Here is a 55,961-nt window from a genome sequence, read left to right as displayed (position 1 = left end):
CTTCCTTGAAGTTGGAGATGATCGGCGTCTCGATGATTTCGCCGGACGGCTTGGCCATCAGGCCGCGCATGCCGGCAAGCTGCCGGATCTGCGCGGCGGAACCGCGAGCGCCGGAGTGGGCCATCATATAGACGCTGTTCACGTCCTTGCCCTTCTTCTCCGACATCGCCTTCATCATCTCGTCGGCGACCTGGTCGGTGCAGCGCGACCAGACGTCCACGACCTTGTTGTACTTCTCGCCGCGGGTGATCAGGCCGTCCTGATACTGCTGCTCGAACTCCTTAACCTGCTCCTCTGCCTCGCCGACCAGGTCTTGCTTGGCAGCCGGGATCAGCAGGTCGTCCTTGCCGAAGGAGATGCCCGCCTTGCAGGACCAGCCGAATCCAAGGGCCATCACCTTATCGGCGAAGATCACCGTCTCCTTCTGGCCGCAGTGGCGGTAGACGATGTCGATGACCTCGGTGATCTCCTTCTTCGTCAGCAGGCGGTTGATCAGGCTGAACGGCACGTTCTTGTGACGCGGCAGCACCGCGGACAGCATCATCCGGCCCGGCGTGGTATCGACCACCTTCGTGACTGGCGTGCCTTCCTCGTCCACCGTGTCGAAGCGCGCCTTGACCTTGGTCTGCAGCGTAACCGCGCCGCTATGCAGGGCATGCTCGATCTCGCCCATGTCGCGGAAGGCCATACCCTCGCCCGGCGCACCCTCGTGCTCCTGGGTCAGGTAGTAGAGGCCGAGCACGATGTCCTGGCTGGGCTGGATGATCGGCTTGCCGTTGGCGGGCGAGAGAATGTTGTTCGTCGACATCATCAGCACGCGCGCCTCGAGCTGCGCCTCCAGCGACAGCGGCACGTGGACGGCCATCTGGTCGCCGTCGAAGTCGGCGTTGAAGGCGGTGCAGACCAGCGGATGAAGCTGGATCGCCTTACCCTCGATCAGCACCGGCTCGAAGGCCTGGATGCCGAGCCGGTGCAGCGTCGGCGCGCGGTTCAGCAGCACCGGATGTTCGCGGATCACCTCTTCCAGGATGTCCCAGACCTCGGGCCGCTCCTTTTCCACCATCCGCTTGCCGGCCTTGATGGTGGTGGCATAACCGTAAAGCTCGAGCTTGTGATAGATGAACGGCTTGAACAGCTCGAGCGCCATCTTCTTCGGTATGCCGCATTGGTGCAGCTTGAGTTCCGGGCCAACCACGATCACCGAACGGCCCGAATAGTCGACACGCTTACCCAGCAGGTTCTGACGGAAACGGCCCTGCTTGCCCTTCAGCATGTCGGACAGCGACTTCAACGGACGCTTGTTGGCGCCGGTGATGACGCGCCCGCGCCGGCCGTTGTCGAACAGGGCGTCCACCGCCTCCTGCAGCATGCGCTTTTCGTTGCGCACGATGATGTCGGGCGCGCGCAGCTCGATCAGCCGCTTCAGACGGTTGTTACGGTTGATGACGCGGCGATAGAGATCGTTCAGGTCACTAGTCGCGAAACGGCCGCCGTCGAGCGGGACCAGCGGACGAAGCTCCGGGGGGATCACCGGAATGACGTCCAGAACCATCCACTCCGGCTTGGCGCCCGATTCCGAGAAGGCCTCGACCAGCTTCAGCCGCTTCACCAGCTTCTTGCGCTTGGCTTCCGAGTTGGTTTCCTTCAGCTCCAGGCGCAGATGCGCCTTCTCCTCCTCCAGGTCGATCGCCGCGAGCATGGCCTTGATCGCCTCCGCGCCGATCGTCGCGGTGAAGGCATCTTCGCCGTACTCGTCCTGCGCGTTGAAGTATTCCTCCTCGGAGAGGAGCTGGCGCAGCTTGAGCGGCGTCAGGCCCGGCTCCACAACGACGTAATTCTCGAAGTAGAGAACCCGCTCCAGATCCTTCAGCGTCATGTCGAGCAACAGCCCGACGCGGCTGGGCAGCGACTTGAGGAACCAGATGTGGGCGACCGGGCTGGCCAGTTCGATATGGCCCATGCGCTCGCGCCGGACCTTGGCCAGCGTGACCTCGGTGCCGCACTTCTCGCAGATGATGCCACGGTATTTCATGCGCTTGTACTTGCCGCACAAGCACTCATAGTCCTTCACGGGCCCGAAGATCCGGGCGCAGAACAGACCGTCCCGCTCCGGCTTGAAGGTCCGGTAGTTGATGGTTTCCGGCTTCTTGATCTCGCCGTACGACCAGGACCGGATCCGCTCCGGACTGGCGATCGAGATCTTGAGCTCGTCAAAGCTCTGCGGACCGCTCGTCTGGCCGAAGATGTTCATCAACTCGTTCATCGAGTAACTCCCGCTTCCGCGCTGCTCGCGCTCACCCCTGCGCCGGGGTGAAAGGGCGGGTCCGGGGCCGCGCGTTCCGGCCCGCCCGATTGATCGACTGTCTTCTTAGATGTCGCCCTGTCGCATCTCGACGTTGAGACCCAGCGACTTCAGCTCCTTGACGAGGACGTTGAACGACTCGGGGATGCCGGCCTCGAAGTTGTCGTCGCCCTTGACGATGGCTTCGTAGACTTTGGTGCGGCCCGAGACGTCGTCGGACTTCACCGTCAGCATCTCTTGAAGGGTGTAGGCGGCGCCGTACGCCTCCAGCGCCCAGACCTCCATCTCGCCGAAACGCTGCCCGCCGAACTGCGCCTTGCCGCCCAGCGGCTGCTGCGTGACCAGGCTGTAGGGGCCGATAGACCGGGCATGGATCTTGTCGTCCACCAGGTGGTGCAGCTTCAGCATGTAGATGTAGCCCACCGTCACCGGCCGCGCGAAGGCCTCGCCGCTGCGCCCGTCGACCAGGGTCACCTGGCCCGAGCGGTCCAGCCCCGCCTTCTCCAGCAGTTCGACGATCTCGTCCTCGCGGGCACCGTCGAAGACCGGCGTGGCAATCGGAACGCCGCCGCGGAGGTTGCCGGCCAGTTCAAGCACCTGCTCGTCGTCCAGCGCCTCGACCTCGGCCTTGTAGACCTCGTCGCCGTAAATCTCCCGCAGCTTGCCCCGCAGCTCCGTCGCATCCGATCCGCCGTAGACGATCGAGTTGTACATCTCCCCGATCTGGTTACCCAGGCCGGCACACGCCCAGCCCAGATGCGTCTCAAGGATCTGGCCGACGTTCATGCGGCTGGGCACGCCCAGCGGGTTCAGGACGATATCGACCGGCGTACCGTCCTGCGTGTGGGGCATGTCCTCGATCGGCACGATCTTGGAAATGACGCCCTTGTTGCCGTGCCGGCCGGCCATCTTGTCGCCCGGCTGCAGCTTGCGCTTCACCGCGATGAAAACCTTGACCATCTTCATCACGCCCGGCGGCAGCTCGTCGCCGCGCTGCAGCTTGTCGACCTTGTTCTCGAAGCGCTTCTGCAAGGCGTCGATGGCATCGTCGAACTGCTTGTTCAGTTCCTCGATATGACCCTGGACGGCGTCGTCCTTGACCGCGATGTGCCGCCACTGCCCCGGCGTGAAGTCGGACAGCAGCGTCTCGGTGATCTCGCCGCCGATCTGCATGCCCTTGGGCCCGCTGGTGGCCGTCTGGCCAATCAGCAGGTCCTTCAGCCGGCCATAGAAGCTGCGCTCCAGGATGGCTTTCTCGTCGTCGCGGTCCTTGGCCAGGCGCTCGATCTCCTGGCGCTCGATGGCCAGCGCGCGCTCGTCCTTCTCCACGCCGCGGCGGGAGAACACGCGCACCTCGACCACCGTGCCGGTCACGCCCGGCGGCACGCGCAGGGAGGTGTCCCGCACGTCAGACGCCTTCTCGCCGAAGATCGCGCGGAGCAGCTTTTCCTCCGGCGTCATCGGGCTCTCGCCCTTCGGCGTCACCTTGCCGATCAGGATGTCGCCCGCGTTCACCTCGGCGCCGATGTAGACGATGCCCGCCTCGTCCAGGTTGCGCAGAGCATCCTCGCCGACGTTCGGGATGTCGCGGGTGATCTCCTCCTGACCCAGTTTGGTGTCGCGCGCCATGACCTCGAACTCCTCGATGTGGATCGAGGTGAAGACGTCGTCGCGCACGATACGCTCGGAGATCAGGATGGAGTCCTCGAAGTTGTAGCCCATCCACGGCATGAAGGCGCAAAGTACGTTCCGGCCCAGCGCCAGCTCGCCCATGTTGGTCGACGGACCGTCGGCGATGATGTCGCCGCGCTTCACCTCGTCGCCAACGCGCACCAGCGGCCGTTGGGTGATCGAGGTGTTCTGGTTCGAGCGCTGGAACTTGCGCAGGTTGTAGATGTCGACCGCCTGCTCGCCGCTCGACGTCTGCTCGGTGACGCGGATGACGACGCGGGTGGCGTCGACCTGATCGACCACGCCCGCGCGCTTCGCCCCGATCGCCACGCCGCTGTCGCGGGCAACGATGTCCTCGATGCCGGTTCCGACCAGCGGCGCCTCGGACTGGATCAGCGGGACCGCCTGACGCTGCATGTTCGAGCCCATCAGGGCACGGTTGGCGTCGTCGTTCTCAAGGAACGGGATCAGCGCGGCGGCCACCGAGACGATCTGCTTCGGCGAGACGTCGATGTATTCGATCTCCTCCGGACGAGCCAGCATGTACTCGCCGCCACGCCGCACCGAGATCAGATCCGAGGTCAGCCGGTTGTCGGCATCCACCTCGGCGTTGGCCTGCGCGATGGTGTAGCGGCCCTCGTCCATCGCCGAGAGGTAGACGACTTCGTCCGTGACCTGGCTATCCTTGACCACGCGGTACGGGCTTTCGATGAAGCCGTACTTGTTCACCCGCGCATAGGTCGCCAGCGAGTTGATCAGGCCGATGTTCGGGCCTTCCGGGGTCTCGATCGGGCAGATCCGGCCATAGTGCGTCGGATGCACGTCGCGGACCTCGAAGCCCGCGCGCTCGCGCGTCAGACCGCCCGGACCCAGCGCCGAGAGACGGCGCTTGTGGGTGATCTCCGATAGCGGGTTCGTCTGATCCATGAACTGCGAGAGCTGCGAGGAGCCGAAGAACTCCCGCACCGCCGCGGCCGCCGGCTTGGCGTTGATCAGATCGTGAGGCATCACCGAGTCGATCTCGACCGAACTCATGCGCTCGCGGATCGCGCGCTCCATGCGCAGCAGGCCGACACGGTACTGGTTCTCCATCAGTTCGCCGACGGAACGCACGCGCCGATTGCCCAGATGGTCGATGTCGTCGATCTCGCCGCGCCCGTCCTTCAGCTCGATAAGAACGCGCACGATCTCCAGGATGTCCTCCTTGCGCAGCGTGCGGATCGAGTCGTCCTGCTCGAAACCGAGGCGAGCGTTCATCTTCACGCGCCCGACGGCCGACAGGTCATAGCGCTCCGGCTCGAAGAACAGGTTCTTGAACATATCCTCCGCCGTCTCCAGGGTCGGCGGCTCGCCCGGGCGCATCACGCGATAGATGTCGATCAGCGCGTCCTCGCGCGAGGTGTTCTTGTCGGTCATCATGGTGTTGCGCAGGTACGGGCCGACACTGACGTGGTCGATCGCCAGGGTCGGGATATGCTTCACGCCCGCCTGCTCGATGCGGTCCAGACCGCCCTCGGACAGCTCGTCGCCGGCCTCGGCCAGAACCTCGCCCGTGTTCTCGTCGATCAGGTCGGCCGCGACGTAGCGACCAACGAGCGTCTCGCGCGGGACGATGTGCTCTTCCAGCCCCTCATCCTCGACCAGCTTGCGCGCCGTGCGCGGCGTGACCTTCGTGCCGGCCTCCAGCAGCACCTTGCCGGTCTTCGCATCGACGAGATCGTGCTCAAGCTTCACGCCGCGCATCGCCTTCGGATCGAAAGCGGTGCGCCAGCCCTTCTTGTCAAGCTTGAAGTCGATACGGTTATAGAAGTAGTTGAATATCTCCTCGGGGCTCATCCCCTCGGCCTCGTGCGGCTCCAACTCCTTGCCCTGCGCACGGCGCTCTGCGCGCAGCTTCTGCGTCTCGCCGCTATCCAGCGCCATCAGCAGCGTCGTCGCCGGCAGCTTGCGGCGCCGGTCCACGCGGACGTGCACGATGTCCTTGGCGTCGAACTCGAAGTCCAGCCACGAGCCGCGATAGGGGATCACGCGCGCGGCGAAGAGATACTTGCCGGAGGAGTGCGTCTTGCCGCGGTCATGATCGAAGAACACGCCCGGCGAGCGGTGCATCTGCGAAACGATCACGCGCTCGGTGCCATTGATGATGAAGGTGCCGTGCTCCGTCATCAGCGGCATGTCGCCCATGTAGACGTCCTGCTCCTTGATGTCGCGGATCGATTTGGAGCCGGTGTCCTCGTCGACGTCCCAGACGACGAGGCGCAGGGTCACCTTCAGCGGCGCGGCGTAGGTCATCCCGCGCTGCTCGCACTCCTCGACGTCGTACTTCGGCTCCTCGAGCTCGTAGCGGATGAACTGCAGTTCCGCCCGGTCGGAGAAGTCGCGGATCGGGAAGACCGACGTGAAAACCTCCTGCAGACCGGCGACGCGGCGGTCGCCCACCTCGACATCCCTCTGCAGAAACAGGTCGTACGACTGCTTCTGAACCTCGATGAGGTTCGGCATCGTCGCAATCTCGGGAATACGCCCGAATGTCTTGCGGATCCGCTTGCGACCGGTAAACGACTGCGCCTGCGCCATATCTCGTCCTCAGTTGTTCCGTCCTGCCGCCCGGGGCCGGCAAATGCCCGCCCGGCAAAACCCTGTTTCGCGCCGTCCCGCCACCGCGCCCCTGCCGCGCGCGTCGGGCCGCCGCCTCCGCCGGCGTCGGCTACCCACGCCAGAGTCGTCTTGCCCGCCGGCGCGTCTCGGCGGGCTCCCCTGGCGAAGCGGCCGGGCTACCGCCGTTGCCCGGCCAATCAACGCGCAAAACGCCGGTTCGGCGCGCAGCCCCCTTGCCACGCGCCGACCGGACATACTTCATGTCGAGGCTTTCGCCGCTACTTGAGCTCGACCGTAGCACCGGCCTCCTCGAGCTTCTTCTTGATCTCTTCCGCCTCTTCCTTGCTGGCGCCTTCCTTGATCGCCTTCGGGGCACCCTCGACCAGCTCCTTGGCCTCCTTGAGGCCCAGGCCCGTGATACCGCGGACTTCCTTGATCACGTTGATCTTCTTGTCGCCGGCGCTGTTGAGGACGACATCGAACTCCGTCTTCTCCTCCTCGGCCGGCGCCTCGGCACCACCCGCGGCGCCACCCGCGACCGCGACCGGCGCGGCGGCGGAAACGCCCCAGTGCTCCTCGAGCTTCTTCGACAGCTCGGCGGCCTCGACCACCGTGAGCTGCGACAGCTCTTCAACCAATTTGTCCAGATCGGCCATTTTTCAACTCCATCAGGCTTGAACTGTTTGTCCTCGGTCCGCCTCAGGCGGCATTGCCCTTCTCGGCATAAGCATTGAACACGCGGGCAAGCTGACCCGCCGGCGCCTGCAGCGTCATCGCCACACGCTGCGCCGGGGTCTGCATGAGACCCGCGAGTTTGGCTCGGGACTCGTCGAGCGACGGCGTCTTGGCAAGCGCCTCGACGCCCGTGGCGTCGAAGGTCTTCTCACCCAGGGCGCCACCGACGATGGTGAGCTTCTTGTTCTTATCGGCGAACTCGACAGCCACCTTCGCCGCCGCCACGGGATCGTCCGACCACGCCAGCGCAGTCGGCCCCTCCAGCAACGGCTTCAGTCCCTCGAACTTCGTGCCGTCAAGGGCAAGGCGTGCCAGGCGGTTTTTCGCCACCTTGTAGCGGGCCCCCTGCTCCCGCATCTTGCCGCGCAGGTCACTGACCTCGGCCACGGTCAACCCGGTCTGATGGGTCACCACGACACAGGTCGCGTCCTGAAACGTCTGATGCAGGAAGGAGACCAGCTCTTTCTTTTCTGCACGGTCCACGGATCAGTCTCCGTTCCCTTGCCATCGGGGATCGCCGGAGAACCGGCAATCCCGGTTTGCACGAGGACACCGGGACACGACCGGCCCCGAATGCCCGGTTCGCCTGTCCCGGAAGCTCAAGCCTGACGACGCGGCTTGCGGATCCTGTCGGATTCGCGCGCCGACGCCGATGAGCGACTTCGCTTCCTGTCTATGCAGGCCCGTTCCGGCTTAAGCACGGCCCCGACGGGGACATGCACCTGCAGTCTCGGACAGGTCGTCGGGTCGGAGAGCCGAAACCCTCCGCCCCATTTCCGTCGCAACCGTCCTGATTAACGCCGCAACGGAAATTCTGCAAGGGCGGATATCATCCGCCCGCATGACAACGTGTTCTCCGCGCCCCTCGCGGCAGCCTTACTGCTGCGCCTGGCTGAGGCTCGACACGTCGATTTTCAGGCCCGGCCCCATCGTCGAGCTGAGCGACACACGCTTGATGTATGTGCCTTTCGCCCCGCTGGGCTTGTTCCGGCTGATCGCGTCGAAGAACGCCCGCACGTTGGCGGCAAGCTTATCGTCCTCGAAGCTCTTCTTGCCCACGCCGGCATGCACGAGGCCGTTACGCTCGGCCCGGAACTGCACCTGACCGCCCTTGGCCGCGGTAATGGCCTCGGCGACGTCGTTGGTGACCGTGCCCAGCTTCGGGTTCGGCATCATGCCGCGCGGGCCCAGGATCTTACCCAAGCGGCCGACGACCGGCATCATGTCGGGCGTGGCGATGCAGCGTTCGAATTCGATCTCGCCCTTCTGCACCTTCTCGGCCAGATCCTCCGCACCGACGACGTCCGCGCCGGCCTCCTTGGCGGCCTCCGCCTTCTCGCCGCGCGCGAACACGGCCACGCGAACCGTCTTGCCGGTGCCGTGCGGCAGCGTGACGGCGCCGCGCAGCGTCTGGTCGGCATGGCGCGGATCGATGCCGAGGTTCATCGCCACCTCGAAGGTCTCGTCGAAATTGGCGAAGGAACGCGCCTTGATCTCCTTGATCGCCTCTTCCACGGAGTACGCCCGCGAGGGATCGAGATCCTTGTAGGCGTCCTTGATCTTCTTGCCCTGTCGCGCCATCGGATCAGTCCTCCACCACTTCGATGCCCATGGAGCGAGCCGAGCCCTTGATGCTCTCCATGGCGGTCTCGATGTCGTACGAGTTCAGGTCCTCCATCTTCGCCTCGGCGATCTCGCGGACCTGGGACATCGTCACCTTGCCGACCTTGTTGCGGCCCGGCGTCGAGGTGCCCTTCTGCACCTTCGCGGCGCGCTTCAGGTAATACGCCGCCGGCGCCGTCTTGGTGACGAAGCGGAACGACCGGTCCGAATACGCGGTGATGATGACCGGCGTCGGGGTTCCCGGCTCGATTTCCTGCGTGGCGGCGTTGAAGGCCTTGCAGAACTCCATGATGTTGAGCCCGCGCTGACCCAGCGCCGGCCCCACCGGCGGCGAGGGATTCGCCTTCCCCGCCGGAATTTCCAGCTTGATCTGTCCGATGACTTTCTTCGCCATGGATCAACCCTTTCCCAGAGATTTTCGAGGGTTGCGCGGTTCGGCTATGGCGGCGCCTCCCGCGCTCTCATGCACCGGCACAACGGCCGGTGCGCAAGCTTCACATCCTGACTGCTACTGCTGCTTCTCGACCTGCGAAAATTCAAGCTCGACCGGAGTCGAGCGGCCGAAGATGGAGACGGCGACCTTCAGGCGCGCGCGTTCCAGATCGACTTCCTCCACAGTGCCAGAGAAGGAGGTGAACGGCCCGTCGACGACGCGCACCACCTCGCCGACCTCGAAGGAGACCGACGGCTTCGGCCGCTCCACGCCTTCCTGCACCTGGTGCAGGATGCGTTCGGCCTCGCGCGCGCTGATCGGCGAGGGCTTGCCGCGCCCACCAAGGAAGCCGGTCACCTTCGGCGTGTTCTTCACCAGATGCCAGCTTTCGTCAGTCATCTGCATCTTCACCAGGACATAGCCCGGGAAGAATTTCCGCTCGGAGCTGACCCGTTGCCCGCGGCGCATCTCGACCACTTCCTCGGTCGGCACCAGGATCTCCTCGAACAGATCCTCCATGCCCTTCTGCCGCGCCTGCTCGCGGATCGATTCCGCGACCTTCTTCTCGAACCCGGAATATGCGTGGACCACGTACCACTTGCCCGCGTCCGCCTGCTGCGCCTGTTCCGCCATCGGCCCTAGCCTCCAATGCCAAGGATCGCGCGCACGCCGATCGAGAGCACCTGGTCAACGACGAAGAAAAACAGCGCGGCCATGAAGACAAACAGGAACACCATGCCCGTCGTGATCATGGTTTCCCGCCGCGTGGGCCACGTAACCTTGCTTGTCTCCTGGCGCACCTCGCGCACGAACTGACCAGGGTTAAACTTCTGGGCCATTGTGTCCAGTCTTTCGCTCCCGCATCAGGGCCGCATCCGCGGCCTCGCGGTGTTCGCGCCACATTCCTACGAACGGCGGCGGCGCGCCGCCCTTATCGCGACGCGCCCCAGCTCCAGCTCCATTCTGTCCGGCTGCCCTAGCAACCGCCGGCGGCGCTGGCAGGAGTGGAGGGACTCGAACCCCCAACCCCCGGTTTTGGAGACCGGTGCTCTGCCAATTGAGCTACACTCCTACACGCCGTTGCAAGCCTCGTGCCTGCCGACCTACTCGATGATCTTGGAGACGACGCCGGCGCCGACGGTGCGGCCGCCCTCGCGGATGGCGAAGCGCAGGCCCTCGTCCATGGCGATCGGCGCGATCAGCTCCACGTCCATCGTCACGTTGTCCCCCGGCATCACCATCTCCGTGCCTTCCGGCAGATGCACAACACCGGTCACGTCCGTCGTCCGGAAGTAAAACTGCGGACGGTAGTTCGTGAAGAACGGCGTGTGACGGCCGCCCTCCTCCTTGTTCAGAATGTACGCCTCGCAGCTGAACTTCGTGTGCGGCGTGATCGTCCCCGGCTTCGCCAGAACCTGACCGCGCTCAACATCGTCGCGCGCCACACCGCGCAGCAGCGCACCGATGTTGTCGCCCGCCTCGCCCTGGTCCAGCAGCTTGCGGAACATCTCAACGCCCGTCACAACCGTCTTCCGCGTCTTCTTCAGACCGACGATCTCAACTTCCTCGCCCGTCTTCACGATACCCTGCTCGACGCGGCCCGTCACAACCGTCCCGCGACCCGAAATCGAGAACACGTCCTCGATCGGCATCAGGAACGGACGGTCCTTCGGACGCTCCGGCTGCGGAATGTAGTCGTCCACCGCCTGCATCAGCTCCATGATGCTGTCGCGCCCCAGCTTCGGGTCGCCGTCCTCCGTCGCAACAAGCGCCGAGCCCTTGATGATCGGAATGTCGTCGCCCGGGAAGTCGTAGCTGCTCAGCAGTTCCCGAACCTCCAGCTCGACCAGCTCCAAAAGCTCCTCGTCATCAACCTGGTCGCACTTGTTCAGGTAAACAACGATCGCCGGAACACCCACCTGACGCGCCAGCAGAATGTGCTCCCGCGTCTGCGGCATCGGACCGTCCGCCGCTGAGACAACCAGGATCGCACCGTCCATCTGCGCCGCGCCCGTGATCATGTTCTTCACGTAGTCCGCGTGACCCGGGCAATCCACGTGCGCATAGTGCCGCGTCGGCGTCGTGTACTCCACGTGCGCCGTCGAAATCGTGATCCCGCGGGCCTTCTCCTCCGGCGCCTTGTCAATCGTGTCGTACGCCATGTACGTACCGCCGCCGGACTCCGCCAATACCTTCGTGATCGCCGCCGTCAACGTCGTCTTGCCGTGGTCAACGTGACCAATCGTCCCGATGTTACAGTGCGGCTTCTCGCGCTGGAACTTCTCCTTGCTCATCCTCGTCTTCCCGTGTTCGGCCCACGTTGAGGCCAGTGCCTTGAAGTCCGCGTGGCGCCGACGGCGCGCGGCGCATTCATACGACCATGCTTCCCGGCGCCGGGCCCTTGGATTGCCCGGCGGCCAGGGCGAAAACCTGGAGCGGGTGATGGGAATCGAACCCACGTACCCAGCTTGGAAGGCTGGTGCTCTACCATTGAGCTACACCCGCCCGTGACGTCGTCCGAAATCCAAGGCATCGGAGGGTTGGTGGAGGGGGTTGGATTCGAACCAACGTAGGCTAAGCCAACGGATTTACAGTCCGCCCCCTTTAACCACTCGGGCACCCCTCCACGTTCGCTCCGGCGCCCGGATCGCGGCGGCACGCACTATGGCGATTCAGCCGCTCGTGTCAACGCCGAACATAGGCCAGAATTGGAAACGAAGGCAGCCGCCCCGCCCAGACATTTTTCTGTCCGGCCGGCCGCGGTGCATGCTTACACTCAAGCCTTGCCACTAGTAATAGGGATCGACATGGCCCGACGCAACACCGTCACACGCGGAAAATCCGGCAAATCGCCGACGCGCACACCCGCAGCGCACCGCGGGCGCGGCCCGAAGGCGTCGGGGGCGGATTCGGCGTGGCTGTGGGGCGGTCATGCGGTCCTGGCGGCGCTGGCCAACCGGGCGCGGCGCTGCCGACGGCTTCTCCTTGCGGCCGAATCGGCTGAGACGTGGCAGTCCCGAGCCGCGCCTCTCCTCAACGCGCGCCAGGACTTGCCGCAGGGCGCGGAGATCGTGTCCCGGCAGGAGCTTGCGGGCGTTCTGCCCCCGCATGCGGTGCATCAGGGCATTGCCCTTCTCGCCGAGCCGCTGCGCCAACCAACTCTGGGCGACGTCATCGATGCGCTGCCGACGGGACAGCCGGCGGCCATGGTGATTCTGGACCAGGTGAGCGATCCGCAGAACGTCGGCGCCGTCCTGCGCTCGGCGGCGGCCTTCGGCGCGGCGGCGGTGATCGCCACCAAGCACAACGCCCCGACGGAAACGGGCGCGCTTGCCAAGGCGGCCTCGGGCGCGCTGGAGCATGTGCCGTTTCCGCATGTCCCCAATCTCGCGCGTGCCATCGAGGAATTGCAGGCCGCCGGGTTCCGCGTCCTCGGCCTCGCCGGAGAGGCGACCGCACTGCTGGCGGACGAGTCCGGCGAGACACGGACCGCCATCGTCCTCGGGGCCGAGGGGCGCGGCCTGCGCAGGCTTACCCGCGAGCGCTGCGACGCACTGGTCCGCCTGCCGACCGACGGGGCCATCGCCGACCTCAATGTGTCCAACGCGGCGGCGGTGGCGCTGTACGAGTTGCTGGGACGCGGCCGATTCGCCTGATTCCCCCGCCACCCAACCCCTCCGCGCGGCATTGTAAGGGCTGCGCGACATGCTATCGTGTCTGAAGATGCCAGTCTTCGACAGTGATTGACAGCGGATGGGGGAAAGACCGATGGAGGGCGGTGGCCTGCCGCAGGGATTCGAGGCGACGCCGAACAATCTCGAGCCGTTCTGGATGCCGTTCACCTGGAACCGGCGCTTCAAGGAGCAGCCGAAGCTCATCACCGGTGCCGACGGCATGCACTACACCACCCACGACGGCCGTGAGGTGCTGGATGGCACCGCCGGCTTGTGGTGCGTCAACGCCGGCCACAATCGGCGGCGCATTGTGGAGGCTGTGCAGCAGCAGGTTGCGCAGCTCGACTACGCGCCGACCTTCCAGCTCGGCCATCCGCTGACCTTCCAGCTTGCCAACCAGCTTGTGCAGATGGCGCCGCAAGGCGCCTTCGATCACGTGTTCTTCGCCAACTCCGGCTCGGAGGCGGTGGACAGCGCGCTGAAGATCGCGATGGCCTATCACCGGGCGCGCGGCCAGGGCGAGCGCCGCCGCTTCATCGGGCGCGAGCGCGGCTATCACGGCGTCGGATTCGGCGGGATCTCGGTCGGCGGCATCACCAACAACCGCCGGATGTTCGCCGAACTGCCGGGCACCGACCACATGCGCCATACCTTCGACCTGAAGGAGCAGGCCTATTCGCGCGGCCAGCCGGACTGGGGCGCGCATCTGGCCGACGACCTGGAGCGCATGTGCGCGCTGCACGGCGCGGAGACAATCGCCGGCGTCATCGTGGAGCCGGTCGCCGGCTCGACCGGCGTGCTGCTGCCGCCCAAGGGCTATCTACAGCGCCTGCGCGAGATTTGCGACAAGCACGGGATCCTGCTGATCTTCGACGAGGTGATCACCGGCTTCGGCCGCCTGGGCAGCGGCTTCGCGGCGGAGTATTTCGGCGTGACGCCGGATATCATCACCCTGGCCAAGGGCATCACCAACGGCGTCGTCCCCATGGGCGCGGTGATGGTGCGCGAAGGGATCTACGACAGCGTCATGGCGGGCGCCGAGCGCGGCGGCGGCACCATCGAGTTCTTCCATGGCTACACCTACACCGGCCACCCCCTGGCCTGCGCCGCCGGGCTTGCCACGCTGGAGATCTACAAGGAGGAAGAGCTGTTCCAGCGCGCCGCCAGGCTGGCGCCGGTGTGGGAAGACGCGCTACACAACCTCAAGGGCACGCGCCATATCAAGGACCTGCGCAATCTGGGCCTGATCGCCGGCATCGAGCTGGAATCGCGGCCGGACGCGCCCGGCCAGCGCGGCTACGACGCATTCACCCGGGCCTGGGAGAAAGGCCTGCTGATCCGCGTGACCGGGGACATCATCGCGCTCTCGCCGCCGCTGATCCTGGATGAAGGTCACATCGACCGGATCTTCCAGACATTGAAGGAGACGCTGGAAGAGACGGACTGATCCGACCGGGGCCGGCCCCGCCTTTGTCAACCTGGCTGTTGAGGGGAAGAAAATGCTTATCGGCGTGCCCAAGGAGATCAAGGTCCACGAGTACCGTGTCGGGCTGGTGCCTGCCGGTGTCCGCGAACTCGTGCACCATGGCCATCAGGTCGTCGTCGAGACGAACGCCGGTGCGGGCATCGGCATGTTCGACGAGGACTATCGCACCGCCGGGGCGGAGATCGTCTCCACGGCCGCCGAGGTGTTCGAGCGCGCCGAGATGGTGGTGAAGGTGAAGGAGCCGCTGGAGAGCGAATACAAGCAGCTCCAGGAGGGGCAGGTCCTCTTCACCTATCTGCACCTCGCGCCGGACCCGAAGCAGACGAAGGGTCTGGTCGAAAGCGGTTGCGTCGCCATCGCCTACGAGACGGTGACCGACCGCTTCGGCCGGCTCCCCCTGCTGGCGCCGATGAGCGAGGTCGCCGGCCGCATGGCGGCGCAGGTGGGCGCCCACTGCCTGGAGAAGGAGCAGGGCGGCAGCGGCATCCTGATGGGCGGGGTGCCGGGTGTCCTGCCCGCCAACGTGGTCGTCATCGGCGGCGGCGTCTCGGGCCTCAACGCGGCGCGCATGGCGATGGGCATGCAGGCCAAGGTCTTCGTCGTCGACAAGTCCATCGAGAAGCTGAACGAGCTGGACCTCTACTTCGGCCGCGAGCTGGATACGCTCTATTCCACGGTGGACCACATCGAGAAGGCCGTGGCCAACGCCGACCTCGTTATCGGCTGCGTGCTGGTGCCCGGCGCGGCGGCGCCGAAGCTGGTGACCCGCGACATGATCAAGCAGATGCGGCCGGGCTCGGTCATGGTGGACGTGGCCATCGACCAGGGCGGCTGCTTCGAGACCTCGCGGCCAACAACGCACTCCGAGCCGACCTACGTCGAGGAGGGGATCGTCCACTACTGCGTCACCAACATGCCGGGCGCGGTGGCGCGCACCTCGACCTTTGCGCTGACCAACGCGACGATGCGCTTCGTCCTGGCGCTGGCGAACAAGGGTCACCGCAAGGCACTGGCCGACGATCCCCACCTGATGCAAGGCCTGAACGTCGCCAACCGGCAGGTCACCTACAAGGCCGTCGCGGACAACCTGGGCTACGCCTACGTCCCGCCGCAGGAGGCGCTCGGCCTCTAAGGCGGCCTCTCCGGCGATCACAACCAACTGGCGCGCGGCGCGGCCATATGTCGCCGTGGCGTGAATTTCGCGAGGAACCGGGCAGCCTGTATATTCGTATTTGCGAATAGATGCGCCCCGCAACCGCGATTCGGAGACCACACGATGAAGCGCCCCGTTGCCGCCGCCCTCACCGCTTTTGGCCTTGCCCTGTCCCTGCCGGCCACCGGCCACGCCGCCCAGCCTTCCGAGAACGACGTCGAGGAAGCCCGCGCGCTGGCCAAGGAATTCATGATGTCGCTGAAGGGCGAGTTGCAGGCGGCCATCAAGGAAGGCGGACCGATCAACGCCATCGACGTCTGCCGCACCGCGGCACCCGGCATCGCGGGCGAGATCTCCTCGAAAAGCGGCTGGGCGGTGGGACGCACGGCCTTGAAAGTGCGCAACCCACGCAACGCTCCGGACGTGCGCGAGCGCGCGGTGCTGATGGACTTCCTGGCCCGCGCCGAGGCCGGCGAAGACCTGATGAAGATGGAAAGCGCCACGGTCATCGCGGAGAACGGCCGCCGCTACCTGCACTACATGAAGGCGATCCCGACGGGTGGCGTCTGCCTGACCTGCCACGGCGGCGAGTTGGAGCCGAAGCTCCAGCAGGCCATCCTACAGACCTATCCGGCCGATGCCGCGACCGGCTTCGAGGCCGGCGAACTACGCGGCGCCTTCACCTTCGTGAAGCCGCTGGAGTAAACGAATGCCCGGCGGACGCCACGTTCACCCGTAAAGCCAGCTCACCACCGCGACGGCGCCGATGACGCCGGCGATGTCGGCGCATAGGCCGGCGGCCAGCGCGTGGCGGATGCGGCGGATCTGGACGGCGCCGAAATAGACCGCCAGCACATAGAACGTCGTCTCGGTGGAGCCCTGGAAGGTGGACACCAGATAGCCGGTATAGCTGTCCGGGCCGATGGCCGGATCCTGGATGATCGAGGCCAGCACCCCGTAAGCGCCGGAGCCCGACAGCGGCCGCAGCAGCGCCATCGGCAGCGCCTCGCCCGGCAGGCCGATCAGACCGGTGACGCGGCTGAGCGGCTCGATCAGCAGTTCCAGCGCGCCGCTTTCGCGCAGCATGCCGACGGCGACCAGGATCGCGACCAGATAGGGAATGATCCGGAGCGCCACCTGGAACCCGTCCCGCGCCCCTTCCACGAACTCCTCATAGACGCGCACGCGCTTCGCCGCGCCGAAGCCCAGCAGCAGCACGATCAGCCCCGGAATGATCCAGGGAGCGATGGCCCGCCCGTAAAGCACGGTCAGCGGAATCAACGCCGCCACACTCGCCAGCACCAGGGCCGAGACCCACACCGGATAGGCCTCGCCCGCTTCCGGGGGCAGTGCATCCTCCTCCGCCTTGTCCGTCGTTTCGGGCAATTGCGTCGGGTCGCCGTCGGGGCGGTCGGCTACTTCCGGCCCAGCCTCGCCGGCAGGCTCGTCGCTGCCGGGCGCGGGCGTCACAAAATAGCGCTGCAGCAGCTTGGCGGAGAGGATTGCAACGGCGGTGGAGCAGATCGTGGCGAACAGCGTCGTCGGCACGATGCCGGCGGGATCGGCCGAGCCGGCGGAGGCGCGCAACGCGATCACCCCCGTGGGCAGCAGCGTGACGCTGGAGGTATTGAGCGCCAGGAACAGCACCATCGCATTACTTGCCGTCCCCTTTTGCGGGTTCAGGCGGTCGAGCTGCTGCATCGCGCGGATGCCGAACGGCGTTGCCGCGTTCCCCAGACCCAGCACGTTCGCGGAGAGGTTCAGGATCATCGCGCCCATGGCCGGGTGCGTTGCCGGCACCTCCGGGAACAGACGCACCATCAGCGGCCGCAGGGCCTTGGCCACGATGCGCAGCAGGCCGCCCTGCTCCGCCACCTTCATCAGACCGAGAAACAGCGCCATCACGCCGACGAGCCCGATGGCGAGCGTCACGGCCGACTCCGCCGAATCGACGACACCCAGGCCCAGCGCCTCCATCGGCGGCACCGGGTCCTCGGCACCGGACGGCGGTGTCCAGGTTACCTGCCGCACGGCCGCGACGACAAAGGCAACGGCGACAAGGGCAAAGAAAACGACGTTCACGCGGTTTCCGCCTCCCCCGAATCGGCGGCGCACATCCCCGCACTTGTCGGCAATGCCGAGCGGCTTGTAAAGCGGCGCCGTGGGGGCTAGTCTCCGCGCCGCAAATCCCGGCCGTCCGATCCAGCGGATCCCGTATGAAAGCCCGAATACACGTTACCTTGAAATCCGGCGTCCTGGACCCGCAGGGCAAGGCGATCGAGCACGCCTTGTCGCAGCTTGGCTTCCAGGGCGTCGACGAGGCCCGCACCGGCAAGGTTATCGAACTGAACCTCGCCGAGAGCGACCCCGAGCGCGCGCGAGAGCAGGTCGACCTGATGTGCCGGCAACTGCTCGCGAACCCCGTCATCGAGAACTACGATATCGAGCTTACGACCTGATGAAGGCCGCCGTCGTCGTCTTTCCCGGCTCGAACTGCGATCGCGACGTGGCCGTCGCGCTGGAGCGGGCGATGGGCCGTCCCCCCGTCATGGTCTGGCACAAGGACAGCGACTTCGAGGACGTCGATCTCGTGGTCCTGCCCGGCGGCTTCAGCTATGGCGACTACCTGCGCGTCGGGGCCATCTCGGCGCACGCGAACGTCATGCGCGAGGTCAAGCGCCGCGCCGGCAAGGGCGTGCCGGTGCTGGGCATCTGCAACGGCTTCCAGGTCCTGACGGAGTCCGGGCTGCTGCCGGGCGCGCTGATGCGCAACAAGTCGCTGCGCTTCGTGTGCAAGGACGTCGGGCTGAAGGTGGAAACCGGGCAGAGCCTGTTCACCAGCCGCTACGAAACCGGCCAGCGCGTGACCTTCATGGCCGCGCACCACGACGGCAGCTACTTCATCGACGATGCCGGCCGCCGCCAACTTGAGGATCGCGAGCAGATTGCCTTCCGCTACTGCGACGAACGCGGCCAGGTCACGCCCGAGGCGAACCCGAACGGCTCGGTTGCGAACATCGCCGGCATATTCAACTCCGAGAAGACGGTGCTTGGCATGATGCCGCACCCCGAGCGCATGGCCGACCCGGTGCTGGGCGGCGAGGACGGCAGGGCGATGTTCGAAGGCCTGGTGGAGGCGCTGTCGTGACGGCCGAACCCAATCCCGAGATCACGCCCGAGCTGGTTGCCGAGCACGGCCTGAAGCCGGACGAGTACGCGCGGGTGCGGGAAATCCTGGGCCGCACCCCCAATCTGGTCGAGCTTGGCATCTTCTCGGTCATGTGGTCGGAGCACTGCTCCTACAAGTCGTCGAAGAAGTGGTTGAAGACGCTGCCGACAGAGGGCCCGCAGGTGATCCAGGGGCCGGGCGAGAACGCCGGCGTGGTCGACATCGGCGACGGACAGGCCGCCATCTTCAAGATGGAAAGCCATAACCACCCAAGCTTCATCGAGCCCTATCAGGGCGCGGCGACAGGTGTCGGCGGCATCCTGCGCGACGTCTTCACGATGGGCGCGCGGCCGGTGTGCAACCTGAACGCCCTTCGTTTCGGCGACCCGGAGCATCCGAAGACGCGACACCTTCTCTCCGGCGTGGTCGCCGGCATCGGCGGCTATGGCAACTGCGTGGGCGTGCCGACGATTGCCGGCGAGGTGAACTTCCATCCCGCCTACAACGGCAACATCCTGGTCAACGCCATGACCGTGGGCCTGGCGCAGGCGGACAGGATTTTCTACGCCAAAGCGACCGGGGCCGGGAATCCGGTGATCTACGTCGGCTCCAAGACCGGGCGCGATGGCATCCACGGTGCCACGATGGCCTCCGCCTCGTTCGAGGAGGACAGCGAGGAGAAGCGCCCGACAGTGCAGGTCGGCGACCCCTTCACCGAGAAGCTGCTGATCGAGGCGTGCCTGGAGCTGATGGAGACCGACGCCATCGTCGGCATCCAGGACATGGGCGCGGCGGGCCTGACCTCCTCGTCTTTCGAGATGGCCTCCAAGGGCGGCGCCGGCGTCGAACTGGACCTGGACCGCGTGCCGGTGCGCGAAGACGGCATGACGGCCTACGAGATCATGCTCTCCGAAAGCCAGGAGCGCATGCTGATGGTGCTCAAGCCCGGCCGCGAGGACGAGGCCCGGCGCATCTTCGAAAAATGGGACCTGGACTTCGCCGTGGTCGGCCAGTTGACCGATACGGGCCGCATGGTGATCCGCAAGAACGGCCAGCAGGTGGCGGACCTGCCCATCGATCCGTTGGCCGAGGCCGCGCCGGAGTACGACCGGCCGTGGGAACCGACGCCGGCGCAGCCCGAAATCGCCCCCGCCGACGTCCCGGCAAGCGAGGATCCCGGCGCGGCGCTGGAGCGGCTGCTGGGCTCGGCGGACCTGTGCTCCCGCCGCTGGGTGTGGGAGCAGTACGACTACACCGTCATGGCCGATACCGCGCAGCGCCCCGGCGGCGATGCCGGTGTCGTGCGCGTGCGTGGCACGAACAAGGCGCTGGCGGTCACGGTCGACTGCACGCCGCGCTATTGCCTGAACGACCCGGTTCGCGGCGGCATGCAGGCGGTCGCCGAAACCTGGCGCAACATCACCGCCGTCGGCGGGCGCCCCTTGGCGATCACCGACAACATGAACTTCGGCAACCCGGAAAAGCCGCTGGTCATGGGGCAGTTCGTCGGCGCGGTCAAGGGCATGCGCGAGGCCTGCGCGGCGCTGAATTATCCCGTCGTCTCGGGCAACGTGTCGCTCTACAACGAAACGGCGGACACCGCGATCCTGCCCACACCTGCCATCGGCGGCGTCGGGCTGCTGCCCGACCTGTCGAAGATGGCGACCATCGCCTTCACGGCCGAGGGCGAGGCCATCGTTTTGATCGGCGAGACGCGCGGCCATCTGGGCTGCTCGCTCTATCTGCGCCACCTCGCCGGCCGCGAGGACGGGGCGCCGCCGCCGGTCGACCTTGCGGCGGAGAAGCGTAACGGCGACTTCGTGCGCGGTGAGATCGAAGCGGGACGCGTCACCGCCTGCCACGACCTCTCGGACGGTGGCCTGCTGGTCGCGCTGGCAGAGATGGCGCTTGCGGCCCCGGACGAGATCGGTGCTGAGATCTCGGTGCCGGAGGGCACGGACGTTCCGCCGCTCCACGCCTGGCTGTTTGGCGAGGATCAGGGACGCTACCTGTTGACGGTGGCGGAGGCCGGGCCCGTGCTGGAGGCGGCACGGGAAGCCGGCGTGCCGGCGGCGGCTATCGGCCGCACAGGCGGCGCTTCGTTGAATCTGTCCAGCGGTCACACCATATGGCTGCAACAACTGCGCGACGCCCATTCGGGCTGGCTTCCGCGGTATATGCAATCTGACGACTGATCGACACGACGCCGCTGGCGCGGGCGGCTGGCCGCCACGCACCGGCAGGGCGAACAATAAGACGCAGCTGAGGGGCACGGCCATGGCAATGCACGCGCACGACATCGAGAAGCTCATCAAGGAGGGCATTCCCGACGCCCGGGTGACGATCGAGGACCTGCGCGGCGACGGCGACCACTACGCCGTCTACGTCGTGTCTCCCACGTTCAAGGGAAAGTCGCGCGTGCAGCAGCACCAGATGGTCTACGATGCCCTCCAGGGACGCATGGGCAACGAATTGCACGCCCTTGCGGTGCAGACTTCAGCGCCGCAGGATTGACGGTCGATCGGACACGACAACGAGACGCCAGTGAGGAAAGCGACATGGTCGATCAGGCGGTAAACGATCGCATTCAGGAAGACATCAAGAGCCACGACGTGGTTGTGTTCATGAAGGGGACGCCGGTGTTCCCGCAGTGCGGCTTCTCGGCCGCCGTGGTTCAGGTGCTCAACCACCTCGGCGTGAAGTTCCACGGCATCAACGTGCTGGAGGATCCGGGATTGCGCCAGGGCATCAAGGATTTCTCCAACTGGCCGACGATCCCGCAACTCTACGTCAAGGGCGAGTTCCTTGGCGGTTGCGACATCGTGCGGGAGATGTTCCAGACCGGCGAGTTGCAGGATGCGCTCCGCGACAAGGGCGTCGATATGGAAAACGCGGCCTGACGGGCTGCGCCCGTCCCACCAAAGCATTAGGGGCCGGCTGAACGGCCGGCCCTTTCTCCCCTGCAGCTCGATCCCCAATGACGATCCGCATCGAACACCCCTCGCTGAACGAGCTGTACGCCTACTGGGATCGCAAGCGGGGCGAGCGTGCGGCACCCGCGCGCGCGGATATCGATCCGGTGGATATTCCGCATTTGCTCAGCAACATCTTCATTTGCCAGGTTGCGCACGAGCCGCGGGACTACATCGTACGCCTGTTCGGCACCGCCTTGGTCGAAGGGCTGGGCCGCGACCTGACCGGCAAGAGCTATAGCGAAATATTCCCCGCCGATGTCGTGGCGCGCATCCACCGCGACTACGATGAGGTGGTCGAGAAGTGCGCGCCCGTGACAGCGCGGAAGGATGCGAGTTGGAGCGACAAATCGCACCTCCACTACGAGCTTCTGCTGCTGCCCCTCTCAGACGACGGCAAAACGGTCAATCGCATCGTCGGCGCGGCCTATCGGCTGGAGCCTGCTTAGAGCGTTTTACGCGTTTTCGGACGACGAACCGGCTTCCACTTCGCCTGAAAATGCATTAGCCGCCGCTACTGAATCCCTTGCAAGTTTACCAGGCACTCGTCCCGCAACGTCGTCAGTTCCTCCACCCGTTGCCGGGCGGCGGCGATGGAGCCGTCAATCTCGTCGATATAGTGCTCCCATAATTCCGACGGCCCGTCGATCTCCGCGATACCATCGGTGATTATCCGACGCTTCTCTTCCAGTTCCTGCAGTTGAGCCAACTCGGTACGAAGCAGGGCCTCAGCAAGGTCGATCTCGGCCTGTAGCCGTTCGGCTTCCGTCATGACACGCCTCCCCTCGCCATGCGGCAATCCCTCGTTATCTGTGTTGCCATCGGCCGGGACGAAACCGCTTTGTACCCCATCCTGCGCGATTCCGCCGCTGCGTCAGCGGATTGATGCAGTTCAATGCACGGCACCATCTTTCAATTTAGAAATATCTGATATTCACGACGAGGAGAGCGGCATGATCAAACATCTTGCAGCTGTGGCCTTGGCCGCGCTGATGCTGTCGGCCGGCGTCGCCGGCGCAGCACCGTCGCAAGCGCCCTTCGGCGACGAGGTCGGACCCGCCTTCACGAACTATAACCGCGCATGGCCTACGATCGGTTCGGCCGGCACGCTTGGCGAGGGTGCCGCTGAGAAAGCAAAAGCACTCGGCTTCCGCACGGTCGTGGACCTGCGCACCCCGCAGGAAGGCGTGGCCGAGGAGAAGACCAGGATCGAAGGCGCCGGCCTCACCTACATCAACATCCCCGTCGCCACGCGCGCCCCGACGCCGGCGCAAGTGGAGGAATTCGCCAAGCTGGTGGCGGACGAATCCCTCATGCCGATGCTGGTGCACTGCGCATCGGCGAATCGCGTCGGCGCGATGTGGGCGCTCTACCGTGCGGGCCAGGGCGTCGACCCCATGGTGGCCGTCGAGGAAGGTCGCGTCCTCGGCCTGAAACCCAGCCGCGAGGGCAACGTCCGCGAGCAGCTCGGCCTGCCGCCTATGGAGGAGTAGCCGGAATATGCACAGCGAACCACGGCCCTACTGGCACCCCATTTTCGCCGGCGTCCTGCTGGGCCTGGCCCTGCTGCTGACCATCCTGGTCACGGGCCACGGTCTTGGCGCCAGCGGCGCGGTCACCCGACTCGCCGCGGCCATCGGTGCCTGGCTGGCGCCGGCGGCGACGGCGGCGAACGCTTACCTCGGCGGCTACGTCAAGGCCGGCGACCCTCTTGTTGGCTGGATCACCTGGGAGGTGCTCGGAATGCTCGTCGGCGGACTGCTGGGCGCCCTTTGGAGCGGCCGCTTCCGCGCGGGCACGGTCGAACGCGGGCCTCGCATTGGCCGGGGACGACGCCTCGCGCTGGCCTTTGGCGGCGGCATCCTGGTCGGCTTCGGCGCGCGCCTGGCGCGTGGCTGCACCAGCGGACTGGGGCTGTCCGGCGGCGCGGCATTGGGCGTCGGGGGCTTCGTGTTCCTGATCGGCTTCCTTGTCGCCGGCTTCATCGCCATGCAATTCGTCAGGAAGGAGTGGACATGAGCCTTCCTGCTTACGAGAGCGGCGCCTGGGCCGCGCTGTTCCTGGGCCTGCTGTTCGGCATCGCCCTGGAAGGCGCGGGCTTTGCCAGTCCGCGCAAGCTGACGGCGCAGTTCCTGTTGCGCGACTTCGCCGTCCTGAAGGTGATGTTCACCGCCGTCGTCACGGCGGCCGTGGGCCTCTGGCTGTGCGAAAGCCTCGGCGTCATTGCCGCGAAAAGCTACTTCATTCACACGCCCTACTATTGGGCGATGCTGATCGGCGGTCTGCTGATCGGTGCCGGCTTCGCCATCGGCGGCTACTGTCCCGGTACCTCGGCGGTGGGCCTGTCGGCGGGCCGCCTGGATGCCGCAGCCTTCATCGCCGGGATGGTCGTCGGCGTCTGGGTCTTCGCCGGCGGATACAGCTGGATCGCACCGCTCTACACGGCGGCGCAAGGGCCCAGCGCGCAGACGGTCTATGAACTGCTGGGCGTTCCGGCGTGGCTGATCGTGCTCGTCATGGTGGTAGTGGTCGCGATCGTCTACCGCGTCGCCGCGACGGTGGAGCCGCGCTTCGGCGGCCAGTTGACCGCGAAGGACATCGCCGAGGGGACGGCCGAGGCCTCGGGGCATGAGCCGGGTGGCGCCGCCCGCGCACACCACGTTTAGGTCGCGCGCAAAAGTTCGGGTCGAACCATCCAGGCGACGCGCCACCTGCCTTCGTCGCCGCGCTCCAGACAGACGGCGGAGGCCGGCTCGATCGCCAGGGCAACGGCCGTTTCGTCGCCGGTCAGAAGCCGGCTTGCCAGCTTGCCCAGGAAGGGCTGATGGCCGACGAGCATCGCGTCCTCCCGCCAGGCTGCAAGCTCGCCCGCGAACGCCGCCGTATCGTCGTTCGGAGCGATCCCGTCACGCACCTGCGGCGCGCTGCCCACCGACAGCACCTCCGCGCTCTGCCGCGCTCGTGCCTTCCCGCTGTGCAATACCAGGGCGGGAAGTTCCTCGGCCTGGGAGAGAAAGGTGGACAGGGTGCTCACATCCTGCCGGCCCCGGTCCGTCAGTGGGCGGTCCGGATCCTCGTCCTTCGGCAGGGCCTCGCCATGCTGGACCAGCACAAGCTTCATGGCGTCCTCCCCGGCATCGGCAAATGCATCCGGCGCAAGCGTCACACGCCTGCAAATAGGTAACGCGGAAGTCGCTGTCGACGGTTCACGGCGCAAAACGGCGCGCGGAAACGAAAACGGCCCCCGCGCAAGGCGCCGGGGCCGCTTCGAAATCGGATATTACCGAACGGTCAGCGCGAGTAGTACTCGATGACGAGGTTCGGCTCCATCTGCACGGGGAACGGCACATCAGCCAGCTTCGGCCCGCGCAGGAAGGTCGCCTTCAGCGCGTTGTGGTCCACTTCGAGGTAGTCGGGGACGTCGCGCTCGGCCGACTCTATGGCCTCCAGAACCAGCGGCATGTCCTTCTTGCGTGGGTCGATCTGCACGACATCACCGTCCTTGACGTTGTAGGACGCGACGTTCACGCGCTTGCCGTTCACCAGGATATGGCCGTGGTTGACGATCTGCCGGGCGGCGAACACCGTCGGCACCAGCTTGGCGCGGTAGACGACGGTCGCCAGACGGCGCTCCAGCAGTTCGATCAGGTTCTCGCCAGTGTCGCCCTTGCGGCGGTCGGCCTCGTCGTAATAGTGCCGGAACTGCTTCTCGCCGATCGAGCCGTAATAACCCTTCAGCTTCTGCTTCGCCGAAAGCTGAATGCCGAAGTCGGACGGCTTGCGGCGGCGCTGGCCGTGCTGGCCCGGGCCATAGCTGCGCTTGTTGACGGGGCTCTTGGGCCGGCCCCAGAGATTGACGCCAAGGCGCCGGTCGATCTTGTACTTCGAGGTCTTGCGCTTACTCATTGCGCTTGCGCTCTCCTTGGTTCAGAGCAGGATGTCTCGCTGCGTATTGTCCCGGTAGTCCCTGCCCCGCCGCTCTCTTTAGAGAGCCGTTTCGCGGCGGGCGGGCGGGGAACGGCCCCGAAGGCCGGCCCACTTTCCCAGGAATGGGCGCGGACTATAAGGCCTGCGTCGGCAATGTCAAACGGGACTCACGATTTCGGCCCGCGCGGGCGTTTCGGCATCTTGATCAGCGCCGAAAGGATGCCGTGCAGCGTGTCCACCTCACCCTTCGTCAGCCCGGCGCGCGAGAAGATGTTGCGGATATTGCGCACCACCGTGGGCCGCTTTTCCGGCACCGAGAAGAAACCGGCCTCGTCCAGCGCACCCTCCAGGCGGGTGTAGAAGTTCAGCAGCTCCTCCTTGCCGGCCGTCTGCCCGGAGGTCGCGGTCTGCACGAGCTGGCGGGCCGGCGTATCGTCGCCCGCCTGCCACCACTCGTAGCCGACCAGCAGCACCGCCTGCGCCAGGTTCAGCGAGGTGAAGCCGGGATTGAGCGGCACCGCGACGACCGCGTCGGCCAGCGTCACCGCATCGTTGTCCAGCCCGCTGCGCTCCGGCCCGAAAAGCACGGCCACGCGCTCGCCGTTGCCGGCGGCTTCTCGCATCTCGCGGGCGGCCTGTCGCGGGGTGACGACCGGCTTCACCATGTCGCGCGGCCGCGCCGTCGTCGCATAGACCCTGCCCACCCCCGAGACGGCCGCTTCCACGCTGTCAAAGACCTGCGCGTCTTGAAGGATCTGGTCCGCGCCGGACGCCGAGGCCGTGGCGTCCGGGTTCGGCCAGCCGTCGCGCGGGGCGACGAGGCGCATGTCCTCCAGCCCGCAATTCAACATGGCCCGCGCGCACATGCCGATGTTCTGCCCCAGTTGCGGGTTCACCAGCACGATCACGGGGCGTGAAACTTCTTCGTTCGGTGGTGTCGGCATCCTGGGCGGGTCCGGCCTAGCCGTCCTTTGCCGCCTGCGCGCCTTCGCGGTACAGCTTCCAGGTGATGCCGTCGTGAAGCGCGTTGAACGAGGCGTCGATGATGTTGGTGGAGACGCCGACCGTGGTCCAGTGCCGGCCCTGGCTGTCGGCGCTTTCGATCATGACGCGGGTAACGGCGCCGGTGCCGGCCTGCGGCGTGAGGATCCGCACCTTGTAGTCGACGAGATCCATGTCCTCAAGCTGCGGGTAGACCTCGATCAGGGCCTTGCGCAGCGCCAGGTCCAGGGCGTTCACCGGCCCGTTGCCGTTGGCGACCGTCATGACGTCGCGCCCCGCGACCTCGCAGGTCACCGTGGCCTCGGATTCCGTCACAAGCTCGCCGCGCGCGTTCCAGCGCCGGTCGTCCATCACCCGGAAGCGACTGAGCCCGAAGTACTCGGGCACCTGCCCCAGCGCACGGCGCGCCATCAGTTCGAAGCTGGCCTCGGCGCCGTCGTAGGCGTAGCCCTCGAACTCGCGCGCCTTCACGCGTTCGACCAGCGTCGCCAGCTGCGGGTCGTCGCCATCCAGGTCGATGCCGATTTCGCGGAAACGCGCCAGGATGTTGGAGCGCCCGGACTGGTCCGAGACGACGATGTGCCGCCGGTTGCCGACAAGCTCTGGCTCGATGTGCTCGTAGGTGCGCGGGTCCTTTTCCACCGCCGAGACGTGCAGGCCGCCTTTGTGGGCAAAAGCGCTCTCGCCGACGTAGGGCGTGTTGCGCGCGGGCTGCCGGTTCAACCGCTCGTCCAGGAGGCGCGAGACGTGCGTCAGTTGCTTGAGCTGGTCACGCGAAATGCCGACCGGATAGTCCGTCTTCAAGGCCAGCGTGGCGATGACGGAAATCAGGTTGGCGTTACCGCAGCGCTCGCCCAGACCGTTCAGCGTGCCCTGCACCTGCCGCGCCCCGGCCCGCACCGCCGCAAGGGAGTTCGCGACCGCGTTGCCGGTGTCGTCGTGGCAGTGGATGCCGAGCCGCGTGCCGGGAATGCGCGCGCTCACCTCGCCCACGATACGCTCGATCTCGTCCGGCAGGGTCCCGCCGTTGGTGTCGCACAAGACGACCCAGCGGGCGCCGGCGTTGTACGCCGCTTCCACGCACTGGAGGGCGTAATCCGGGTTCGCCTTGTAGCCGTCGAAGAAGTGCTCGGCGTCGAACATCGCCTCGCCGGCCCGGCCCGCTGCGTGAGCGACGCTGTCGGCGATGATGTCGACGTACTCCTGCCGGTCGATGCCCAGCGCGAGGTCGACGTGGAAATCCCAGGTCTTGCCCACGATGCACACGCCATCGGCCCTGCTGTTGAGAAGCGCGGCCATGCCCGGATCGTTCTCCGGCGAGCGGCCGGCCCGCCGCGTCATGCCGAAGGCAATCATGCGCGCGTTTTCAAGCCGTGGCGGCGCCTGGAAGAAAGCGTCGTCGGTCGGATTGGCGCCGGGCCAGCCGCCCTCGATGTAATCGACGCCAAGCTTGTCCAACGCCTCGGCAAGGGTGCGCTTGTCGGCGACGGTGAAGTCCACGCCCTGGCTCTGCGCACCGTCGCGCAGGGTGGAATCGAAGAAATAGACGCGGTCGTCGCTCGACATCCGGGCGGTTGCCATTCAGTTGCGAAAAGGGTCGTCCGGTCTTTAAGCCCTGGCTGGCCGGGCCGTCAATGGCGGACGCAAGAATCGGAGTGCCCGCCGCGCAGCCACGCGTTAGTGTCGCGGCACCATGATGGAGATGCTGACCGACTGGTCCACGCTGGGGCCGTTCCTGGTTGCCGCGCTCGCGCTGAATCTGACGCCCGGCGCCGATATGACCTATACGATTGCCCGTACGGCCGCGCAGGGGCGTGCCGCCGGCTATGCCTCGGCGCTGGGAATCGCCGCCGGCTCGCTGATCCACACCGTTGCGGCCGCCGCCGGGCTGGCGGCGATCCTGCTGGCGTCCCAGACGGCATTCATGGCCGTGAAGTACATCGGCGCCGCCTATCTGATCTATCTGGCGATCAAGTTGCTGGTGCAACGGCCGGACACGGAATCGCTGCGCATGCCGCGCGCGGCACTGCGCCGCGTGTTCGGGCAGGCGGTGCTGGTGAACGTGCTGAACCCGAAGGTGGCGCTGTTCATCCTGGCGCTGCTACCGCAGTTCGTCGATCCCACACGCGGTGACGCGGCCATGCAGATCCTGATCCTGGGCACGCTGTTCAACCTTGGCGGCACCGCCGTCAACTGCACGGTCGCCACCCTGGTGGACGCCGGCGCCACGCGGGCGCGGAACAGCCAGGGTTTCGCGCGGATCATGAGCACGGTATCGGGCCTCGTCCTCGCCGGACTCGCGGTCCGTCTGGCGCTGACGGAGCGTTAGGGGCAACCGGGCGCTTCAGCCCGCCCGTTTCCAGGTCGTGCCCTGCGGCGAATCCTCAAGCACGATGCCGCGCGCCTTCAAGTCGTCGCGGATACGGTCGGCGGCGGCGAAGTCCTTGCGCTTGCGCGCGGCCGTGCGTTCGTCGATCAGCCGCTCGATCTCCTCGGCCTCGCCGTCGCCCTCGGCACCCTTGAACCAGGCTTCCGGATCCTGCTGCAACAGGCCCAGCAACCAGCCGCCCGCCAGCAGCGCGCCCTTCAGCCGCCCCGCCCGTTCCCGGTCCCCGCCGGCCTTGTTCAGCGCATGGGCGGTCTCGTGCAACTCCGCCAGCGCCACGGGCGTATTCAGATCGTCCTCCAGCGCCGCCATGAGTTCGGCGGAGGCCTCGGCGTCGTCCGCCGGGGCGATGTCCGCCACGCCACGCAGCGATTGATACAGCCGGTCGAGCTGTGTCTTCGCGTCGGCCAGCTTGTCGCGGTTGAAGTCGAGGGGGTGGCGGTACTGCGCCGACAGCAGCACAAGCCGTATCGCCTCCCCCGGCCAGCCCTCGTCCAGCAACTCGCGCACGGTGAAGAAGTTGCCAAGCGACTTCGACATCTTCTCGCCATGCACGACAAGGTAGCCGTTGTGCAGCCAATAGCGCGCGAACTCCGCGTCGTAGCCGCAGGTGGACTGCGCGATCTCGTTCTCGTGATGCGGGAAGATCAGGTCCTGCCCGCCGCCGTGGATATCGAAGGTGCCGCCCAGGTGCGCCTCGCTCATCGCCGAGCATTCCAGGTGCCAGCCGGGCCGTCCCCGGCCCAACGGGCTGTCCCAGCCGGGCTCGTCCGCCGCCGCCGGCTTCCACAGCACGAAGTCGGCCGGATCGCGCTTGTAGGGCGCCACCTCGACGCGCGCGCCGGCAACCAACTCATCGCGGTCGCGGCGCGACAGGCGGCCGTAGTCCGGCATCGACGGGACGGAGAACAGCACGTGCCCCTCCGCCGCGTAGGCGTGGCCCTTGTCGATCAGCCGCTGGATCAGCGCGATCATCCGGTCGATGTGCTGCGTCGCGCGCGGCTCCACCGTCGGCGGCAGGGCGCCCAGCGCCGCCATGTCGGCATGGAACGCCTCGGTCGTGCGGCGGGTCAGCTCGGCGATAGGCTCGCCGTTCTCGCGGGCGGCGGTGATGATCTTGTCGTCGACGTCGGTGATATTGCGGGCATAGGTGACGTGCGCGTCGCCGTACGCCTTGCGCAGCAGGCGGAACAGCACGTCGAACACCACGACGGGGCGGGCGTTGCCGATGTGCGCGCGGTCGTACACCGTGGGGCCGCAGACGTACATACGTACGCTTGCGGGGTCGATTGGCTCGAAGACCTCTTTCCGCCGGGTCATCGTGTTGGTGAGTAGGATCGTCACGGCTTTCCGCCCGTCGTTGACCTGAAAAACTGCCCGGATTTAGCAGAGCCGGCCTTCCCGGTCCATGCGTCGGCTCAGGCCCGCCGGCCGTGCAGCCGCGCCACCGCCCGCGCGCGGCCGATCACCGGCAGCAGTTCGCGCAGCTCCGGCCCGTGCTCGCGCCCGGTCAGCGCCTTGCGCAGCGGCTTGAACAGCTTCGCGCCCTTACGCCCGGTTTCCTGTTTCAGCGCCCCCGTCCAGCGGCCCCAGGTTTCCTCGTCCCACGGCTCCGCCGGCAGCAGGCCGGCGGCAGTGACCAGGAACTCCGCATCGTCGTCGCCAATCATCGGCTCGACCTCGCCGCGACAGATGGCGTGCCAGTCGCGCACGTCCGCCAGCCGCTCCACGTTGCCGCGCACGGCGGCCCAGAAGGCCGCGTCCACATCGTCGAGGCCCATTTCGCTCAGGCGTTGCGACACCGCCTCGAACGGCGTCTCGTGCAGTAGCCGGGCGTTCAGGCGCAGCAACTCGTCCGTGTCGAATTTCGGCGCCGCGCGGCCAAAGCGGCCGATGTCGAAATCCGCCAGAAGCGCTTGCAGGTCATGGCGCACCTCGATGGGATCGGAGGTGCCGAGCTTCGCCAGATAGGCGTTCAGTGCCATCGCCTCGACACCGACATCGGCGCGCAGAGCTTGCAGCGACAGGTCCTCCTCCCGCTTGGAAAGCTTGCGCCCCTGCGGGTCGGTCAAAAGCGGCAGGTGTGCGAATGCCGGCAAATCGCCGTCCAGCGCCTGGAAAAGCTGCACCTGCGCCGCCGTGTTGGCCACGTGGTCCTCGCCGCGCATGACGTGGGTGACGCCAAGCTCGATGTCGTCGACCACCGAAGTGAGGGTGTAAAGCGGCCGGCCGTCCTCGCGGATCAGCACGGGATCGGAAACGCTGCCCGCCTGAAAGGTCTGCCGGCCGCGCACCAGATCGTTCCAGGCGACCTCGCCCCCCTCCAGCTTGAACCGCCAGTGCGGCCGCCGGCCCTCGGCCTCCAGCCGTTCGCGGTCGGCCTCCTCCAGCCGCAAGGCGGCGCGGTCGTAAACCGGCGGGCGGCCGCGCGCCGCCTGCAGCTTGCGCTTCTGCTCAAGCTCCTCGGCCGTCTCGTAACAGGGATAGAGCCGCCCGCTCTCCCGCAGGCGCGCGGCGGCGAGATCGTAGCGATCCATCCGGTCGCTCTGCCGCGCGAACTCGTCCCATGTCAGGCCGAGCCACGTCAGGTCCGCCTCGATGGCCGCCGCGTACTCGGCGCGGGAGCGCGCGCGGTCGGTATCGTCCAGGCGCAGCAGCACGGCACCGCCGCGCTTGCGGGCAAACAGCCAGTTGACCAGCGCGATGCGCGCGTTGCCGACCTGCAGCAGCCCGGTCGGGCTGGGCGCGAAGCGGACTTTCACACTCACGGAAGCTCTATCCCGTCCGGATTTGGGGGCGTCTGAATAGCACGCCTTGCCCTAGCCCTTGAAGGCATTGGTGATGGGATAGCGCCGGTCGCGGCCGAAGGAACGGCTGGTGATCTTCACCCCCGGCGCGGCCTGCCGGCGCTTGTACTCCGCGCCCTCCAGCATGCGCCAGACCTTGCCGACGATCTCGGCATCATGCCCCCGCGCGATGATCTGGCGGGAGCCCATGTCGCTCTCGATCAGGCACGACAGGATGTCGTCCAGCTCGTCATAGGCCGGCAGGCTGTCCTGGTCGGTCTGGTCGGGCTTCAGTTCGGCCGAGGGCGCCTTGGTCAGGATGCGCTCGGGGATGACGCGCCCCCCCGGGCCTTTCGCATCCGCCGGCCGCTGTTGATTGCGCCAGTGCGCGAGGCGATAGACCTGCGTCTTGTAGACGTCCTTCAGCACGTTGAAGCCGCCGGCCATGTCGCCGTATAGCGTGGCATAGCCCACCGACATCTCCGATTTGTTGCCGGTGGAGAGCACCATCGGCCCGAACTTGTTGGAGATCGCCATCAGCGCGATGCCGCGGATGCGGGCCTGCACGTTCTCTTCCGTCGTGTCCGGCGGCAGGTCGTCGAACAGCGGCTTCAGCATGCCGTCGAAGGCTTGCATGGCCTGGTCGATGGCGACCGTATCCAGGCGCGCGCCTGCCAGTTCGGCCATCTCCGCCGCGTCGTCCAGCGACGCCTGGCTGGTGTAGGGCGAGGGCATCAGGACGCAGCGCACCCGCTCCGCCCCCAGGGCATCCACCGCGATCGCCGCCGAGAGAGCCGAGTCGATCCCGCCCGACAGCCCGATGACCACGCCGGGGAAGCCGTTCTTGCGCACATAGTCGCCCAGGCCCAGCATCAACGCGCGGTACACCGCCTCCAGCCCCTCCGCCGGGTTGACGCGCGGCGCCTCGGCAATGGTCCAGTCGCCCAGCGCGTCCCGCTCCCACGTCATGACGGCGACGGTTTCCTCGAAGCTGGCAAGCTGCATGCCCAGGTTCTTGTGACCGTCCAGCGCGAAGGAGGCGCCGTCGAACACAAGCTCGTCCTGCCCGCCAACCTGGTTCAGGTAGACGAGCGGCAGGCCACTTTCCTCGATCCGGCTGAGGGCGAGTTGCAGGCGCTGGTCCAGCTTGCCCTCCTCGAAGGGAGAGCCGTTGATGACGACGAGGAGTTCCGCCCCGTTCTCCTCCAGACATTCGGTGACGTCCGCCGACCAGACGTCCTCGCAGACCATGACACCCAGGCGGACGCCGCGCACGTTCATCGGGCCGGGCAGCGGGCCGGGTGTGAACAGCCGCTTCTCGTCGAACACGCCGTAGTTCGGCAGGTCCCACTTGGCGCGCACCGCCTTGACCTCGCCTTCGTCCAACAGCAGCGCGGCGTTGTAGACCGTGCGGCCGTCCTCGTGTGCTTGCCGGGTTTCCGGGTCCTCCCGCCAGGCCGCGCCCAGGATGACCGCCGGTCCGCCGTCCGCCGTATCGGCCGCCAGCGCGTGGACCGCCGTCTCCACCGCCTCCAGGAAGGCGCGCTTGAGGACCAGGTCCTCCGGCGGGTAGCCGCTGATCGCCAGCTCGGTACAGACCAGCACGTCGGCGCCCTCGGCCGCCGCGCGCCGCCGGGCATCGCGCAGCTTTTCCAGGTTGCCGTCGATATCGCCCACGCGCGGGTTGAGCTGGGCAAGGGCTATGCGAAGGCGGTCGTCGCTCATGAAGGCTCCGTCGGGCCGGGCGTGAATCACGCCTCCTACTTATGCCCCGCACGGGCGCGGGGCAAGCAGCGTGCGCAGGGCGTCCATCCCCGACGGTGGCCTTGCGGCGGGGGTGCGGGCGGACTAGGTTTCGCTCTTCACGGAAACATTCCATCCGATACTCCGGCGAAAGGTGCCGCATGGACGCGTCGCTGCTGGGCCCCGCCCTGCAAGGCTTCGGATTCGGTCTTGGTCTCATTCTCGCCATCGGCGCACAGAACGTTTTCGTGCTGCGCCAGGGGCTGAAGCGCGAGTATGTCTTCACGGTGGTCGCCATTTCCGCCGTGCTCGACGCGTTCTTCATCACGCTGGGCGCGGCGGGGGTGGGCACACTGGTGGCGAACACGCCCTGGCTGCAGTCCGGCGCGGTGTGGTTCGGCAGCGCCTTCCTGATCGTCTATGGCGCGCTGGCCTTCCGCAACGCCATCCGCACCGCCCAGCACGACGTGGAGCAGGGCGAGCGGCCGATGGCCAGCTATAAAGCCGTGGTGGCGACGACCGTGGCGCTCAGCGTCCTCAACCCGCACGTCTATCTCGACACCATTATCGTTTTGGGCAGCATCGCCGGCCAGTTCCCCGGAACGGCGCGCACGGCCTTCGGTACCGGCGCGGTCCTGTCCTCGCTGGTGTTCTTTACCGTCCTCGGCTATGGCGCCACCTGGATGGCACCGCTTTTCGAGCGCCCCATCGCCTGGCGCCTGCTGGACGCCAGCGTCGGCGTGGTGATGTGGGCCGTGGCGGCCTCGCTCTTGGGGCCGCAGGTGTTGGGGGTGTAGTGATAAGTGCGGCTGCGGCTTAGCCGTGGCTGACGTGACGGTCCGCCTCGGTGATGAGGCCGTATATGAAGCCCTCGGCCTCACGGAGTTTCAAGGCGCAAGTGGACCGGGGTTAACCTAAGAAGGAGTTAGTCGCGGTCGATTGGGCGCCGGCCCTGCCGGCTACGTTGCCGCTGGATGACCCGAGTCCGCAGTTCCTCGAATAAACCTTGCGGCAGAAGGCCGTATTCGATGGTTCCACGACCTGGAATTGGTTTCAGGTCGTAGCCGGGCCAAGAAAATCGGTTCAGTTCATCGACCCGAAGCCAATGCTCCTGACCATCAAGCCCAAGCTGGCGGCAAACGCCAGCGGATATCTCGATCGAAGCGGTAGTATCCGCTGGAGGTCGGTGCGTAATCGGGGCGACGATCACACGTAAGTCGTCGTCGTTCCCCCGTTGAGTAGCAACAATAATCGCGCAGGGTCGATCTTTTGCCGCCTCGTCCGCCCCGTTGTCAGCCTCGTGGCTCCAAAGAAAACCATATCTTATCACGAGGCCCGGGCGCGGCGTTGGAAGCCTCACGGGGCCTTATTGAATTCGGCAGCTTCGATATCCGAGACCACGTCGTCGGGAAGTTCTCCAACAACAAGATTCTCACGCTCACGACGCTTCAGCCGCCGATATTCCTCAAGTTGCCGTGCGGAAAGAAAGCCCCCGATGATGCGGCCGCGATTCGTCACGTTGACGACATCACCAGCCGCCGCTTCATCGCGATAGCGTCCGAAGTTCCGGGCAAACTCGCTAGCTGTCACGGTCTTTTCAGCCACGTTTCGGCGCTCCTCTTACCTCATACGCAAAATACGCATTTTGCGAAAATCATTCAAGGATGCCGACTCGCTGAAGAAGTCCCCTACTTCCGCAGCAGGAACTCCCGTCCCAGCTTCACGCTGGGCTTGCCGTCGTATTCCACGACGTCGGCGGTGGCGTAGGTCTCGGTCCATTTTTCGGGGAGGTAGCTGCCGGTGCCGATGGTATTCACCGGCGCGCGGGCGTCGGCCATGACCTTGCACTTCGCGGGGCCGAAGCCGGAGGAGGCGACGATCTTCACCCGGTCGAAGCCGGCCTCGTCCAGCGCCTCGCGCATCGCCCAGACCGCCGCGGCGGAGGTGCCGGCGCCCACCAGATAGCGCAGCTCGTCCTCGGTCCGATAGCCGCGAATCGCCGCCGGGCAGTTGCGCTCCAGCACGGCGTAGGACTTCGCCGGGTCCAGCCCCTCCATGAAGCGGCTGCCGGCGATGTCCAGGCGGACGGCCAGCTTCCCCGCCGCCGCCTTTTCGGGAAAGGCGCGGCAGACCGCAAGGCTGTCGGTAACTTCCTTGCCGAAGTAGTCCACGAGGACGGTCATCGGCTCGTCCGGGAAGACCTCGTGGAACATCTCCGCCGCGCGCAGGGTGGAGCCGGCATAGCCGATGAAGGCGTGCGGCATCGTGCCCTTGCCGCCGGACTGCCCGAAATAGTGCGCGGTCGCGTCCGTCGCGTTGCCGACGAAGCCGACGGCCCCGACCTCCCGTTTCGCGCGTTCCGAGCCGACATAGGCGCCATAGGCCATCATGTCGGCCATCTCGGTGCCGGCGCAGTGGCGCGCGTCCATCGCCAGGAAGGCCACGCGCGGCAGGTCCGCGCACATCGTATAGGCGTTATAGGCCGCGACGCACGGCGGGCCCAGCTTGCCCAGCAGGATCGTCTCCAGGTCGACAAGCTGATAGAGCGAGCCGGTGACGTACATGATCGCCTCGCCGGCACCGACCCACTTGCCTTCGGGATAGCGGCAGTCGATCTCCACCTCGAACCCGCGTTGCCGGGCGACCGACCGCAGCCAATCCACCGCCAGGCGCGGGGCGGACACCACCGGCCGGCGCATGAACAGCGCATAGGTGACGCGGCAGTCCCCGAAATGCCCGACGGCATCCTTCGTCCGCCGGAAATACACGTCGGTCCAGGCGGCGATGTCCGCCTCGTCGCTGGGCCAATCGCCGCCCCGGCGTCCGCCGCTGTCGCCGCCATCCTTGCGGTATCTCGTGCCGTCAGCCACGCCGCCCTGCCGCGCTATTTACCCCAGGCTCAGGATGCCGCCGCCAAGCCGCCGCCCTGCTTGCTCTCGCGCTCGGCCTTCAGCTCCTGCGCGGTCAGGAACGCCAGCTCCAGCGCCTGGTTCGCGTTCAGGCGCGGATCGCAGAAGGTGTGGTAGCGGTCGCCCAGCCGCTCCTCGCTGATCGCCTGCGCGCCGCCGATGCACTCGGTCACGTCCTGGCCGGTCATCTCGAAGTGAACGCCGCCGGCATAGCTGCCCTCGGCCCGGTGAACGGCGAAAAAGCCGCGCACCTCCTGCAGGATGCGGTCGAACGAGCGGGTCTTGAAGCCGGTGCCGGCCTTCACCGTGTTGCCGTGCATCGGATCGCAGGACCAGACCACCTTGTGCCCGGCCCGCTCCACCGCGCGGATCAGCGGCGGCAGCTTCTCCGCCACCTTGTCCGCGCCCATGCGGCTGATCAGCGTGATCCGCCCCGCCTCGTTCTGCGGGTTCAGCGTGTCCAGCAGCTTCAGCAGGTCGTCCGGGTCCAGCTTCGGCCCGCACTTGATGCCGATCGGGTTGCGCACGCCGCGCAGGAACTCGACATGCGCCTCGTCCGGGTTGCGGGTGCGGTCGCCGATCCAGATGAAGTGGGCGGAGCAGTCGTACCACTCGTTCGTCAGGCTATCCACGCGGGTCAGCGCCTGCTCGTAGTTCAGCAGCAGCGCCTCGTGGCTGGTGTAGAAGTCCGTCTCGTGCATCTGCGGCACCCGGCCGCTGTTGATGCCGCAGGCGCCCATGAAGGCCAGCGCCTCGTCGATGCGCGCGGCCAACTCTTCGTAACGCTCGCTCTGCGGGCTGCCGGCGACGAACTGAAGGTTCCAGCGGTGCACCTGATGCAGGTCCGCCAGGCCGCCCTGGGCGAAGGCGCGCAGCAGGTTCAGCGTGGCCGCCGACTGGTTGTAGGCGCGCATCAGCCGCTGCGGGTCCGGGTTGCGGGCCTCGGCATTGAACTCGATGGCGTTGATGATGTCGCCGCGATAGCTCGGCAGTTCCACGTCGCCCTGCGTCTCGGTCCCGCTTGAGCGGGGCTTCGCGAACTGGCCGGCCATTCGGCCCACCTTAACCACCGGACAGGCGGCGCCGAAGGTCAGCACCACCGCCATCTGCAACAGCACCTTGAAGGTGTCGCGGATGGTGTTGGCGTTGAAATCGGCGAAGCTTTCGGCGCAGTCGCCGCCCTGCAGCAGGAACGCCCGCCCCTCGGCCACATCGCCGAGCTGCTTCTTGAGCTGCCGCGCCTCGCCGGCGAAGACCAGCGGCGGATAGCCCGTAAGCTCCCGCTCCACCTCCGTAAGGGCCGCGGCGTCCGGGTATTCCGGCACCTGCTGGATCGGGCGGTCGCGCCAGCTATCGGGTGTCCACTTCGCAGTCATTGCCTTGCGCCTCTTCAGTCCGGTGTTGGCCCGCGCCGGCGAAAGAGAGGCCGGTGCGGGCGGCGTGTCTCAGTCCTAACTCAAAGCAGTTGTAACGGCCGCGGGCGCGCGAATCCAGGGCCGCAATGCCGCAAGGGCCGTCAAGCCCGCGCCGCACCCCCTGAAATGGCGGAATTACTCCGCCGCCTGCTTCTCCACGGTGCGCGTCGGGGCGCGCATGGTGACGAACTCCTCCGCCGCCGTGGGGTGGATGCCGACGGTGGCGTCGAAGATCTCCTTCGTCGCCCCCGCCTTTACGGCAACGGCCATGCCCTGCACAATCTCCGGCGCGTCCATGCCGACCATGTGAACGCCCAGAACGAGCCGTGTCTCGGCATCGACGACCAGCTTCATCATCGTCTTCTCGTCGCGCCCGGACAGCGTGTGCTTCATCGGGCGGAAGGCAGCGCGGAAGATCTCCAGCCGGTGGCCACGCCGCGCGGCCTCGGCCTCGCTCAAGCCGACCGAGCCGATGGGCGGCTGGCTGAACACGGCGGAGGGCACGTTCGCGTGGTCCATCGCGCGCGGCCGGCCGTGATAGACGGTGTCCACGAAGGCCATCGCCTCCGCGATGGCGACGGGCGTGAGCTGGATGCGGTTGGTGACGTCGCCCACGGCATAGATGTTGTCCGCCGTGGTCTTGCTGTAATCGTCCACCTTTATCGCGCCGTCGTGCGTCATCTCCACGCCCGCTCGGTCCAGGCCAAGTCCGGTGGTGTTCGGCCGACGGCCGGTGGCGAACATCACCGCGTCGGTCTCGATGGTGCTGCCGTCCTTCAGCACGACCACGAGGGTGCCGTCGTCCCTGCGCTCGATCCCCGCCGGGTCGGCGTTGACGCGCAGGGCGACGCCCTTCTTGCGGATTTCCTCGGTCAGCGTGTCCCGCACGTCCTCGTCGAAGCCGCGCAGGATCTTGTCGCGGCGGTAAAGCTGCGTCACCTCGGCGCCCAGGCCGTTGAAGATGCCGGCGAACTCCACCGCGATATAGCCGCCGCCGACCACCACGACCCGCCGGGGCAGGCTTTTCAGGTGGAAGGCCTCGCGCGAGGTGATGCCGTGCTCGTGACCGGGAATGTCGGGCACCACGGCGTGGCCGCCGACGGCAATCAGCACCGTCTCCGCCGTCACCGAGACCTGGTTGCCCTGCTCGTCGTCGATGGCGACGGTGTGCGCGTCGATCATCCGCGCGCGGCCGAGATAGACCGAGACCCCGGCATCGGCCAGCAGCTTCTGGTAGATGCCCTCCAGCCGGTCGATCTCGCGGTCCTTGTTGGCGATCAGCGTCGGCCAGTCGAACACCGGCTCGGCAATGGACCAGCCATAGCCGGCGGCGTCCTCGACCTCCTCATGAACGTGAGCGGCATAGCTGAGCAACTTCTTCGGCACGCAGCCGCGAATGACGCAGGTGCCGCCGAAGCGGTCGCTCTCCGCCAGCGCGACCCGCGCCCCGGCCGCCGATGCCATCCGCGCCCCCCGAACCCCGCCGGAGCCCGCGCCGATCACGAAAAGGTCGTAGTCGTAGGCCATCGTGTGTCCCTTCCATCGTGCCGCGCTTAACTTAGTGGCCGATGGGGTGAAACGAAAGCCGGTGGGGTGGTGAATTTGGTGTGAGGAGGGCTTGGCGCTCATGTGTCGATGCGACGCTTAGCCCCAATAACGCATCAAAGTGACAAACATCCTCTCATGCCCCGAGGCGGCCGCAGCACGTTGACTGATATCGGACCGATCGCAATCCCGGCTGACCATCGGCAACTTTAAGAGGCCGACCTGCGTTGCGGGGGACGGGCGGCTTCCGTCCGAAAAACATACCGCTTCTTCAAAGTTATTGAAGCAACTATATACCCACGATGATTTACAAAATTGCACCTATCTATTAGGGAAATACATCTAATTTGGTTTATTTCTTTTGTACATTACGTTCTGAACGCAAATAATGAGATAATATCGAGTTCCCCAAAATAATGTGCCTCCGTAGAGCGCGGTGCACAGTCATTCGATTGGGAGATGGCAATGAAACAGCACCTAATCCCGGCGACATTTGCCACTATCGGAATCCTGTTCGGCGCAGGAACTGCCTGGGCTGACGGCACGGAAACGCTAGGGCCGCCATCTATTCCTATCGCATCCGGAACCGGAGTGACCGGCGCGGGAGTCGGTCTGAGAGATGGGCCGGGAACGATCAACATCGACGTGCCGGTGGGCGCCTCGGTCGAACAGGCCATACTTTACTGGAGTTGCATGTCGAGCGAGGGGTCCGCCCCTGACGACATGCTTTCGGTGAATGGCACCGCCGTGACGGGAACGCTGATCGGCGGGCCAACGACGTTTTTCAGTAATATCCAGGGTTCCGCGTACCGAGCGGACATCACAGGCCTGAACGCCGTCATCGACGGCATGAACAGTCTCAGCATCAGCGACCTCGCGGCCTGCGATTCCATCAATAACGGGGCCGGCGTGCTGGTGATATTCGACGACGGCTCGTCACCGGAAGCGGGAATCGAAGTTCGGGATGGCGCTGATCTCGCCTTCGTCAACTTCTCGCCGCCGCTTGATACCACGGTTCCCCAAACATTCACCTTCGATGCGAGCGCCTTCGACCGTGTAGCGGACCTCGTCATGTTCTTCGGCAGTGTGGCAGACGACCGTTTCCGGCCAAGCGCCGTCGACATCACGGTATCGCCGGGTGGCGTCACGACGGAGTTGGTGAATCTGTTGGGCAGCAATGACGGTAGCGAGCACGATACCGTGGTGATCTCGGTTGCGGTGCCCGCGGGCGCGACCATGATAACCGTGCAGGCCTTCTCGGAAGACCGGGAATCGACTGGGGCCTTGCCCGCGTCATTTATCTGGAATACCGCCGGCGTTGCCGTTCGCGGCGAAGAGCCTCCGGGCCTCGACGGCCGCATCACCGGCGGCGGCAGCAACATCACGGTTGACGGCCTTCGGATAACCAAGGGGCTGCAATTGCACTGCGATCTGCGCAACCCGAACAACTTCCAGATCAACTGGCCCGGCGCCGCGTTCCATTTGGAGGCGTTGACGGTCGCGAACTGTACGGAGGACCCGGATATCATCCAGCAGCCGCCGATGTCGTCGCCGTTTGACACCTTCCAGGCCGAGGGCACCGGCAGGCTTCGGATCAATGGGGAAAGGGACGAGAATGCCACCGTCCGCTTCATCCTCGTCGATGCGGGGGAACCGGGCACCGCCGACACGGCGCGTATCGTGATCAGGGATGGCGACGGCAACATCGTGCTCGATCTGCCGGAAACCGTACTTACGCACGGAAACTTCCAGACGCACAAGGACTGACAAAGCGATACCGGCAACAGTCTTGGCGTGTTGGGAGCCTAAAACTCGAATCGGGAGCCGCGCACCGCGGCTCCCGGCGGATTCCCGCCCGACAGACATCGGACGTTCGCCCCGAACGCCGCACGCGACGCCCCCGCAAGTCTACGATCGGTGAGCCAGCGCCCAGAGGTCGCGCGTGATGGAGTGCAGCAACGCGCCTTCAAGCACCACGCGCTCGCCGTGGCGCAGCGTGTCGTCGCTGTAGCGGCTGCGCAGCTTGCTCAGCACCCCGGCGACGCTGTCGGCCGAGGTCGCCGCAATCTCTGCATTGCGCCACATGAGCAGGCGGATCAGCGCATACCGCCTCTCGATGATGCGCTCGCCGCCCTTCATGCCGGTGGCGCGGACGGTCTCCGGCGTCGGAATGTCGAGTAGTTGCAGCCGGATCGCGCGCGCGTCCTTCATCAACTCGTACAGCCGGACATCGTTCCACGCCTCGGCCCCCGGCCCGGCCGCGGACGCGGTTTTCGAGAAAACCCCACCGGCCACCGCGCCGCCAATGCCAGCCAGCAGGGAACGGCGCGCGCAACCCGCCGACCCGCCACCGTTCGCTTCGCCCATACCCTGTTCCCGCTGCGCTGGACAGAAGACACGCCTCCCCCGTTGGCGCACACTTGTCCCGCGCCCCGGTGAGTGGCTAAATGCACACGCTTCGTACCCTTTGGAACACTGCGAGTCAATACATACAATGACACTAACGGGTCGTTTCGTGCCTATTTCGCCCGCACAGTGCCGTGCCGCCCGAGGCATGCTCGACTGGTCCAGGGACGAACTGGCCAACCGCGCCCACGTCGGCCGCCGCACCGTCGTCGATTTCGAACGCGAGGCACGGCAGTGCCAGTACAGCACGCTGCTGGCGATACGGACGGCGTTCGAGGCGGCGGGACTGGCGTTTACAGATGATGGTGGGGTGAAGCCGAGGGGTATGATGTGATGGTTTTCACTTGGCAAGAAGCACCGCACACACAACAAGGCGTTTTTCGAAGGTAATCCAAAACAAGACGCAAGGAGTCGCCTAGACCAGACCCCACCCGCCTCCACTCACGAGGCGGACTTGTTACGCGATAACTATCACTGTACAAACAGCCCGCTACGGCAGCACTGTCCATCTAAAACAGAAAATATTAATATATATTGCAAATATATATTGTTATACTTGTTACGTTTCAAATGCTTATATAATGTTACATAAAAAATATAGACAATATCAAATTAAACCACGTTTTATTAATTCCACATCACCAATTATTTTTTTTATTATATTACATTGATTTTCGTTTATTATGAACTTTTCATTTTTAGGTTCAGTCGCTTCCATCAATTCGGCCATTCCTGCTTTGATGATATCCCGTGCTACTCCATTCTCGATTACACCCTCTACATTTTCATAGGAAAATGATCGCGGAATCTCGACCATCGGTTCGATCCGCAGACCATGGGCGCAAGCACTCGCCAGCAAGGCAAACGCGCACCGCTTTGTTGGCCGCCTTGGTTGCGTGTGTGGTCTAGTCGGACGAATCCAAGAGATTTGAGACGCAGGCTTTACTGGTACGCTTTTTACTGGCCCGATACCTTGTAAATATCGGTTCAACGTAGCGCGCTCTGGGTTATTGTCTGGCTCTCCCGATAATGTGGCAGCGTGTGCCTTAATGGAATGTGGAGCGAGCCCAGAGGAATTTCCACCGCCAGGCGCCAAATTGCTGAGCGTCCCTCCCTCGTGAAGCCGCTTTAATTTTCGAATCAGTTGCGCTTCACGATCCAAGCACGCCTTCTCATTTTCACGACTATAAACACTATCTACACGATACAGTATGTGCTGCCCTATATTATCCATTTTCCTAATAATATTGTTTTTAATTGGGTTTGTTTCGCCAACTGAATGATGTTGACGAGCCTCCATTTCATGATCAAAAATTCGCCGATGAATTCCCTTTCCAACATAAAAGCACGTACCATTCGGCTTACAAAGCAAATATACATAAAATTTCCCAGATATATCTGCTATTTTTTGTTCTATTTCTTTCTTATACCCTTCGAATATCGCCATATCATGCCCCCATTTGCTCTATTTTCAAGATAAATTTTTTAATTATTATGAATTGAAGTTTCATTTGGCAAGGCTATATTTTCATTCTGGCAACCAGTAATCCAAAAAATCTAGATTCCCCCACCGACTGGCATCCCCCTCACGCCAGCCGGTGGGAAACGATCCGAGGGTTCCTACAACCCACCCATGCACATGTACTTGATTTCCAGGAACTCCTCGATGCCGTACTTGGAGCCCTCGCGGCCGATGCCGCTTTCCTTGATGCCGCCGAAGGGGGCGACCTCGTTGGAGATGATGCCGGTGTTGATGCCGACGATGCCATATTCCAGCGCCTCGCCGACGCGCCAGACGCGGCCCAGGTCGCGGGCGTAGAAGTAGGCGGCCAGGCCGTATTGCGTGGCGTTGGCGAGTTCGATCGCCTCTTCTTCGCTCTTGAAGCGGAACAGCGGGGCGACCGGGCCGAAGGTCTCCTCGTCGGTCACCTTCATCTGCGGCGTCACGCCGGTCAGCACGGTGGGCTCGTAGAAGGTGCCGCCCAGTTCGTGGCGCTTGCCGCCGACGGCGACCTTCGCGCCCTTGGCGGTGGCGTCGGCGACGTGCTCCTCCACCTTGGCCAGCGCCTCGGGCCCGATCAGCGGCCCCTGGCCCACGCCCTCCTCGAAGCCGGAGCCGACCTTGAGTTCCTTCACCTTCGCCGTCAGCTTCTCGGCGAAGGCGTCATAGACCGCGTCGTGCACGAAGATGCGGTTGGCGCAGACGCAGGTCTGGCCGGTGTTGCGGAACTTGCACATCATCGCGCCCTCGACCGCCGCGTCGAGGTCGGCATCGTCGAACACGATGAAGGGCGCGTTACCGCCCAGCTCCAGGCTCAGCTTCTTCACCGTGCCCGCGCACTGCTCCATCAGCAGCTTGCCGACCTCGGTAGAGCCGGTGAACGACAGCTTGCGCACCGTCGGGTTACTGGTCAGCTCGCCGCCGATCTCCTTCGCCGGGCCGGTGACGACGTTGAGGATGCCGGCCGGCACGCCGGCGCGCTCCGCCAACTCGGCCAGCGCCAGGGCGCAGAACGGTGTCTCCGCCGCCGGCTTGATCACCACCGGGCAGCCCGCCGCCAGCGCCGGCGCGCACTTGCGGGTGATCATCGCGATGGGGAAGTTCCACGGCGTGATCGACGCGGTGACGCCGATCGGCTGCTTCACCACGACAAGCCGCTTGTCGCCCTGGTGCGGCGGGATGATGTCGCCGTAGACGCGCTTCGCCTCCTCGGCGAACCACTCCACGAAGGAAGCGCCATAGGCCACCTCGCCCCGGCTCTCGGCCAGCGGCTTGCCCTGCTCCGTCGTCATCAGGGCCGCCAGGTCCTCCTGCGCCTGCATGATCAGGTTGAACCAGGTGCGCAGGATGTTCGCCCGCTCCTTCGCGGTCTTGGCGCGCCACGCCGGCCAGGCGCGGTCCGCCGCCTCGATGGCCTCGCGCGTCTCGGCCGCGCCCATGCTGGGAATCGTGCCGATGACCTCGCCGCTGGCCGGGTTCGTCACCTGGATCGTCTCGCCGGAAGCGGCGTCGCGCCACTTCCCGTTCACGTAAGCCTGCTGGCGGAACAGCTTCGCGTCCTGAAGCTTCGGCGCGGCTTTCTCCGCCACGGTCGCATCCGGGCTCATCGTTGCCCTCCTGCTTTGCTGATAGAAATCCGGTATCTCGGTTCGAAGCCAGTATAACGGGCCGAGGGCGGGCGCGAAAAGGCCGCTGGTCGCCCTCACCCTCGACCTGAGGGACGCGAGCCCTACTCCACCGTCACCGACTTCGCGAGGTTGCGCGGCTGATCCACGTCGGTGCCCTTGATGACGGCCGTGTGGTAGGCCAGAAGCTGCACCGGGATCGCATAGAGGATCGGCGCGACGAAGGGATCGACCTCCGGCAGTTCGACGGTATAGGCCGCCTCGTCGCCCAGCCGCTCCAGCCCGGCCTTGTCGGAGAACAGGATCACGCGGCCGCCACGGGCGTTCGTCTCCTGCACGTTGGAGGCGATCTTGTCGAACAGCGGGCCGGAGGGCGCGCAGACCACCACCGGGACGTTCTCGTCGATGAGCGCGATGGGACCGTGCTTCATCTCGCCGGCGGCATAGCCCTCGGCGTGGATATAGCTGATCTCCTTCAGCTTCAGCGCGCCTTCCAGCGCCAGCGGATACATATTGCCCCGGCCCAGGTAGAGCACGTCGCGCGCCTCGGCGACCCAGTTCGCGATCTCGCGCATCTTGCCGTCGTGGTTCAGCACCTCCGAAGCGCGCGAGGGCACCTCGATCAACGCCTCGGTCAGCGCCGCCTCGCGCGCCGGATCGATGGTGCCGCGTGCCCGGCCGATGCCGATGGCAAGGCAGGCCAGCACCGTAAGCTGGGTCGTGAACGCCTTGGTGGACGCCACGCCGATCTCCGGCCCGGCCAGCGTTTGCAGCACGCCGTCGGAATCGCGGGCGATGCTGCTCTCCGCCGCGTTGACGACCGAGAGCGTGCGCTGGCCGTGATCGCGGGCGTACTGCAACGCGCCAAGAGTGTCGGCGGTCTCGCCCGACTGCGAGATGAACAGCGACAGGCCGCCCTCGGGCAGCGGCGGCTCGCGGTAGCGCAGTTCGGAGGCGATATCCAGTTCCACCGGCTGCCGCGCCACCTGCTCCAGCCAGTACTTGGCGACCATGCCGGCGTAGAACGCGGTGCCGCAGGCGGTGATAGTGACGCGCGGCAGATTGCCCAGGTCAAACGACAGCTCCGGCAGCGTGACCTTGCGGCCCAGCGGGTTCAGGAAGGCGTGCAGCGTGTCGCCGATGACCGCCGGCTGCTCGAAGATCTCCTTCAGCATGAAGTGGCGGTACTCGCCCTTGCCGATCATGGCGCCGGAGAGCGCGGTCTGCTTCACCGGGCGGTCGACGGCCGCACCCGTCTCGTCGTGAACTTGCGCGCCGCCGGGCGTCAGCTCAACCCAGTCGCCTTCCTCCAGATAGCAGATGCGGTTGGTGAGCGGGGCAAGCGCCAGCGCGTCGGAGCCCAGGTACATCTCGCCGTCGCCATAGCCGACCGCCAGCGGGCTGCCCCGCCGTGCGCCGATCATGATGTCGTGCCGGCCGGCGAACACGATGGCCAGTGCGAAGGCCCCCTCCAGCCGCTTCAGGGCGCCGGACACGGCCTCGGACGGGGATTTCTGCTGTTGCAGTTCATCGGTGATGAGATGGACCACGACCTCGGTGTCGGTCTCGGTCTCGAAGGCGTAGCCCTTGGCCTCCAACTCGCCGCGCAGGTCGCGGAAGTTCTCGATGATGCCGTTGTGGACGACGGCGACGCGGTCGTTCGCGTGGGGATGCGCGTTGGATACGGTGGGACGCCCGTGCGTCGCCCAGCGCGTGTGGCCGATGCCCAGCGTGCCGTCGATGGGCTCGCGCTCCACCCGCTCGCGCAGGTTGGCCAGCTTGCCCTCCGCCCGGCGCCGCTCGATCCGGCCGTTCACCAGCGTCGCGATGCCGGCGGAATCGTAGCCGCGGTACTCCAGGCGATGCAGCCCGTCCAGCAGCAGCGGCGCGACCGGCTTGTCGCCGATGATCCCGATGATTCCGCACATCCCCGTCTACCCCTTAGCCGATGTCGTCTTGCGCGCCGCCTTTTCCGCATTTCGCATTTCACGGAAGCGTTTGGCGGCGCCGTCCCGGTTGCTCTGCTGTCCTCGCGCGACAGCGATGGCGTCGTCGGGCACGTCCTGCGTTACCGTACTGCCGGCCCCGACGATGGCGCCCGCGCCGATCCGCACCGGCGCCACCAGCGCCGTGTTGGAGCCGATGAAGGCGCCAGCCCCGATGGTCGTGCGGTGCTTGCCGAAGCCGTCGTAGTTGCAGGTGATGGTGCCGGCCCCGATGTTCGCCTCCTCGCCAACCTCGGTATCACCAAGATAGCTCAGGTGATTGGCCTTTGCGCCTCGCCCAAGAGAGGCATTCTTGATCTCCACGAAATTGCCGACGCGCGCGCCCTCTCCCACCATCGCGCCGGGGCGCAGCCGGGCATAGGGCCCGACGACGGCGCCGGCGGACAGCGTCGCGCCCTCCAGGTGCGAGAACGATTTGATCTCGGCGCCCTCGCCGACGCTGACACCGGGGCCGAAAACGACATGCGGGTGGACGATCACGTCGGGCGCGATGGCGGTATCGTGGCAGAAAAACACGGTCTCTGGTGCCACCAGCGTCACGCCGTTCCTCATGTGCCGGGTGCGTAGCCGCGTTTGCATGGCGGCCTCGGCTTGCGCCAGTTCGGCGCGGGTGTTGATGCCCTGCACCTCGCTCTCGGCCGCAAGCCGCAGCGCACAGTGCTCCCCGCCGGTGCGGGCGAGGCCGACGACGTCGGTCAGGTAGTACTCGCCCTTGGCGTTGTCGTTGCCGACCCGCTCCAGCAGGCGGAACAGCAGCGGCGCCCCGACGCACAGCATGCCGGCGTTGCAGATATCAACCGCCAGCTCTTCCGTCGTGGCGTCCTTGGCCTCGACGATGCGGGCGACGTCGCCGCCGTCGTCACGGATCAGGCGGCCGTAGCTGCCGGGCTCAGCCGCCTGGAAGCCCAGGACGGCCAGCCCGTGCCGCTCGTCGCGCGCCTCACGAAGGCTATGAAGCGCCGCCGGCGTGATCAACGGCGTGTCCCCGCAGACCACAAGGACGTCAGCGTCCGGATCGTCCGCCAAGTCGCCCAGCGCCGGCCGCGCGGCCATCACGGCATGGCCGGTGCCCAGCCGCTCTTCCTGCACGACCGTCGTGTGCGGCGCGGCCGCCGCCTCGACCTGCGTCATGCCGGGGCCGATGACGACGGCAACCCTGTCTGGAGAGAGTTCGGCGACGGCGTCGAGCACGTGGTTCACCATCGCCTTGCCCGCGACGGCGTGCAAAACCTTCGGCATGCTGGAACGCATGCGCGTGCCGAGCCCAGCCGCGAGCACGACGACAGCGAGTTTTCTGGTGGTCATCTGAGAATCGACCGCGCCTGAATGTTGTCAACCGGAACGAATCGCGGCGCAGTCTGGCACGCAGCCGGCAACGCCGCAAATCACGGCGTGTTTCACCATGTTGCGGGCCGCGATTCAAACCAGCGTCAAAGTATCCGGCCAGGTCGTCAATCCTGTTCGGTGGGCCGCTCGTTGGCAGTGCTCGGCGGCGCCTCGCCCAGGCGCTTTTTCAGGGCCGACCAGGATTCGTCGAACTCCTTTTTGGCCTTGTCCCAGGCCTCGCCGGTGGCGTCCTGCAAGTCGCTCCAGTCCTCCTTGGCGTTCTGCCAGAGCTGCTGGACGGACATGTCGCCGGATTCGCCGCTGGCGGCCGTATCCTTGCCCTGGCCGGTGCCGTCGGCGTCGCCCTCGGCGGCGATCGCGGTGCCGGACAGACCGAGCGCCAGGATCAGGGCGATGGCTGAAAGGCGTTGCATGCGTTCCTCCTTGTCGTTGCCATCACAAATCGATCAAGTGCCGCCTGTTAGATGGGGCGTGCGAAAGTGCGCTGCTCGTGTCAAAAGCGTGCAGCCTGGAAACGCCATGACACACCGGCCCGAGTATAAGGAATGGAGACGCGCCCTATGGCTCCCGTGCTGCTTTGCGACCTGGACGGCACGCTCGTCGACACCGTGGCGGATCTGACGGTGGCGTTGAACCGCCTCCTGACCGAGCGCGGGCTTGGTACGCTGCCGCAGCGGCGCGTGCGCGGTCTCGTCGGCCGTGGCGCCGCGCGGCTGGTCGAATCCGGCCTCGCGGAGATGGGCGGCGCCGTCGGCCCGGACGGGCTATCGGCGTGCGTCGCCCGGTTTCTGGAGATCTACGAGGCCGCGCCTGCGGTGCACAGCCGTCCGTACCCCGGCGTCATCGAGACGCTGACTTCGCTGCGCGCCGCCGGCTGGCGCCTTGGCGTCTGCACCAACAAGCCGCAGGCGCCCAGCGAGGCGATCCTGGACGCGTTCGAGCTGTCGCCCTTCTTCGAGGCCGTCGGCGGCGGCGACCGCTTTCCCGTGCGCAAGCCGGACGGCGGCCATCTGCATGCGACGCTGGAGTTGATCATGGGCGGCGACGCCAAGGCGGCGCGAGCCGTGCTGGTGGGCGACAGCCGCACCGACCTGGACGCGGCACGAAACGCCAGGCTGCCCGTGGTGCTGGTGGATTACGGCTATACCGACGTTCCAGCGGCCGAACTGGGCGGTGATGCGGTTATATCCAGCTTCGCCGCGCTGCCGGAGGCGCTGGAGGGAATTGTAGCCGATGGCCCGTCTACTTTGCCCAGGACCATTCCGCCGATGCAGTGAACCCGCCCACGGCGGGTGCGGTCTCGGCAATTAAGGAAGAAATCATAATCGATCAATGCGGTTGGCGCCTGCCTATTCATTTCGATATTGGATACTCGTCTCTACAACGTTAACGGCCCGTGAGCGGCGAAGAGGTACACCGCCGTCGCCGAAGCGACAGTCGTTACAAGTCCGATTCGCTTGGCCACGGGAAAGAGCAGAAAGAGAGCCGCCACGCCGGCGCCCCCGACGATTGGCCGCGCCGCGATCTCCGACACAGCGCAATAGGCGCCGAGGTTGATGAACACCGCCACCGGCAACAGGGTATCGATCTTCTCGATCGTACGGTTCGACACTGGCAGCGGAATAAAAGCTGGTGCAACGCGAACAATGAGACTGACAGCCACCAGCATGACGATACCTATCACAACGACGGTGCTCATTGCGATTTCTCCCATACATAGCTCAAAATTCCGAATGACACGGCTATGCTGGGAATCCAGAAGTAACGCATGCCGAGGACAGCCATAAGGACCAGCGCTATCGCGATTCCTGCAGCCACCGCCGCCACACGTCCGGTGACCGGCCACCCTTCATTCGGCTTGAGGAACGCAACGACGTTGAATGCACTCAGCATGAAGAGCAGCGCACTGATGGGAAACGTAAGGCCGATGAAATAGGGGCGGAGGGTCTCGGGAATCAGTCCCGCGGCAAGAACCCCGACGACCGTCGAACCGGTCCAGGCCGCCACGATGGTCAAGCGCACGGCAAGACGCTGTGTGACGTCGTCTTCCCGCGATTCAGCGGCGTAGGATTCATCGCTTACGCAGTGCGCCATCGCCGCTTTCGGCAACGCCTTCAGCTTGAGTGGCCGCGAGGCCGAAAGAGACATCGGTATATAGCGTAGGTTCATGCACAGGATGATGAAGAAGATTACCGGATAGCCGACGTCTTCTTGAATGAATCGAAGGAATGCGAACTGCCCGCTGCCGGTGAAGGCGAGAACGCCCATAACAAGGAGTTCGTGGGCGCGCCAGTTGACCTGGTCCGCCAGGACGCCGAACAGCATGCCGACGGGGAACAGGGCGATACCGACGGGCACCGCCCTCCCAAGCGCCTGACTTACCCGCAATCTCGCGGAAACCGCCTGCGACTGTACCGACATCCGTCGTCCCTTCTCGATTCGCGAGTTCTTCGCATCATCTGATATGGCATGACCTCGGAACATGCAACCGCATGGTGCGTCAGGCACCGCGGAATCCCACAGAACAAGGCATCACGGGCAGAAATGCCGTGCCGACAAGGTATACCCTGCGGCTTCGATCCTGGGACACCCGGAAGGCCGCGGGGCAGCAGGACGCATGCGGGCTCTAGTACCCGGTGTCCGCACTTGCGGGATTATCCCTCCAGGCACGCGCAGCCGGCATTCCTGTTCCGGCTCATACCCGTGCCCGGTTTACGAGGCGCCAATCCGGCGATCAGGGTCTCGTCCTTGTTCGTGAGGACGCTCGTGTTCGGGCAGATTATATCCAAGTGATACTGTGTGTACGGCGTCAGTCCGAGCCCGAAGTGCAACGTTCCGCCATTGCCGCCGAAGGTTTCGTTCATCGCCACGTTGCCCGGGAACATTGTCAGCGTCGTGTTGATGGCGAAACCAAGCTCCCATACCTTCCGGTAACGCGAATCGGTTTCGAACATCGCGTTCAGGACATCCGCGGCGTCTTGCGCCTCCTTGCCGGGCACGTCGATTTTTTCGACGACGCCATCGGCTACCGTAGCGATGACGGGCGTGTTCTCCATGGTGGCGAGCTTCTTATGGAGCCTGGCCTGGTCCGCGCGCGTGTACGATGGCGCTCCGTTGTGAAGGATCGGATACCCCTGGAGCGCGATCGTCCCGTTGACGGCGAGGTTCAGCTCGTCATCGAAATCCATGATCCTTAGCGGAAGAACGCTGATCTCGCCTGGAGGGGCAAGCTGCTGCTCGCCGGATCCGATCGGGCCGGCCTGCTCGCTCCAGAAGTAACTCTCGTCCTGATGGTCGAAGCGAGCCTCCGTGCCGTTGACCGGATCGACAATCCGCAGGTATTCCGCCTCACTGCCGATGTCGAAGAACCGGTCGGCGAAAGCTTGCTGCGCGTCCGGATCGGTTCGCTCCAGAACGCCCAGGAAATGCTTGATGGTTTCGAAATCCGTAGGCGTCGAATTACAGGCCATTGCAATTAGCTTGCGCTGTGCGCCGAGCCTATCTTGCGGCGGGGATTTAAAGAATGCGAATGGCGACACCACCAGGACATGTGCCTTCTCAGGTATTCGGGAGTCCAGTAGGTCCTCGAAGGTGTCCTCGGAGGTGAAGGGGATAATCTGAAAGCCGGCGTAACCCTCACTCTCGACAACGTCGAATTTGTCAAGTATGTCCGGGTTCGTGATCAGGCAGAAGACGGCGCCGTCGGGTTCGCCGAACTGGCGGATGTTGGATGGGGTGATCTGTATCTCACTCAATGTTCCACCTCGTGAGTCCGTATTTCAGGCGGCGCGAGCGGTGGGTCGGCCACCCTCGCCTGTCGCGGGAGCGGGAAGGGGCAATGCCCCTTCCCGTCAGTCTGTCGGATTAGCCCAGCAGGGTGCCGAGGTACTCCGCGTTCTTCTTACGGTTCTTCATCGGAAAACTCCGTATTCAAGATGAGTTGTGCCTCATTGGCACGGGCAGGAATGCCCTAACGAATGCGGTTTCGCGCCACTCTTTTCGACGCAATATTTTTGTGGTTTTCTGCAACTATTGCGCGCTTTTCATTATTTCCTGTCGACAGAAGGTAGCGTGCCTACAGCTCGCATTAGTTGCAATACTTGTTCTGTCGACTATCACAAAAATGTGATTTCAAACGAATGCCGACACGCACGAGACAGCCTATGTGAGGCCGCACTTCAGGAGATGCGTCCGGGGGGGGGGGGCCAACGACCGGCCGTTCGGTTCTGTTTACAGGGAACGTCAGGCGGCAATACCGTTAAACAGCGAACAGCCCTTGACACCCTGCCGCCGCCTCACCTAGATAAGCGGCGCCGTCGGCGGCGGGCGTAAGGGCGCGTAGCTCAGCGGGAGAGCGCCTCGTTCACACCGAGGAGGTCCCTGGTTCAATCCCAGGCGCGCCCACCATCAAAGTTTCCTGGCTGGTCAACCACTTAGCCAGGTTCTGGTCTAGCCGAAAGCACGAGCGAAACTCAGGCGGTCCCACTGTGGTCACACCGTCGAAGGGACACGCTCGTCATGGCCAGCATCCGTAAGCACCGCGAGAAGTGGCAGGTTCAGGTTCGCCGCCAGGGCTCCAAGCCGATCAGCAAGACATTCCACCGCAAGGCCGACGCGCAAGCCTGGGCACGGAAGATGGAGCAGGAAGCCGACCAGGAGGGCATCCTGGTAGACCGGAGGTCGCTGAAGACCACCACGGTCAGTGACCTTCTGGACCGCTACGGCCGCGAGATCACCCCCCGTAAGAAGGCTGCCAAGACTGAGAGGGGGCTTGTGGACGGCCTTAAGCGGCGCAGCTTTGCGAGCGTCAACCTGCTATCAGCCACACCACAGGTCTTCTCTGGCTACCGTGACAGCCGTTTGAGCGAAGTGTCAGGAGCCACGGTTCGCCGCGAGTTTGACATTCTGCACCACGTGTTCGCCGTGGCCATGAAGGAGTGGGGCATCCCCTTATCCGCGAACCCACTGGCAACTGTCCGTAAGCCTTCACTCGGCAGCCTCTTCGTCTTCTCCGTTATCAGGTAATCCAAGTTCTTGAGGGGCAGGAAGCTGAGGTTGTTTTTCACGCTCCTCACCAGTCCGCCATAGCTTACTGATCGATCCTGTTACGCGCTCCATCAGGGCGACAGCAGGTCTTAGATTCTTGGCGCTCTGACCAACCGCCTCAGTCATTGTCGTCAGAGCCTCACTGGCAGAGGCAACACGGGTCCTGTTTCGGTCTACCTCGTTCTGTAGCTGGTTGAGTTTTGCAAAAATTCGTTCCTTCAGCGCCTCATCGACTTCGGCTGCGTCCACATGCTTACGAATATTCGCTATGTATGACGAGACTTTCTGCTTCCAACTCTCGTCAAGAGATACGAACTGATTCCTGAGGCTGTTATCGAGATCGAAGATGTTTCGATTGTACATCTTAATCATGAATCTCTCGACCTGGAATAAGTTCTCCCGAATTTCCTCGATGTCCGCTTCCCTTGGGTTCTCCGGTATCTGAATGTCCGGGAAGCCATCGATTTCAAGAGTATCCGCTAGGAGCTTCGCTTGCTCCATGTACAACACGGCCTGATAGGCCCTTTGTGGATTAAGATCACTCACGTTAACACGCTGATTCAGGGCCCTTTGGTAGAAAAGCGCTTCTCGATTCATGACCATTTCACCCTCAGCTCGTCCCCTTCCACGATACGGCTCAGAGAGCGCAGCGAAGAATTAGAACTACAGCACACGTTTTACCAAAAACTAAGCCGTCATGGCGCGTTTAGCCTTGTTATCAGTTCTCTCAGATTTGCCTATACCGAAACCAAGTGTGATTGCCACTAGATAGGCACGGGTAGCATAGCGGGATGTGGGACTCCAGAGGACCCACGGGTCTAGGCACCCCGGGGTACGGCGGGCGCCACCCCACGACTTCGAGCTTCTCGGCTTTCGCCCCCATTGTTGCTGTTGGTGGTGCCTCGGGGCCCGCGTGTCTTGAATGGGGCCCCAACGCCACCTCACCACCCCCGGGGCCCACGCCTCCACGGGTGCCCGCCCGTGCCCTTCGCGGGTCCCATAGAGCCCCCGCAGGAGTCCCGTTCCAGGCGGACTCGGGCGGCGCCCAATGTGGCTCACTCAGCGGCCTGAGCGGCCCTGTCGCGGGCCTGTTGGCTCCGCTCCTCGTTCAGCTTCATGAGCCGCGCAAGCGCGTCCTCATCGCTGATGTCCTCTGGCCATCCGTAGGCCACAGCGACCGCCCGGTCCAACTCCCGGTGCGCGTTGTCGAGCCACGTTGGCCGCTCGGCATACAAGCGCCCTAGCGTCCGCTTCCTATAGTCGATTTCGGCCTTCTCACTAAGAGGCACCAGTCGTGGGGGATAGCCTGAAACCACCTCCGGTTCCTCCCTGACTAGCTCTGGAGGATAAAGCCACCGGCGTCTCAACTGGAGCAGACGCTCGGCTGCCTCGGACACCCGTGCCCCTCGCGGATCATTCTCGCACGTGGCACTGGGCATCTGAGGCGTCAGCCCCTCCGGAAAAGGATAAGTAAGGAAAACTGACTGATTTGAGTAGGTCATGTCATTTCCTTGACCTATCCAGCTACACGTACGCCTAGTCCAATACTCGTGAAAGCGAGAACTCAGCAAACCGAAGAAAAATAAGTCACCCCTCGCGAAAGCTACCAATTTTTGGTCCGGAAGAAAGGCAATGTCCAGGATGTCAAAAATCCGATAGCTTGATACCATTGGGGTTGCGATAAAATGAGTTAACCCTCTAAAAGCTCTACGCATCGCGGGCCTTGGTCTAGCGTGTCGCCACCAAATCTCTCTTTCGTTTTTCGCACGTACAGCATACTCTCCGTCTTCATTAAGGCGAAATCTGAAAGGTTTGACGTTGTTCTTTACGTACTCAAATGGCACCTCATAGCAAGCGGCTTCCTCTTCGGTCATCTCTGCGCCGAAATCTACAACCCACTTATCCCCTCTGTTTCCGTTAAAATCATCACCATTGAAGGTGCGTTTTAAGACGTCAGAGTTTGGTTGGCCGTTTACATTAAGCGGCTCTTGCAGCCACTCCCTGGCAGTATTTGCAGACACCTCGAATGGACCATTTAGTATAACCCCAACAAAAGAGACGTTCTTATTCTCTTCTAGCTTCTCTCTTTTGGTAACGTCTACTGTGCCCGATGTAAGATCGGAAAAAATGAAGCCTACGTATTTACCATTGAGCCGAGCGCTAACACTGCTCTTGTTGGAAAAACAGATCAAAGATACCCGAACAGCAGCACCATCAATAACCCAAGGTTCGTCCGAATACGCATCATAGATAGACGCATTTTCGGCAATCCCGTCCAGGACTTCACGATTTGCGCCCATTCTCACGGAGTTGGTCGCTACCAGACCCGCACGTTTGCAGTGACCAGACTTAATCAGGTCGAGTGACTTCTGAAACCAGTAGAGAACTAACAGGACGCTGAAAAAGTAGCTGACGCCGGCGGTTTGGCGTGATTCCCTCCGGCATGGACGAACGCGGGAGGGACGGATGCGCGGGGACGACGGCCGGTCGGGCAGCCTGTT

General features: G+C 64.9%; 52 protein-coding genes and 4 tRNA genes (1 of these 56 running past the window's edge). 20 read left to right on the top strand and 36 right to left on the bottom strand.

Features of this window, described 5'->3' with window-relative positions:
* The 12 genes from rpoC to DRB17_RS11820 all read right to left on the bottom strand — a co-directional run.
* On the bottom strand, positions 1 to 2,263 hold the 5' portion of the coding sequence (gene rpoC / locus DRB17_RS11875; RefSeq protein ID WP_114582430.1) for a DNA-directed RNA polymerase subunit beta'. The gene continues 1,919 nt to the left of window position 1, outside the view; 2,263 of the gene's 4,182 nt are visible here — the first part of the coding sequence; it begins with the start codon at positions 2,261 to 2,263; its stop codon lies beyond the left edge, outside the window.
* 105 nt (positions 2,264 to 2,368) lie between these two features.
* Entirely contained in the window at positions 2,369 to 6,550 is a 4,182-nt protein-coding gene (rpoB, locus tag DRB17_RS11870; protein WP_114582429.1) for a DNA-directed RNA polymerase subunit beta, read from the bottom strand.
* Between the two features lie 299 nt (positions 6,551 to 6,849).
* Complete coding sequence (rplL, locus tag DRB17_RS11865; protein WP_114582428.1) at positions 6,850 to 7,227, bottom strand: 50S ribosomal protein L7/L12; 378 nt, start codon at positions 7,225 to 7,227, stop codon at positions 6,850 to 6,852.
* 43 nt (positions 7,228 to 7,270) lie between these two features.
* Positions 7,271 to 7,789: a 50S ribosomal protein L10 gene (gene rplJ, locus DRB17_RS11860; protein ID WP_114582427.1), complete on the bottom strand. Its 519-nt coding sequence runs from the start codon at positions 7,787 to 7,789 to the stop codon at positions 7,271 to 7,273.
* A 393-nt stretch (positions 7,790 to 8,182) separates the two neighbouring features.
* Positions 8,183 to 8,887 (bottom strand): 50S ribosomal protein L1, encoded by a 705-nt coding sequence (gene rplA / locus DRB17_RS11855; RefSeq protein WP_114582426.1) that lies wholly within the window; start codon positions 8,885 to 8,887, stop codon positions 8,183 to 8,185.
* Positions 8,888 to 8,891: 4 nt separating this feature from the next.
* Entirely contained in the window at positions 8,892 to 9,323 is a 432-nt protein-coding gene (gene rplK, locus DRB17_RS11850; RefSeq protein ID WP_114582425.1) for a 50S ribosomal protein L11, read from the bottom strand.
* 114 nt (positions 9,324 to 9,437) lie between these two features.
* Positions 9,438 to 9,995 (bottom strand): transcription termination/antitermination protein NusG, encoded by a 558-nt coding sequence (gene nusG, locus DRB17_RS11845; protein WP_114582424.1) that lies wholly within the window; start codon positions 9,993 to 9,995, stop codon positions 9,438 to 9,440.
* A gap of 5 nt (positions 9,996 to 10,000) precedes the next feature.
* Positions 10,001 to 10,201: a preprotein translocase subunit SecE gene (gene secE, locus DRB17_RS11840; protein ID WP_114582423.1), complete on the bottom strand. Its 201-nt coding sequence runs from the start codon at positions 10,199 to 10,201 to the stop codon at positions 10,001 to 10,003.
* A gap of 157 nt (positions 10,202 to 10,358) precedes the next feature.
* Positions 10,359 to 10,434, bottom strand: a tRNA-Trp gene (locus tag DRB17_RS11835).
* 31 nt (positions 10,435 to 10,465) lie between these two features.
* A complete protein-coding gene (gene tuf, locus DRB17_RS11830) occupies positions 10,466 to 11,656 on the bottom strand; it encodes an elongation factor Tu (RefSeq protein WP_114582422.1) in 1,191 nt (396 codons plus the stop codon).
* Positions 11,657 to 11,793: 137 nt separating this feature from the next.
* Positions 11,794 to 11,867 (bottom strand) — tRNA-Gly (locus tag DRB17_RS11825).
* A gap of 36 nt (positions 11,868 to 11,903) precedes the next feature.
* Positions 11,904 to 11,988, bottom strand: a tRNA-Tyr gene (locus tag DRB17_RS11820).
* A gap of 181 nt (positions 11,989 to 12,169) precedes the next feature.
* Between DRB17_RS11820 and rlmB the strand changes: the two genes are divergently transcribed.
* From rlmB to DRB17_RS11800, 4 genes are all read left to right on the top strand, one after another.
* Complete coding sequence (rlmB, locus tag DRB17_RS11815; protein ID WP_114582421.1) at positions 12,170 to 13,018, top strand: 23S rRNA (guanosine(2251)-2'-O)-methyltransferase RlmB; 849 nt, start codon at positions 12,170 to 12,172, stop codon at positions 13,016 to 13,018.
* A gap of 112 nt (positions 13,019 to 13,130) precedes the next feature.
* The gene (aptA, locus tag DRB17_RS11810) at positions 13,131 to 14,483 is read left to right on the top strand and encodes an omega-aminotransferase AptA (protein ID WP_114582420.1); all 1,353 of its coding nucleotides are present in this window, start codon (positions 13,131 to 13,133) and stop codon (positions 14,481 to 14,483) included.
* A gap of 52 nt (positions 14,484 to 14,535) precedes the next feature.
* A complete protein-coding gene (gene ald, locus DRB17_RS11805) occupies positions 14,536 to 15,654 on the top strand; it encodes an alanine dehydrogenase (protein WP_114582419.1) in 1,119 nt (372 codons plus the stop codon).
* A 144-nt stretch (positions 15,655 to 15,798) separates the two neighbouring features.
* Complete coding sequence (locus DRB17_RS11800) at positions 15,799 to 16,380, top strand: Tll0287-like domain-containing protein (protein WP_114582418.1); 582 nt, start codon at positions 15,799 to 15,801, stop codon at positions 16,378 to 16,380.
* Between the two features lie 24 nt (positions 16,381 to 16,404).
* Here DRB17_RS11800 and DRB17_RS11795 read toward each other — a convergent pair whose 3' ends face one another.
* Positions 16,405 to 17,757 (bottom strand): nucleoside recognition domain-containing protein, encoded by a 1,353-nt coding sequence (locus tag DRB17_RS11795; protein ID WP_114582417.1) that lies wholly within the window; start codon positions 17,755 to 17,757, stop codon positions 16,405 to 16,407.
* A 134-nt stretch (positions 17,758 to 17,891) separates the two neighbouring features.
* On the opposite strand from DRB17_RS11795, the gene purS reads away from it, so the two are divergent.
* From purS to DRB17_RS11765, 6 genes are all read left to right on the top strand, one after another.
* Positions 17,892 to 18,134, top strand: a complete 243-nt coding sequence (gene purS / locus DRB17_RS11790; protein WP_114582416.1) for a phosphoribosylformylglycinamidine synthase subunit PurS — start codon at positions 17,892 to 17,894, stop codon at positions 18,132 to 18,134.
* Entirely contained in the window at positions 18,134 to 18,823 is a 690-nt protein-coding gene (gene purQ, locus DRB17_RS11785) for a phosphoribosylformylglycinamidine synthase subunit PurQ (protein WP_114582415.1), read from the top strand. The genes purS and purQ overlap by 1 nt, the downstream gene beginning before the upstream one ends.
* Positions 18,820 to 21,039: a phosphoribosylformylglycinamidine synthase subunit PurL gene (gene purL, locus DRB17_RS11780; protein WP_114582414.1), complete on the top strand. Its 2,220-nt coding sequence runs from the start codon at positions 18,820 to 18,822 to the stop codon at positions 21,037 to 21,039. Before purQ ends, purL begins: the two co-directional genes overlap by 4 nt.
* 82 nt (positions 21,040 to 21,121) lie before the next feature.
* Positions 21,122 to 21,358: a BolA family protein gene (locus DRB17_RS11775; RefSeq protein WP_114582413.1), complete on the top strand. Its 237-nt coding sequence runs from the start codon at positions 21,122 to 21,124 to the stop codon at positions 21,356 to 21,358.
* Positions 21,359 to 21,402: 44 nt separating this feature from the next.
* On the top strand, positions 21,403 to 21,744 hold the full coding sequence (gene grxD / locus DRB17_RS11770) for a Grx4 family monothiol glutaredoxin (protein ID WP_114582412.1): 342 nt from the start codon (positions 21,403 to 21,405) through the stop codon (positions 21,742 to 21,744).
* A gap of 77 nt (positions 21,745 to 21,821) precedes the next feature.
* Positions 21,822 to 22,265 (top strand): PAS domain-containing protein, encoded by a 444-nt coding sequence (locus tag DRB17_RS11765; protein WP_114582411.1) that lies wholly within the window; start codon positions 21,822 to 21,824, stop codon positions 22,263 to 22,265.
* A gap of 65 nt (positions 22,266 to 22,330) precedes the next feature.
* Here the strand turns inward: DRB17_RS11765 and DRB17_RS11760 are convergent, their stop codons facing one another.
* Positions 22,331 to 22,588, bottom strand: coding sequence for a hypothetical protein (locus tag DRB17_RS11760; protein WP_114582410.1), 258 nt, complete (start codon positions 22,586 to 22,588; stop codon positions 22,331 to 22,333).
* A gap of 181 nt (positions 22,589 to 22,769) precedes the next feature.
* On the opposite strand from DRB17_RS11760, the gene DRB17_RS11755 reads away from it, so the two are divergent.
* Genes DRB17_RS11755 through DRB17_RS11745 form a run of 3 tightly spaced genes read left to right on the top strand, consistent with a single transcriptional unit; the run spans position 22,770 to position 24,482 of the window.
* The gene (locus DRB17_RS11755; protein ID WP_161958799.1) at positions 22,770 to 23,309 is read left to right on the top strand and encodes a protein tyrosine phosphatase family protein; all 540 of its coding nucleotides are present in this window, start codon (positions 22,770 to 22,772) and stop codon (positions 23,307 to 23,309) included.
* A gap of 7 nt (positions 23,310 to 23,316) precedes the next feature.
* Entirely contained in the window at positions 23,317 to 23,835 is a 519-nt protein-coding gene (locus DRB17_RS11750; protein ID WP_114582408.1) for a YeeE/YedE thiosulfate transporter family protein, read from the top strand.
* Positions 23,832 to 24,482, top strand: coding sequence for a YeeE/YedE thiosulfate transporter family protein (locus DRB17_RS11745; RefSeq protein WP_114582407.1), 651 nt, complete (start codon positions 23,832 to 23,834; stop codon positions 24,480 to 24,482). Before DRB17_RS11750 ends, DRB17_RS11745 begins: the two co-directional genes overlap by 4 nt.
* Here the strand turns inward: DRB17_RS11745 and sixA are convergent.
* From sixA to cimA, 4 genes are all read right to left on the bottom strand, one after another.
* Positions 24,479 to 24,937 carry a phosphohistidine phosphatase SixA gene (gene sixA / locus DRB17_RS11740; RefSeq protein WP_147274892.1) on the bottom strand — a complete coding sequence of 153 codons (459 nt, stop codon included), beginning with the start codon at positions 24,935 to 24,937 and terminating at the stop codon, positions 24,479 to 24,481. The two genes, DRB17_RS11745 and sixA, sit on opposite strands and share 4 nt — an antisense overlap.
* A 170-nt stretch (positions 24,938 to 25,107) precedes the next feature.
* The gene (gene rpsD, locus DRB17_RS11735; protein ID WP_114582405.1) at positions 25,108 to 25,722 is read right to left on the bottom strand and encodes a 30S ribosomal protein S4; all 615 of its coding nucleotides are present in this window, start codon (positions 25,720 to 25,722) and stop codon (positions 25,108 to 25,110) included.
* Between the two features lie 188 nt (positions 25,723 to 25,910).
* Positions 25,911 to 26,687, bottom strand: a complete 777-nt coding sequence (locus tag DRB17_RS11730; RefSeq protein WP_114582404.1) for an RNA methyltransferase — start codon at positions 26,685 to 26,687, stop codon at positions 25,911 to 25,913.
* Between the two features lie 16 nt (positions 26,688 to 26,703).
* Complete coding sequence (cimA, locus tag DRB17_RS11725; RefSeq protein ID WP_114582403.1) at positions 26,704 to 28,311, bottom strand: citramalate synthase; 1,608 nt, start codon at positions 28,309 to 28,311, stop codon at positions 26,704 to 26,706.
* 127 nt (positions 28,312 to 28,438) lie between these two features.
* Here cimA and DRB17_RS11720 point away from each other — a divergent pair, with 127 nt between their 5' ends.
* The gene (locus DRB17_RS11720) at positions 28,439 to 29,074 is read left to right on the top strand and encodes a LysE family translocator (RefSeq protein ID WP_206607869.1); all 636 of its coding nucleotides are present in this window, start codon (positions 28,439 to 28,441) and stop codon (positions 29,072 to 29,074) included.
* A gap of 15 nt (positions 29,075 to 29,089) precedes the next feature.
* Here DRB17_RS11720 and cysS read toward each other — a convergent pair whose 3' ends face one another.
* From cysS to DRB17_RS11705, 3 genes are all read right to left on the bottom strand, one after another.
* Positions 29,090 to 30,475, bottom strand: coding sequence for a cysteine--tRNA ligase (cysS, locus tag DRB17_RS11715; protein ID WP_114582402.1), 1,386 nt, complete (start codon positions 30,473 to 30,475; stop codon positions 29,090 to 29,092).
* 74 nt (positions 30,476 to 30,549) lie between these two features.
* Positions 30,550 to 31,899: a glutamate--tRNA ligase gene (gene gltX, locus DRB17_RS11710; protein WP_114582401.1), complete on the bottom strand. Its 1,350-nt coding sequence runs from the start codon at positions 31,897 to 31,899 to the stop codon at positions 30,550 to 30,552.
* A 51-nt stretch (positions 31,900 to 31,950) separates the two neighbouring features.
* Positions 31,951 to 33,642, bottom strand: coding sequence for an NAD+ synthase (locus tag DRB17_RS11705; protein WP_114582400.1), 1,692 nt, complete (start codon positions 33,640 to 33,642; stop codon positions 31,951 to 31,953).
* A 179-nt stretch (positions 33,643 to 33,821) separates the two neighbouring features.
* Between DRB17_RS11705 and DRB17_RS11700 the strand changes: the two genes are divergently transcribed.
* Positions 33,822 to 34,457 carry a LysE/ArgO family amino acid transporter gene (locus tag DRB17_RS11700; protein WP_114582399.1) on the top strand — a complete coding sequence of 212 codons (636 nt, stop codon included), beginning with the start codon at positions 33,822 to 33,824 and terminating at the stop codon, positions 34,455 to 34,457.
* 559 nt (positions 34,458 to 35,016) lie between these two features.
* On the opposite strand, the gene DRB17_RS11690 is transcribed toward DRB17_RS11700, so the two are convergent.
* The 4 genes from DRB17_RS11690 to gor all read right to left on the bottom strand — a co-directional run bounded on the left by DRB17_RS11690 (position 35,017) and on the right by gor (position 39,511).
* Complete coding sequence (locus tag DRB17_RS11690; RefSeq protein WP_114582397.1) at positions 35,017 to 35,265, bottom strand: type II toxin-antitoxin system Phd/YefM family antitoxin; 249 nt, start codon at positions 35,263 to 35,265, stop codon at positions 35,017 to 35,019.
* A gap of 83 nt (positions 35,266 to 35,348) precedes the next feature.
* Positions 35,349 to 36,446 carry a beta/alpha barrel domain-containing protein gene (locus tag DRB17_RS11685; protein ID WP_161958800.1) on the bottom strand — a complete coding sequence of 366 codons (1,098 nt, stop codon included), beginning with the start codon at positions 36,444 to 36,446 and terminating at the stop codon, positions 35,349 to 35,351.
* Between the two features lie 113 nt (positions 36,447 to 36,559).
* Entirely contained in the window at positions 36,560 to 37,945 is a 1,386-nt protein-coding gene (locus DRB17_RS11680) for a class II 3-deoxy-7-phosphoheptulonate synthase (RefSeq protein WP_114582395.1), read from the bottom strand.
* A 174-nt stretch (positions 37,946 to 38,119) separates the two neighbouring features.
* A complete protein-coding gene (gene gor, locus DRB17_RS11675; RefSeq protein WP_114582394.1) occupies positions 38,120 to 39,511 on the bottom strand; it encodes a glutathione-disulfide reductase in 1,392 nt (463 codons plus the stop codon).
* A 483-nt stretch (positions 39,512 to 39,994) separates the two neighbouring features.
* Between gor and DRB17_RS11670 the strand changes: the two genes are divergently transcribed.
* Positions 39,995 to 41,296 carry a hypothetical protein gene (locus DRB17_RS11670; RefSeq protein WP_206607868.1) on the top strand — a complete coding sequence of 434 codons (1,302 nt, stop codon included), beginning with the start codon at positions 39,995 to 39,997 and terminating at the stop codon, positions 41,294 to 41,296.
* Between the two features lie 141 nt (positions 41,297 to 41,437).
* Here DRB17_RS11670 and DRB17_RS11665 read toward each other — a convergent pair whose 3' ends face one another.
* Positions 41,438 to 41,896 (bottom strand): hypothetical protein, encoded by a 459-nt coding sequence (locus DRB17_RS11665; RefSeq protein ID WP_114582392.1) that lies wholly within the window; start codon positions 41,894 to 41,896, stop codon positions 41,438 to 41,440.
* A gap of 187 nt (positions 41,897 to 42,083) precedes the next feature.
* Here DRB17_RS11665 and DRB17_RS11660 point away from each other — a divergent pair, with 187 nt between their 5' ends.
* Positions 42,084 to 42,269 carry a helix-turn-helix domain-containing protein gene (locus DRB17_RS11660; RefSeq protein WP_206607867.1) on the top strand — a complete coding sequence of 62 codons (186 nt, stop codon included), beginning with the start codon at positions 42,084 to 42,086 and terminating at the stop codon, positions 42,267 to 42,269.
* 273 nt (positions 42,270 to 42,542) lie between these two features.
* On the opposite strand, the gene DRB17_RS19955 is transcribed toward DRB17_RS11660, so the two are convergent.
* The 5 genes from DRB17_RS19955 to DRB17_RS11640 form a co-directional block, all read right to left on the bottom strand.
* The gene (locus DRB17_RS19955) at positions 42,543 to 43,382 is read right to left on the bottom strand and encodes a GIY-YIG nuclease family protein (RefSeq protein ID WP_147274890.1); all 840 of its coding nucleotides are present in this window, start codon (positions 43,380 to 43,382) and stop codon (positions 42,543 to 42,545) included.
* A 173-nt stretch (positions 43,383 to 43,555) separates the two neighbouring features.
* Positions 43,556 to 45,043, bottom strand: coding sequence for an NADP-dependent succinate-semialdehyde dehydrogenase (gene gabD / locus DRB17_RS11655; RefSeq protein WP_114582391.1), 1,488 nt, complete (start codon positions 45,041 to 45,043; stop codon positions 43,556 to 43,558).
* Positions 45,044 to 45,165: 122 nt separating this feature from the next.
* Positions 45,166 to 46,989 carry a glutamine--fructose-6-phosphate transaminase (isomerizing) gene (gene glmS, locus DRB17_RS11650; protein WP_114582390.1) on the bottom strand — a complete coding sequence of 608 codons (1,824 nt, stop codon included), beginning with the start codon at positions 46,987 to 46,989 and terminating at the stop codon, positions 45,166 to 45,168.
* Positions 46,990 to 46,995: 6 nt separating this feature from the next.
* Positions 46,996 to 48,372, bottom strand: coding sequence for a bifunctional UDP-N-acetylglucosamine diphosphorylase/glucosamine-1-phosphate N-acetyltransferase GlmU (gene glmU, locus DRB17_RS11645; protein ID WP_114582389.1), 1,377 nt, complete (start codon positions 48,370 to 48,372; stop codon positions 46,996 to 46,998).
* Positions 48,373 to 48,518: 146 nt separating this feature from the next.
* Positions 48,519 to 48,827: a hypothetical protein gene (locus tag DRB17_RS11640; protein WP_114582388.1), complete on the bottom strand. Its 309-nt coding sequence runs from the start codon at positions 48,825 to 48,827 to the stop codon at positions 48,519 to 48,521.
* 147 nt (positions 48,828 to 48,974) lie between these two features.
* Here DRB17_RS11640 and DRB17_RS11635 point away from each other — a divergent pair, with 147 nt between their 5' ends.
* Positions 48,975 to 49,691, top strand: coding sequence for an HAD-IA family hydrolase (locus tag DRB17_RS11635; protein WP_206607866.1), 717 nt, complete (start codon positions 48,975 to 48,977; stop codon positions 49,689 to 49,691).
* Between the two features lie 101 nt (positions 49,692 to 49,792).
* Here the strand turns inward: DRB17_RS11635 and DRB17_RS11630 are convergent, their stop codons facing one another.
* From DRB17_RS11630 to DRB17_RS11620, 3 genes are all read right to left on the bottom strand, one after another.
* Positions 49,793 to 50,113 carry a hypothetical protein gene (locus tag DRB17_RS11630; RefSeq protein WP_114582386.1) on the bottom strand — a complete coding sequence of 107 codons (321 nt, stop codon included), beginning with the start codon at positions 50,111 to 50,113 and terminating at the stop codon, positions 49,793 to 49,795.
* Positions 50,110 to 50,835 (bottom strand): AzlC family ABC transporter permease, encoded by a 726-nt coding sequence (locus tag DRB17_RS11625; protein ID WP_161958797.1) that lies wholly within the window; start codon positions 50,833 to 50,835, stop codon positions 50,110 to 50,112. The genes DRB17_RS11630 and DRB17_RS11625 overlap by 4 nt, the downstream gene beginning before the upstream one ends.
* Before the next feature lie 233 nt (positions 50,836 to 51,068).
* Entirely contained in the window at positions 51,069 to 52,169 is a 1,101-nt protein-coding gene (locus DRB17_RS11620) for a M29 family metallopeptidase (protein WP_114582384.1), read from the bottom strand.
* A 577-nt stretch (positions 52,170 to 52,746) separates the two neighbouring features.
* Between DRB17_RS11620 and DRB17_RS11615 the strand changes: the two genes are divergently transcribed.
* A tRNA-Val gene (locus DRB17_RS11615) sits at positions 52,747 to 52,821 on the top strand.
* 111 nt (positions 52,822 to 52,932) lie between these two features.
* Complete coding sequence (locus DRB17_RS11610; protein ID WP_114582383.1) at positions 52,933 to 53,439, top strand: site-specific integrase; 507 nt, start codon at positions 52,933 to 52,935, stop codon at positions 53,437 to 53,439.
* On the opposite strand, the gene DRB17_RS11605 is transcribed toward DRB17_RS11610, so the two are convergent.
* Together DRB17_RS11605 and DRB17_RS19950 are read right to left on the bottom strand one after the other, a co-directional pair.
* Positions 53,401 to 54,057: a hypothetical protein gene (locus tag DRB17_RS11605; RefSeq protein ID WP_147274889.1), complete on the bottom strand. Its 657-nt coding sequence runs from the start codon at positions 54,055 to 54,057 to the stop codon at positions 53,401 to 53,403. The two genes, DRB17_RS11610 and DRB17_RS11605, sit on opposite strands and share 39 nt — an antisense overlap.
* Before the next feature lie 458 nt (positions 54,058 to 54,515).
* Positions 54,516 to 55,961: class I SAM-dependent DNA methyltransferase (locus tag DRB17_RS19950; RefSeq protein ID WP_206607865.1), on the bottom strand; the 1,446-nt coding region annotated here is incomplete at its 5' end.

Source organism: Ferruginivarius sediminum (genome assembly GCF_003344765.1).
In the GTDB taxonomy this organism is placed as follows: Bacteria; Pseudomonadota; Alphaproteobacteria; order Kiloniellales; family Rhodovibrionaceae; genus Ferruginivarius; species Ferruginivarius sediminum.
Note: the sequence above shows the minus strand (reverse complement) of the source record. Positions and strands in the feature narration are given on the sequence as shown.

Excerpts from the sequence above, each read along its gene's own strand:
- DRB17_RS11635 (WP_206607866.1), top strand. The coding sequence starts at position 48,975 with ATGGCTCCCGTGCTGCTTTGCGACCTGGACGGCACGCTCGTCGACACC.
- purS (WP_114582416.1), top strand. The coding sequence starts at position 17,892 with ATGAAAGCCCGAATACACGTTACCTTGAAATCCGGCGTCCTGGACCCG.
- DRB17_RS11625 (WP_161958797.1), bottom strand. The coding sequence starts at position 50,835 with ATGTCGGTACAGTCGCAGGCGGTTTCCGCGAGATTGCGGGTAAGTCAG.
- DRB17_RS11765 (WP_114582411.1), top strand. The coding sequence starts at position 21,822 with ATGACGATCCGCATCGAACACCCCTCGCTGAACGAGCTGTACGCCTAC.
- rplL (WP_114582428.1), bottom strand. The coding sequence starts at position 7,227 with ATGGCCGATCTGGACAAATTGGTTGAAGAGCTGTCGCAGCTCACGGTG.
- DRB17_RS11630 (WP_114582386.1), bottom strand. The coding sequence starts at position 50,113 with ATGAGCACCGTCGTTGTGATAGGTATCGTCATGCTGGTGGCTGTCAGT.
- DRB17_RS11705 (WP_114582400.1), bottom strand. The coding sequence starts at position 33,642 with ATGAGCGACGACCGCCTTCGCATAGCCCTTGCCCAGCTCAACCCGCGC.
- DRB17_RS11660 (WP_206607867.1), top strand. The coding sequence starts at position 42,084 with ATGCTCGACTGGTCCAGGGACGAACTGGCCAACCGCGCCCACGTCGGC.
- DRB17_RS11800 (WP_114582418.1), top strand. The coding sequence starts at position 15,799 with ATGAAGCGCCCCGTTGCCGCCGCCCTCACCGCTTTTGGCCTTGCCCTG.
- aptA (WP_114582420.1), top strand. The coding sequence starts at position 13,131 with ATGGAGGGCGGTGGCCTGCCGCAGGGATTCGAGGCGACGCCGAACAAT.
- DRB17_RS11700 (WP_114582399.1), top strand. The coding sequence starts at position 33,822 with ATGGACGCGTCGCTGCTGGGCCCCGCCCTGCAAGGCTTCGGATTCGGT.
- DRB17_RS11745 (WP_114582407.1), top strand. The coding sequence starts at position 23,832 with ATGAGCCTTCCTGCTTACGAGAGCGGCGCCTGGGCCGCGCTGTTCCTG.
- sixA (WP_147274892.1), bottom strand. The coding sequence starts at position 24,937 with ATGAAGCTTGTGCTGGTCCAGCATGGCGAGGCCCTGCCGAAGGACGAG.
- cimA (WP_114582403.1), bottom strand. The coding sequence starts at position 28,311 with ATGTCGAGCGACGACCGCGTCTATTTCTTCGATTCCACCCTGCGCGAC.
- purQ (WP_114582415.1), top strand. The coding sequence starts at position 18,134 with ATGAAGGCCGCCGTCGTCGTCTTTCCCGGCTCGAACTGCGATCGCGAC.
- rplA (WP_114582426.1), bottom strand. The coding sequence starts at position 8,887 with ATGGCGCGACAGGGCAAGAAGATCAAGGACGCCTACAAGGATCTCGAT.
- glmU (WP_114582389.1), bottom strand. The coding sequence starts at position 48,372 with ATGACCACCAGAAAACTCGCTGTCGTCGTGCTCGCGGCTGGGCTCGGC.
- DRB17_RS11775 (WP_114582413.1), top strand. The coding sequence starts at position 21,122 with ATGGCAATGCACGCGCACGACATCGAGAAGCTCATCAAGGAGGGCATT.
- DRB17_RS11605 (WP_147274889.1), bottom strand. The coding sequence starts at position 54,057 with ATGAATCGAGAAGCGCTTTTCTACCAAAGGGCCCTGAATCAGCGTGTT.
- DRB17_RS11680 (WP_114582395.1), bottom strand. The coding sequence starts at position 37,945 with ATGACTGCGAAGTGGACACCCGATAGCTGGCGCGACCGCCCGATCCAG.
- DRB17_RS11750 (WP_114582408.1), top strand. The coding sequence starts at position 23,317 with ATGCACAGCGAACCACGGCCCTACTGGCACCCCATTTTCGCCGGCGTC.
- DRB17_RS11640 (WP_114582388.1), bottom strand. The coding sequence starts at position 48,827 with ATGCAACGCCTTTCAGCCATCGCCCTGATCCTGGCGCTCGGTCTGTCC.
- DRB17_RS11610 (WP_114582383.1), top strand. The coding sequence starts at position 52,933 with ATGGCCAGCATCCGTAAGCACCGCGAGAAGTGGCAGGTTCAGGTTCGC.
- grxD (WP_114582412.1), top strand. The coding sequence starts at position 21,403 with ATGGTCGATCAGGCGGTAAACGATCGCATTCAGGAAGACATCAAGAGC.
- DRB17_RS19955 (WP_147274890.1), bottom strand. The coding sequence starts at position 43,382 with ATGGCGATATTCGAAGGGTATAAGAAAGAAATAGAACAAAAAATAGCA.
- gor (WP_114582394.1), bottom strand. The coding sequence starts at position 39,511 with ATGGCCTACGACTACGACCTTTTCGTGATCGGCGCGGGCTCCGGCGGG.
- rpsD (WP_114582405.1), bottom strand. The coding sequence starts at position 25,722 with ATGAGTAAGCGCAAGACCTCGAAGTACAAGATCGACCGGCGCCTTGGC.
- DRB17_RS11670 (WP_206607868.1), top strand. The coding sequence starts at position 39,995 with ATGAAACAGCACCTAATCCCGGCGACATTTGCCACTATCGGAATCCTG.
- tuf (WP_114582422.1), bottom strand. The coding sequence starts at position 11,656 with ATGAGCAAGGAGAAGTTCCAGCGCGAGAAGCCGCACTGTAACATCGGG.
- DRB17_RS11665 (WP_114582392.1), bottom strand. The coding sequence starts at position 41,896 with ATGGGCGAAGCGAACGGTGGCGGGTCGGCGGGTTGCGCGCGCCGTTCC.
- secE (WP_114582423.1), bottom strand. The coding sequence starts at position 10,201 with ATGGCCCAGAAGTTTAACCCTGGTCAGTTCGTGCGCGAGGTGCGCCAG.
- DRB17_RS11755 (WP_161958799.1), top strand. The coding sequence starts at position 22,770 with ATGATCAAACATCTTGCAGCTGTGGCCTTGGCCGCGCTGATGCTGTCG.
- glmS (WP_114582390.1), bottom strand. The coding sequence starts at position 46,989 with ATGTGCGGAATCATCGGGATCATCGGCGACAAGCCGGTCGCGCCGCTG.
- DRB17_RS11720 (WP_206607869.1), top strand. The coding sequence starts at position 28,439 with ATGATGGAGATGCTGACCGACTGGTCCACGCTGGGGCCGTTCCTGGTT.
- DRB17_RS11760 (WP_114582410.1), bottom strand. The coding sequence starts at position 22,588 with ATGACGGAAGCCGAACGGCTACAGGCCGAGATCGACCTTGCTGAGGCC.
- rpoB (WP_114582429.1), bottom strand. The coding sequence starts at position 6,550 with ATGGCGCAGGCGCAGTCGTTTACCGGTCGCAAGCGGATCCGCAAGACA.
- rplK (WP_114582425.1), bottom strand. The coding sequence starts at position 9,323 with ATGGCGAAGAAAGTCATCGGACAGATCAAGCTGGAAATTCCGGCGGGG.
- nusG (WP_114582424.1), bottom strand. The coding sequence starts at position 9,995 with ATGGCGGAACAGGCGCAGCAGGCGGACGCGGGCAAGTGGTACGTGGTC.
- DRB17_RS11730 (WP_114582404.1), bottom strand. The coding sequence starts at position 26,687 with ATGCCGACACCACCGAACGAAGAAGTTTCACGCCCCGTGATCGTGCTG.
- gabD (WP_114582391.1), bottom strand. The coding sequence starts at position 45,043 with ATGAGCCCGGATGCGACCGTGGCGGAGAAAGCCGCGCCGAAGCTTCAG.
- rlmB (WP_114582421.1), top strand. The coding sequence starts at position 12,170 with ATGGCCCGACGCAACACCGTCACACGCGGAAAATCCGGCAAATCGCCG.
- ald (WP_114582419.1), top strand. The coding sequence starts at position 14,536 with ATGCTTATCGGCGTGCCCAAGGAGATCAAGGTCCACGAGTACCGTGTC.